42 protein-coding genes (1 of these 42 running past the window's edge) are annotated in these 57,671 nt (G+C 58.7%); 34 read left to right on the top strand and 8 right to left on the bottom strand.

The window, feature by feature from the left end; all coding sequences use genetic code 11:
• Window positions 1-308, bottom strand: the beginning of a protein-coding gene (locus IE111_RS18415) for an AGE family epimerase/isomerase (RefSeq protein WP_189611523.1). It extends 1,597 nt beyond the left edge of the window; the window shows 308 of its 1,905 coding nt (coding positions 1-308); its start codon is at window positions 306-308; the stop codon falls past the left edge of the window.
• Between the two features lie 211 nt (window positions 309-519).
• Between IE111_RS18415 and nrdG the strand changes: the two genes are divergently transcribed.
• The 3 genes from nrdG to ipdC all read left to right on the top strand — a co-directional run bounded on the left by nrdG (window position 520) and on the right by ipdC (window position 4,576).
• The gene (nrdG, locus tag IE111_RS18410; protein ID WP_189611521.1) at window positions 520-1,005 is read left to right on the top strand and encodes an anaerobic ribonucleoside-triphosphate reductase activating protein; all 486 of its coding nucleotides are present in this window, start codon (window positions 520-522) and stop codon (window positions 1,003-1,005) included.
• The gene (gene nrdD, locus IE111_RS18405) at window positions 971-2,761 is read left to right on the top strand and encodes an anaerobic ribonucleoside-triphosphate reductase (RefSeq protein ID WP_189611519.1); all 1,791 of its coding nucleotides are present in this window, start codon (window positions 971-973) and stop codon (window positions 2,759-2,761) included. Before nrdG ends, nrdD begins: the two co-directional genes overlap by 35 nt.
• A 90-nt stretch (window positions 2,762-2,851) precedes the next feature.
• Window positions 2,852-4,576, top strand: a complete 1,725-nt coding sequence (gene ipdC, locus IE111_RS18400) for an indolepyruvate/phenylpyruvate decarboxylase (protein ID WP_229805434.1) — start codon at window positions 2,852-2,854, stop codon at window positions 4,574-4,576.
• Between the two features lie 333 nt (window positions 4,577-4,909).
• On the opposite strand, the gene IE111_RS18395 is transcribed toward ipdC, so the two are convergent.
• Window positions 4,910-5,401: a GNAT family N-acetyltransferase gene (locus tag IE111_RS18395; RefSeq protein WP_189611517.1), complete on the bottom strand. Its 492-nt coding sequence runs from the start codon at window positions 5,399-5,401 to the stop codon at window positions 4,910-4,912.
• Window positions 5,398-6,294 (bottom strand): LysR substrate-binding domain-containing protein, encoded by an 897-nt coding sequence (locus IE111_RS18390; RefSeq protein WP_229805433.1) that lies wholly within the window; start codon window positions 6,292-6,294, stop codon window positions 5,398-5,400. The genes IE111_RS18395 and IE111_RS18390 overlap by 4 nt, the downstream gene beginning before the upstream one ends.
• A gap of 129 nt (window positions 6,295-6,423) precedes the next feature.
• Between IE111_RS18390 and IE111_RS18385 the strand changes: the two genes are divergently transcribed.
• The 6 genes from IE111_RS18385 (at window position 6,424) to IE111_RS18360 (ending at window position 11,607) form a co-directional block, all read left to right on the top strand.
• On the top strand, window positions 6,424-7,026 hold the full coding sequence (locus IE111_RS18385) for a glutathione S-transferase family protein (RefSeq protein ID WP_189611516.1): 603 nt from the start codon (window positions 6,424-6,426) through the stop codon (window positions 7,024-7,026).
• Window positions 7,027-7,254: 228 nt separating this feature from the next.
• Window positions 7,255-7,920 carry an iron-sulfur cluster repair protein YtfE gene (gene ytfE, locus IE111_RS18380; RefSeq protein ID WP_229805432.1) on the top strand — a complete coding sequence of 222 codons (666 nt, stop codon included), beginning with the start codon at window positions 7,255-7,257 and terminating at the stop codon, window positions 7,918-7,920.
• Window positions 7,921-8,010: 90 nt separating this feature from the next.
• Window positions 8,011-8,172: a hypothetical protein gene (locus IE111_RS18375; protein ID WP_189611494.1), complete on the top strand. Its 162-nt coding sequence runs from the start codon at window positions 8,011-8,013 to the stop codon at window positions 8,170-8,172.
• A 153-nt stretch (window positions 8,173-8,325) separates the two neighbouring features.
• Window positions 8,326-9,981 carry a cell envelope integrity protein TolA gene (tolA, locus tag IE111_RS18370; protein WP_189611492.1) on the top strand — a complete coding sequence of 552 codons (1,656 nt, stop codon included), beginning with the start codon at window positions 8,326-8,328 and terminating at the stop codon, window positions 9,979-9,981.
• A 56-nt stretch (window positions 9,982-10,037) separates the two neighbouring features.
• Complete coding sequence (locus tag IE111_RS18365; RefSeq protein WP_189611491.1) at window positions 10,038-11,156, top strand: hypothetical protein; 1,119 nt, start codon at window positions 10,038-10,040, stop codon at window positions 11,154-11,156.
• A gap of 16 nt (window positions 11,157-11,172) precedes the next feature.
• Complete coding sequence (locus IE111_RS18360) at window positions 11,173-11,607, top strand: type 2 periplasmic-binding domain-containing protein (protein WP_189611489.1); 435 nt, start codon at window positions 11,173-11,175, stop codon at window positions 11,605-11,607.
• Between the two features lie 68 nt (window positions 11,608-11,675).
• Here the strand turns inward: IE111_RS18360 and IE111_RS18355 are convergent, their stop codons facing one another.
• Entirely contained in the window at window positions 11,676-13,034 is a 1,359-nt protein-coding gene (locus IE111_RS18355) for a pyridoxal phosphate-dependent decarboxylase family protein (RefSeq protein ID WP_189611487.1), read from the bottom strand.
• Between the two features lie 103 nt (window positions 13,035-13,137).
• Between IE111_RS18355 and IE111_RS18350 the strand changes: the two genes are divergently transcribed.
• The 7 genes from IE111_RS18350 to IE111_RS18320 all read left to right on the top strand — a co-directional run bounded on the left by IE111_RS18350 (window position 13,138) and on the right by IE111_RS18320 (window position 23,608).
• Window positions 13,138-14,013, top strand: coding sequence for a LysR substrate-binding domain-containing protein (locus IE111_RS18350; protein ID WP_189611485.1), 876 nt, complete (start codon window positions 13,138-13,140; stop codon window positions 14,011-14,013).
• Between the two features lie 42 nt (window positions 14,014-14,055).
• On the top strand, window positions 14,056-14,916 hold the full coding sequence (locus tag IE111_RS18345) for an urea carboxylase-associated family protein (RefSeq protein WP_189611483.1): 861 nt from the start codon (window positions 14,056-14,058) through the stop codon (window positions 14,914-14,916).
• An 81-nt stretch (window positions 14,917-14,997) separates the two neighbouring features.
• On the top strand, window positions 14,998-15,855 hold the full coding sequence (locus tag IE111_RS18340; protein WP_229805431.1) for a substrate-binding periplasmic protein: 858 nt from the start codon (window positions 14,998-15,000) through the stop codon (window positions 15,853-15,855).
• Between the two features lie 186 nt (window positions 15,856-16,041).
• Window positions 16,042-16,761 carry a substrate-binding periplasmic protein gene (locus IE111_RS18335; RefSeq protein WP_189611481.1) on the top strand — a complete coding sequence of 240 codons (720 nt, stop codon included), beginning with the start codon at window positions 16,042-16,044 and terminating at the stop codon, window positions 16,759-16,761.
• A 214-nt stretch (window positions 16,762-16,975) separates the two neighbouring features.
• Entirely contained in the window at window positions 16,976-18,403 is a 1,428-nt protein-coding gene (locus tag IE111_RS18330) for an MATE family efflux transporter (protein ID WP_189611479.1), read from the top strand.
• On the top strand, window positions 18,400-18,831 hold the full coding sequence (locus tag IE111_RS18325) for a glyoxalase superfamily protein (RefSeq protein WP_189611477.1): 432 nt from the start codon (window positions 18,400-18,402) through the stop codon (window positions 18,829-18,831). The genes IE111_RS18330 and IE111_RS18325 overlap by 4 nt, the downstream gene beginning before the upstream one ends.
• Window positions 18,832-19,039: 208 nt before the next feature.
• Window positions 19,040-23,608, top strand: a complete 4,569-nt coding sequence (locus IE111_RS18320) for an ATP-binding protein (RefSeq protein ID WP_189611475.1) — start codon at window positions 19,040-19,042, stop codon at window positions 23,606-23,608.
• A gap of 21 nt (window positions 23,609-23,629) precedes the next feature.
• Here IE111_RS18320 and IE111_RS18315 read toward each other — a convergent pair whose 3' ends face one another.
• Window positions 23,630-24,517 (bottom strand): LysR substrate-binding domain-containing protein, encoded by an 888-nt coding sequence (locus tag IE111_RS18315; protein WP_189611473.1) that lies wholly within the window; start codon window positions 24,515-24,517, stop codon window positions 23,630-23,632.
• A 100-nt stretch (window positions 24,518-24,617) separates the two neighbouring features.
• On the opposite strand from IE111_RS18315, the gene IE111_RS18310 reads away from it, so the two are divergent.
• Window positions 24,618-25,640: a glutathione S-transferase C-terminal domain-containing protein gene (locus IE111_RS18310; RefSeq protein ID WP_308427557.1), complete on the top strand. Its 1,023-nt coding sequence runs from the start codon at window positions 24,618-24,620 to the stop codon at window positions 25,638-25,640.
• Window positions 25,637-26,272: a LysE family translocator gene (locus IE111_RS18305; protein WP_189611469.1), complete on the top strand. Its 636-nt coding sequence runs from the start codon at window positions 25,637-25,639 to the stop codon at window positions 26,270-26,272. The genes IE111_RS18310 and IE111_RS18305 overlap by 4 nt, the downstream gene beginning before the upstream one ends.
• 89 nt (window positions 26,273-26,361) lie before the next feature.
• Here the strand turns inward: IE111_RS18305 and IE111_RS18300 are convergent, their stop codons facing one another.
• On the bottom strand, window positions 26,362-30,231 hold the full coding sequence (locus IE111_RS18300; RefSeq protein WP_189611467.1) for a glycosyl hydrolase: 3,870 nt from the start codon (window positions 30,229-30,231) through the stop codon (window positions 26,362-26,364).
• Between the two features lie 530 nt (window positions 30,232-30,761).
• Between IE111_RS18300 and IE111_RS18295 the strand changes: the two genes are divergently transcribed.
• The 14 genes from IE111_RS18295 (at window position 30,762) to IE111_RS18230 (ending at window position 50,830) form a co-directional block, all read left to right on the top strand.
• Complete coding sequence (locus IE111_RS18295; RefSeq protein WP_189611465.1) at window positions 30,762-31,751, top strand: chromate resistance protein ChrB domain-containing protein; 990 nt, start codon at window positions 30,762-30,764, stop codon at window positions 31,749-31,751.
• Complete coding sequence (locus IE111_RS18290; protein WP_189611463.1) at window positions 31,736-32,428, top strand: ferric reductase-like transmembrane domain-containing protein; 693 nt, start codon at window positions 31,736-31,738, stop codon at window positions 32,426-32,428. The genes IE111_RS18295 and IE111_RS18290 overlap by 16 nt, the downstream gene beginning before the upstream one ends.
• On the top strand, window positions 32,425-33,324 hold the full coding sequence (locus IE111_RS18285; protein ID WP_189611461.1) for a TolB family protein: 900 nt from the start codon (window positions 32,425-32,427) through the stop codon (window positions 33,322-33,324). The genes IE111_RS18290 and IE111_RS18285 overlap by 4 nt, the downstream gene beginning before the upstream one ends.
• Window positions 33,321-34,412 (top strand): flagellar hook assembly protein FlgD, encoded by a 1,092-nt coding sequence (locus tag IE111_RS18280; protein WP_189611459.1) that lies wholly within the window; start codon window positions 33,321-33,323, stop codon window positions 34,410-34,412. Before IE111_RS18285 ends, IE111_RS18280 begins: the two co-directional genes overlap by 4 nt.
• Window positions 34,413-34,540: 128 nt before the next feature.
• Complete coding sequence (locus IE111_RS18275) at window positions 34,541-37,075, top strand: FlgD immunoglobulin-like domain containing protein (RefSeq protein WP_189611457.1); 2,535 nt, start codon at window positions 34,541-34,543, stop codon at window positions 37,073-37,075.
• 9 nt (window positions 37,076-37,084) lie between these two features.
• Window positions 37,085-37,507 (top strand): hypothetical protein, encoded by a 423-nt coding sequence (locus IE111_RS18270; protein ID WP_189611455.1) that lies wholly within the window; start codon window positions 37,085-37,087, stop codon window positions 37,505-37,507.
• Between the two features lie 17 nt (window positions 37,508-37,524).
• The gene (locus tag IE111_RS18265; protein ID WP_189611453.1) at window positions 37,525-41,028 is read left to right on the top strand and encodes an RHS repeat-associated core domain-containing protein; all 3,504 of its coding nucleotides are present in this window, start codon (window positions 37,525-37,527) and stop codon (window positions 41,026-41,028) included.
• The gene (locus tag IE111_RS18260) at window positions 41,019-41,555 is read left to right on the top strand and encodes a hypothetical protein (RefSeq protein ID WP_189611451.1); all 537 of its coding nucleotides are present in this window, start codon (window positions 41,019-41,021) and stop codon (window positions 41,553-41,555) included. Before IE111_RS18265 ends, IE111_RS18260 begins: the two co-directional genes overlap by 10 nt.
• Before the next feature lie 152 nt (window positions 41,556-41,707).
• Entirely contained in the window at window positions 41,708-42,082 is a 375-nt protein-coding gene (locus tag IE111_RS18255) for a hypothetical protein (protein ID WP_189611449.1), read from the top strand.
• Between the two features lie 621 nt (window positions 42,083-42,703).
• A complete protein-coding gene (locus IE111_RS18250) occupies window positions 42,704-44,158 on the top strand; it encodes an ATPase domain-containing protein (RefSeq protein ID WP_189611447.1) in 1,455 nt (484 codons plus the stop codon).
• Window positions 44,155-46,464, top strand: a complete 2,310-nt coding sequence (locus tag IE111_RS18245; RefSeq protein ID WP_189611446.1) for a putative bifunctional diguanylate cyclase/phosphodiesterase — start codon at window positions 44,155-44,157, stop codon at window positions 46,462-46,464. The genes IE111_RS18250 and IE111_RS18245 overlap by 4 nt, the downstream gene beginning before the upstream one ends.
• Window positions 46,465-46,877: 413 nt before the next feature.
• Entirely contained in the window at window positions 46,878-47,285 is a 408-nt protein-coding gene (locus IE111_RS18240) for a helix-turn-helix domain-containing protein (protein ID WP_189611444.1), read from the top strand.
• Between the two features lie 111 nt (window positions 47,286-47,396).
• Window positions 47,397-49,067, top strand: coding sequence for an ABC transporter ATP-binding protein (locus IE111_RS18235; RefSeq protein ID WP_189611442.1), 1,671 nt, complete (start codon window positions 47,397-47,399; stop codon window positions 49,065-49,067).
• Window positions 49,064-50,830 carry an ABC transporter ATP-binding protein gene (locus tag IE111_RS18230; RefSeq protein ID WP_189611439.1) on the top strand — a complete coding sequence of 589 codons (1,767 nt, stop codon included), beginning with the start codon at window positions 49,064-49,066 and terminating at the stop codon, window positions 50,828-50,830. The genes IE111_RS18235 and IE111_RS18230 overlap by 4 nt, the downstream gene beginning before the upstream one ends.
• On the opposite strand, the gene ftsH is transcribed toward IE111_RS18230, so the two are convergent.
• Both ftsH and IE111_RS18220 read right to left on the bottom strand, forming a co-directional pair.
• A complete protein-coding gene (ftsH, locus tag IE111_RS18225; RefSeq protein WP_189611437.1) occupies window positions 50,827-52,749 on the bottom strand; it encodes an ATP-dependent zinc metalloprotease FtsH in 1,923 nt (640 codons plus the stop codon). The genes IE111_RS18230 and ftsH overlap by 4 nt on opposite strands.
• 159 nt (window positions 52,750-52,908) lie before the next feature.
• On the bottom strand, window positions 52,909-54,837 hold the full coding sequence (locus tag IE111_RS18220; RefSeq protein WP_189611434.1) for a glycerophosphodiester phosphodiesterase family protein: 1,929 nt from the start codon (window positions 54,835-54,837) through the stop codon (window positions 52,909-52,911).
• 241 nt (window positions 54,838-55,078) lie between these two features.
• Between IE111_RS18220 and IE111_RS18215 the strand changes: the two genes are divergently transcribed.
• Both IE111_RS18215 and IE111_RS18210 read left to right on the top strand, forming a co-directional pair.
• Window positions 55,079-56,209 carry a DUF8173 domain-containing protein gene (locus IE111_RS18215; protein WP_189611432.1) on the top strand — a complete coding sequence of 377 codons (1,131 nt, stop codon included), beginning with the start codon at window positions 55,079-55,081 and terminating at the stop codon, window positions 56,207-56,209.
• A gap of 126 nt (window positions 56,210-56,335) precedes the next feature.
• Window positions 56,336-57,553: a phosphoribosyltransferase family protein gene (locus IE111_RS18210; protein ID WP_189611429.1), complete on the top strand. Its 1,218-nt coding sequence runs from the start codon at window positions 56,336-56,338 to the stop codon at window positions 57,551-57,553.
• Window positions 57,554-57,671: the final 118 nt, after the last annotated feature.

Below are 57,671 nucleotides of genomic sequence, written 5' to 3'. Positions count from 1 at the left end.
TGCGGGCCCATGCCGGACTGGTAGTCGAGGGCATACATGGCTTCCTCGGAGTATTCATAACTTTCAATGCCGGTGATGTAGTCGAAGCGCGTGGGTTGGTCTACGGCATCAGGGTCGAGAACATCGAGATCGAGACCCAGCGCTTCCGCCAAAGGCTCTCCCGAGAGTTCGAATTCGGTATAGGCCAGAAAGGATCCGGCCGGATCGTGGCGGTGATCGATTACTTCAACCAGTGTTTGCGCGCCCGTGGCTGATGCCGAGATGATCAATGTGCCCGTCACGAGCGTCCGTTTTAGGTTGCGTGTCATTTATTTGTCCTTCGACAATGCAAGAAGTTGCGAATAATAACTATAATCAAATGCGATGAACTTTGATCTGAGTCAAGATTTATTCGCTTGGTTGCGATATGGGCGGTTCTTTTGATCTGGATCAATTGTGGGTTGTTAGGTGGTTTTATGCCGCTTGAAGACTATATATAGTGTTTTGTGTGTCTTGGGTATACAAAATATGGTGTTTTAGATGAGAGTAGTTCGAGAGGATGTGGTCTTCCGTGAGGTGCCCGGTGAAGTAGCCCTGGCTTTCACTGTCGCAGGCTGCCCACTGCGTTGCCCCGGATGCCACAGCAGTGACACCTGGTCGCCGGATCAGGGACGTATTCTGTCACCGGACCTGTTGACCGGCCGGGTACGGCGGTATGGGGGGTTAGTGACGGCCGTGCTGTTTCTGGGAGGCGAGTGGCAACCGGCGGTTTTGTCGGACTGTTTGCGGCGTGCCCGAACTCTGGGCCTTGTGACTTGCCTGTACACCGGGCTGGACGATGTCGATCCGGAGTTGAAGCAACTTCTGGACTATCTCAAAACCGGACCCTGGCGACGTGAGCTGGGCGGTCTGGATTCCCCCTCGACCAACCAACGATTCATCGACCTGCGTTCGGGTCGGATTCTCAATCAACTGTTTCAAGGAGAACATTATGCTAAGGCTGACACCGGAACAACTGGCATATAAACAACAATTCATCGAGGATTATCTGGTCGCGGATAATGCCGCCGACGGGTCCCGTCTCGATGCGAACGCCAATGTGACCCAGAAAAACATCGCCACCCTCGAGTCGGAGCTGATGAAGGATTTGCTGGTGCAGATCAACCGTACCCGGGTCGCCGACAAAGTACGGGAGCTGTTCGGTGAGGATTGGGCTCGGGAGTACCATCGCCAGATTGAATCCCACGAAATCTATGTCCACGACGAGACCAGTCTCAAGCCCTATTGCGTGTCGCTGACACTGTACCCGTTCTTGCGTGACGGCCTGACGGGACTGGGGGGCGAATCCCGCGCGCCGCAACATCTGGCCTCCTTTTGCGGGTCGTTCGTCAATCTGGTGTTCGCGGTCAGCGCTCAGTTCGCCGGTGCCGTGGCCACGGTGGAATTTTTAACCTATTTTGATTATTTCGCCCGGCGGGATTATGGCGACGACTATCTCGACACCCATGCGGACGTGATTGAAAACCACTTTCAGCATGTGGTGTACGCATTGAACCAACCGGCCGCCGCGCGGGGGTACCAGAGCGCGTTCTGGAACATCTCGATATACGACCGCTACTATTTCGAGGCGTTGTTCGAAGGTTTTGTCTTTCCCGACTTCACCTGTCCCGAGTGGGTCAGCGTCAGTCGGCTTCAGGATCATTTTCTGACGTGGTTCAACCGCGAACGAACCCGGGCGATCCTCACCTTTCCTGTGGTGACCGTGGCCGCCCTGACCCATGAACAGGGATGCCGGGACAGCGAATTCGCCGACAAAATGGCCGGTCAACTGGCCGCCGGCAATTCTTTTTTCATGTATTTATCCGACAATCCGGATTCATTGGCATCGTGTTGCCGGTTACGCAATGAAATCACCGATCGGACGTTTTCCTACTCATTGGGCGCCGGCGGTGTCGCGACCGGTTCGATCAATGTTATTACCCTGAACATGAATCGATTGATCCAGGACGGTCGGGATCTGAACGCGGAGGTCGAAAAAATCCATCGCTATCAGGTGGCGTACCGTGCCTTGATGGAAGATTATCAGGCGGCGGGCATGCTCACCGTCTATGATGCCGGGCTGATCAGCCTGGATAAACAATTCTTGACCATCGGCATTAATGGTATGGTGGAGGCGGCGGAGTACCTCGGTATCCGGCCGGGCTACCACCCGCGATATGTGGAATTTGTCCAGCGACAACTAAAGGTAATCTACGACGCCAATCGGAACGCGACCCGAGAATATGGCTACCGTTTCAATACCGAATTTGTGCCCGCCGAGAATCTGGGCGTGAAGAACGCCCAATGGGACCGCAAGGATGGCTATTGGGTGCCCCGCGATTGTTACAACTCCTACTTTTATGTCGTCGAGGACGAGGATACGCATGTACTGGACAAAATTCTCCTGCATGGCAAGGAGTTGGTCGATTGGCTCGATGGCGGGTCGGCGCTTCATCTGAATCTGGATGAGGCTCTACCCACTCAGGGATACCGTCAGGTCATCGATACGGCGGCCAAAGCCGGATGCAACTACTTTTGCGTCAATGTTCGCATTACCATTTGTAACGAATGCGACCACATCGACAAACGAACGCTCTATCATTGCGATCGATGTCATTCCAAGAATGTCGACCACGCGACGCGCGTCATCGGTTATCTGAAACGGGTATCGGCCTTCAGTGCCGGTCGGCGTACCGAGCATCGGTTGCGACACTATCACAGGACCGACGCTCAATCGGCCTGAGTCCGTCGAATCGTGAAAAATCAACCCGATTGTCGATCGCGGACGGCCGGGTTGGTAACTCCAAAGAGGTGACTGGGCTGTCTTGAATCAATGTATCGGCACGTCGATAGTCGCTACCTTGACTTATATCAATTCGCATCGGGAGATACCTTCGACACTGAAAGGATCGATTATCAGGAGGGTAACTCGATGCAATTGGGTGAAGTTTTGTTAACCGCCTTGAAACAAGCCGGTGCCCGGCACCTGTACGGTATTCCGGGAGATTTCATTTTACCGTTCTTCGAGCAAGCGGAACAGTCGTCGATATTGCCGTTGGTGACCCTGAGTCATGAACCGGGGATCGGTTTCGCCGCGGATGGCGCGGCTCGAATGTCTTGCCGACCCGCCGCGGTGGCCGTCACCTATGGCGCCGGCGCTTTGAATCTGGTGAATGCCATCGCGGGAGCGTTCGCGGAGCGCTCCCCGCTATTCGTCATAGCCGGGTGTCCGTCCGAGGCTGAGCGCGGCAGCGGGTTTTTATTGCACCATCAGGCCAAGACACTTGATTCCCAGTATCGGATATACTCCGAAATCACATGTGATCAGGCCCGAATCACCGATGCCGACACCGCACCGGATATAATTGCGCGCTTGTTGCGTTCCTGCATTACCTATTCACAGCCGGTTTTGTTGGAATTGCCCCGCGATCTCGCCACAGTTCCCTGTCTCCCAGTAGTCCCTCTTTCGCCATTGCCTTTCGAGCCACAGGCGATCAGTGCCTGTGCCGAGGAAATTCTAGACGTACTGAGTGGAGCCAATTCACCGGTATTGATGGTGGATGTGGAGATACGCCGGTATGATCTGGAAGACGAGGTGGCGGCATTGGCCAGGCGTCTCAATGTACCGGTGGTCACGACTCTGATGGGGCGGGGGTTACTTGCCGATACCGACGTGCGTGTCCTGGGTACCTATTTGGGGGAGGCTGGAGACCCTGAGCTCACGGAACTGGTTGAATCGTCCGATGCACTATTGTTGCTTGGCGTCATCCTGTCCGATAGCAACTTCGGCCCGAGCGGTAAACGCCTGGATATTCGCAAAGCCATGCTTGTATCCAATCGGGAAGTGCAGCTGGGCTATCATAACTATCACGAAATCCCCATGGGTGAATTGATCCAGGCCCTGCTCGAACGTCTGCCGGAACCCGGTCGGATCGAACCCGAACAACCCGCGGCGTCGCCGATGTGGGAAGTGGATGATCAACCGTTGACTCCGGCCGATATCGCTGCCGGTATCAATCTGTTTATTGCGGATCAGCCGGATCCGGTCCCGATCGCATCCGATATCGGGGATTGCCTGTTCACAAGCCTCGATATTCATCACACCCCCGTGGTGGCGCCCGGGTACTATGCTTCGATGGGATTCGGTGTGCCGGCCGGTATCGGAATTCAACTCACCACTGGTCACCGCCCGATCATCCTGGTCGGCGATGGCGCGTTTCAGATGACCGGATGGGAGCTGGGTAATTGTCAGCGATTGGAGGTGGACCCGATAGTCGTGCTCTTGAACAACAGAAGCTGGGAAATGATTCGTGTGTTTCAGCCCAACAGTCAATGCAGTGACCTGGGTGACTGGCATTATGCCGGACTGGCCGATGCGTTGGGCGGGCTGGGATTGAGAGTCTCCACCCGACGTGATTTCAGAGCCGCATTGGCGGAGGCCGATCAGGCGCGTGGCAGTTTCGTTTTAATCGAGGTAATGCTGGAATCGGGTGCCGTATCGCCGACGCTGAAACAATTCGCCAAGCGGCTGCAGGCGAAACGGTCACTGAGCCCATAAGAGGCTTCGGTATTCCCGGCTTGGCAACTTTGGCCTACGGTATGCGTCAAATGATCATTACGTAGCATTCTGACTAACGCTTTAACCTTATAAAGATTCATATAAAAATAAATGTTTTTTAGGGTGTGTGACCAATGAGCATCCTGAACTGTATGCGGATAACCGTCTTGAACGCTGGTTTAAGACTCATAGTGCGAGGTGTATCGTGGACTGGAGCCTGGACATGACGGCGGGGACGGAGCTGTTGACGGAAACGTTGTACGACATCCACGAACCCGATTGTTGCGAGTTGTATGAGTCGCTGGTGACGGGTGATCAAAAGCACGCATATACTCATTCCAGTAAACCCCTTTCAACTGTAGAAGGATCTAGGATCTTGACGAAATAGGAATCGTCGCCATCAATATGGGTGAAGCGATAACCCTGGTTGGTGTAGAAGCGAACGACATCCTGCCATTGTGTGGTGGTTTCCAGAACGACCCGTGATATCCCCTCGCTCACAATCCGGTTTTCCAGCGCGCTCAATATTTGAGTGGTATAGCCCTGTTTTCTATACGGTTTAGCGACCGACATCCGTACGATGGATGCCACGCCAGTTTCCAAGTTTATCCAGGCTCCCGTAGCCACAACCCGACCGTTCTTTAGGCCGATCACCATGTTGGAACCATAGGTTTGGCTGAGGTGCTGGACGTCGGGATTCATCGCCGGGTCGTACAAAGACCAATGTTCCCGAAGCCCTGCTTCTATGACCTCCCGAGCCTGTTGTTCGTAGCGCTTGGTTAGCGGTTCTACGCTGTCGAGGCTGGATTCATTGAAAACACTCATGCTGATTGCGCGGACTCAAACGGGTCAGTGGATGTAAACCGTCTGGCCAGTTCCCCGGCCCAATTGGCGGTCACCAATGGATGCCCCTGGGCGGAGCTAACGAGGGCTATGTCGATACCGGGCAGTGGGGGGAGCTCGTGAATAGGGGCAACCTCAACCAAGTCGGGCGAAAGCGATGCCCTTGCCGCAGCTGTAATGGCCATTCCGCGACGGACCAGAGCGATTAAAGCGCCCGCATTAGCGCTCAAGGCCTTGAGGCGATACGGGCGATGGGTCTTATTGAGTCCGTCCAGGGCTGCACTGTGAAATTTGCAGTCCGCTTCGTAAAGGGCCAGAGGAATCGATGCATGCTGCTGCCAATCGAATTGGGGGTGTTGAATCCAGATGCCGCGATCGTGCATCAACACATGCCCTTCGTCGCTGTCGACAGCGCGTGTCAAAATCGTCAGATCCAGTTCACCCTCATCGACCAGGGTCCTTAGCTTGACGGTGGGAGCGCAGACCAGTTGCAGCTGTAATTCCGGGTATTGATCCTGAATGATCTCGACCAGTTGCGGTAACAGGCTCTGGGCATAATCGTCCGGGCTGCCGATGCGCAACGGGGGCAGGGCGCTGTCGGTTCGCAGCTGACTCAGCGCTTCGTCGTGCAACGCCAGCAGTCGCCGTGCGTAGCTGACCAACTGCTTGCCGTCCGGCGTCAGTTCCAGGTTGCGGCCTTCCTTGAAGAACAGGCTGCAGCCGGCCTGTTCCTCCAGTCGTTTCATTTGCATGCTGAGCGCGGCCTGGGTGCGATGCACCTGGCGGGCGGCTCGGGTCAGGCTGCCGGTGTCGACGACGGCGATGTAGGCGCGAAGCAGGTCGATGTCCATTGGGGTTCCGGTGAGTCGATCCATCAGCCTTGCTTATGGCTGACGTCAGTTTAATTCGATTGTTGTTTCCAGTGATCGGGGAGACACTGCCGCCCGGTGTTCAGGGAGAGCGCCGGGCCGGCCACCCCAACGATTGACGCATTGGAGACGACCATGATCTTGCACGACTATCTGCCTTCCGGCAACGGCTACAAAGTACGCCTGTTGTTGAACCGACTGGAGCAACCTTACGACTACCGTCACTACGACATAGTTCAGGGGGCCACCCGTACGCCCGAATTCCGCCGCATGAATCCAGCGGGAAAAATCCCCGTTCTGGAGCTGGATGACGGCCGCTTCCTGAGTGAATCCAATGCCATTCTGTTTTACCTGTCACAGGGCACCGACTACTGGCCGCAAAGCCGGTGGGAACAGGCCCAGGTCCTGAAGTGGATGAATTTCGAACAGTACAGCCACGAACCAAACATCGCGGCCCCCAGGTTCTGGCTTACGCATCTGGGCCTGAATGAAGAACGTCGCACCCAGCTGGCCGGCAAGCAGGCACAGGGGCGAGCGGCACTGGCTGTGATGGAGGATCGCCTGGCCGAGCACGACTGGTTCGTGGCGGACCGTTGTACCATCGCCGACATCGCGTTGTATGCCTACACCCATGTGGCGGATGAGGGCGGATTCGAAATGAACGACTATCCGAACATCGGGCGCTGGATGCACCGGTTTGCCACTCAGCCGAACCACAGTGTGATCACCGACGAATAGCCTTCCTCCTAAGTCCGGTACCCGTTCAACTCATGAAAGGTGGCGGGTATCGAATCGGGCCATTTCATTCCGATTTTCAGGGCATTCGTACCTTGACTTCCATGGGAATAAAGCAATAATACCTTTAAAGAATCATATTAAATGAATGTTTAAAAGAATCCTCCTTCAATCCGGTCATGCCGTGCCCGGAGCGGGCGATTCAACAGCTAACCCAAGCGAGGTATGACAATGACCGTGACCGACACTCCGTTACTGAATAAGAGCCTGGCCGATATCGCCACGCAAGTGGCCGGTTCCACCCGGGTATTTCGCCACTACAAACTCGACTTCTGCTGTGGCGGACACCTCAGCCTCCAGGATGCGCTGAATGCCAAAGGGCTCGATGCCGAACCGGTGCTGGCCGAGTTGGAGTCGCTCGCGGATGTCGAACCCGAAACGGACTGGGCCGGCTCATCACGCAGTGAACTGATCGACCACATTTACAACCGGTATCACCTCACGCATCGACAGCAATTGCCGGAACTTCTGAAAATGGCCAGGCGTGTCGAGGCCGTACACGGAAACAAACCGGATTGCCCGGTCGGCTTGGCCGAACACCTGGGCCATATGTCGCATGAACTGGAAGGGCACATGCAGAAGGAGGAGCAGATTCTGTTTCCCATGTTGCGCAATGGGCTCGTGCAACAGGCCGCAGGCCCCATTCATGTCATGCAAAACGAGCACGATGACCATGGCGAGGCGTTGCAACGCCTGATGGATCTGACCAACGATATGACCCCACCAACCGGCGCCTGCAATACCTGGCGGGCACTGTACGCCGGTCTGGAAGCCTTGCGACATGACTTGATGGAGCACATCCACCTTGAGAACAACGTCCTGTTCAAGGTGGCCTGATAAGCGGTTCAAAGCGTCTTGCGAAAGTGGAGCAGGGCGCTTTCCGGCTGCATCAATCACTGTTTTATTACTCCTCAAGCGAGGTGCATCATGGATTGGAACCTGGACATGACGGCGGGGTCGGAGTTGTTGGCGGAAACGCTGTACGACATCCGCGAACGCGATTGTTGCGAGTTGTATGAGACACTGGTGGCGGGTTGTTGCCGGGATTTGGACGGGGCCGAGAAAGATCCGGAACCCGATCATTATTAACACCAGGGAAACTACACGCCGCGTTTTCAGCCCCACTCATTCCAAAAATTAAACGGTCGTTTGAAAGTTAGCCAAAAGCGTCGCCTTTCCATTCGACTTCTATACACTCCGGACCCCGTTAATAACAAGAAGACTGCATCCGGGTAGTTGCACATGCGCTTTTGGCTGACTGTATTGATAGTAATGAGTCCGTTGTGGCTCTCTCCCACCTGGGCCGCTCCGTTATTGTTGAACGGTCTGGCGCCCTACAAGCATCTCAATAAAGAATATTATTTGGCGGCGTTGTATACCGAACGCCCGCACGAGTCTCTGTCGTCCTACCGTTCCGATGAAGGTGCCCGACGACTGGTGGTGAAAGTAACCACCGACCGATGGTCACCCCGGCGTTTCAACATGATGTGGAAGCAAGACATCGCCATCAATAACGACCTGCAGTCCAACCCGGCGGTGACCGAATTGGTGAAAACGTTCACCGAAGGCCCCGCATCCGATCTGACTGTCGGCGACACCATTGTGATCAGTTTTGAACCGGGGCAGGGGTCGAAAGTCGTTGTGAACGACAGTCTGTGGCTCCACTCCGAGTCGCCGGATCTTTTCGGTTTTCTGGCCAATGCCTGGCTGGGGGATATTCCATCCTCGCAGCGGTTTCAATCCCAGCTGCTGGTTGGCGGTGAACTGAATTCGGTCAGCGAGCGCGAACGTTTGGCCCGCTTCAATGCGTTGAGCATCTCGGGCAATCGCCTGGCGTTGCTCGACGAATGGCAGGGCCAGGGCCAGTCGAAAGCCGAGGAAGAAGCACGGCGTCAGGCCGAAGCCGAACGGGCCGCTCGCGAAGCCGAAGAACGACGTCGGGCCGAGCGTGAAGCCGAACGCCGTCGTGAAGCCGAGGCGTTGGCCAAGGCCAAGCGCGAAGCCGAGGAACTGGCCCGCGCCAAAGCCCGGGCGGAAGCCGAAGCGGCCGCGCTGGCCGAAGCCCGTGCCAAGGCGCGCGAGGAAGCCGAAGAACTGGCGAAAGCCAAAGCCGAAGCGGAAGCCCTGGCGGAAGCCAAGGCGGCCGCCGAAGCCGCCGCCAATGCGCAGGCCGAGGCGCAAGCCGTGGAAGCCGCGCAACAAACGGCGCGCCAGCAAGCGGAACGCAAGGCGTACCAATGGTCGTTGTACCAGTGGAACGTTCAGCGTCAGGTCTATCCCAAGGTGGCCTATCCCGATTGGGCTCGGCAATTGAAGCAGGAAGGGGAAGTGCAACTGGACCTGGTGTTGAGCCGGACCGGCAGTTTGCGCGCCGTCACCGGTGTCCGCCCCGCGAATGCCGGACTGTTGGGGCAATCGCTCCGCTCGGCCGTCGAAGCGGCGGCGCCGTTCGGCCCAATGCCGGACAACTTCACCGAAGACCAGTACCGGGTCACGTTGCGCTACACCTTCAAGCTCGACCAGCCTCAGGCCATTTTGCCGCCGAAGCCCGTACCGCCCGCTTTTATGGCCAATGAAAACCGGCAACTGAGCGATGAGCAAAAAGCCGAAGTGCTGGCCAGTTATCAGCTTCGAGTTCGCGAACAAATCCTCAATGCCGTCGAATATCCCTACTGGGCCGAGAGTCTGGGGAATGAAGGCACCGTCGGTGTGCGGGTTCGGGTCAACGCCGATGGAACCCTGGCCGAGGTTCAGTTGGACGAGGCGTCCCGCCATGCCGTGCTGAACAAGGAATTGCAGGATGCCGTCACCCGTGCCGCGCCGTTCGAGGCCATCCCGGAAGAACTGGGTCTGGCGCTGGCGGACGTCGGTGTCACCCATGAATTCAAACTGAAGTAATTCGCTGTGTGCCGGTGGGTCCTCCACCGGCGACTTTCCGAGTGCAGGAGATGCCTATGAAACTCACCCCCTGGGCCCTGATGGGCTCGCTGATGTTGCCCGTGGGCGCCTCGGCCTTCGACATGCGCCTGAACGGCTTTATGTCGGTGGCCGGTGGCATGACGCTGGGCGAGGACCAGCATATCAATATCGATCCGTTGAATGTGGACGAGTCCGATATCAACACCACCGGCGAAGGCAATTATTGGGTCGGCTACAACAACGAGCTGGATTTCACCGCCGACAGCATGGTCGCCATTCAGGCCATGGCCGACATCAACGAGAAAATGTCCGCAACCGCTCAATTGGTCGGTCGTGGCGGCGACGGCTTCAACACCACCTTCGAGTGGGCGTATCTGAGCTATGAAGCGACCGAGAACCTCGAATTGAGGGCCGGGCGCGTGCGGATGCCGATTTTCTACTATTCCGATTTCCTGGAACTGGGATACGGCTATCAATGGGTCCGTCCGCCGGTGGACACCTACAATGTGTTCGTCACCTCGGTCGAAGGCGTAAGCGGCACCTACGAGTTCTATTTCGGCGACCTGGGGATGGAATTGGCGGGCTATCTCGGCTCCACCCAGGGGACGGACCCGGAGACCGGATCCTTTGTCGACTTCAAAACCATGCGGGGCGTGTCACTGGAAGTCGCCGCCGGCGACGTCAGCCTGCGCGGCTCCTACAACACCGCGCCGGATGCCACGCTGACCCGAATCGGCGTTCCCATGGCGCTCGACTTTCCGGCCGAATTTGTCTCCGGTGCGGCGGTATACGACAACGGTACCCTGTTCTCGATCGCCGAATACACGAAGACGATCAACGATTCGAACCTGATCAATAACCGCATCGGCTGGTACGCCTCCGCCGGTTACCGAATCGGAACCGTTACGCCACATTTGACCTATTCGGTGCAGCAAACCGAAAGCAACATGATCAACCCGTTGACCGGTGACCCGGCTCCGAATGCCGAGAATCCGACCGACATCCGCTCCATCACCGGCGGCGTCCGCTGGGACTTCAACATCGCGGCGGCATTAAAGCTGGAATACACCCACCGTGAAGACAACACCGATGATCCCTACCGTGGCTACGGCGATGCCGATCTGATCACGGTAGCCGTAGACGTCGTATTTTGAGGGTGAGAACTGACTGATGATGAATGTGATAAACAAGACGATACAGGGGCTGGTGCTGGCCTCGCTGATGTTGATGACGCCCGTGTTCGCCGACATGGTGGTCATCGTGCATCCGAGCAACGACAACCCCATTACCCAGGATTTCCTGAAAAACCTGTACCTGGGCAAAACGCAGACGTTCGAGGACGGCTCCCGGGCGAAACCCTTGGACCTGTCCCCCGGCGATGACTTGCGACAGACGTTTCTGCGCATTGCCGTCGAGCAGAAGCCGGTGCAGTACCGCCGTCACTGGTCCAAGGCCTTGTTCACCGGCGGCGGTGAACCCCCGGAAGAAGTTACATCGCAACGACAGGTGATCGAAATGATTGCCGAAAACCCGGACATGATCGGCTATGTCGACGCCGAACTGCTGGACGACCGGGTGAAATCCGTTTTGCGGGTGAGAATGTAAAACCCGATCGAGTGGTTTCGAATTCACGACGAATTCGAAACCCAATCTTTTTATTCAACAATTCTGTATTAACTTGGCATCTCGTGCTTGAGTCGAGCCAATAGTCCGATTAAAGCCTCGATATGCCGCTCTTCGGTGCGCCAGGACGATACCGATATCCGAAACGCGGGTCGATTCTGCCAGACCGATGGACCGAACCAGACCTGTCCGGATTGTTGGGCGGCCTGCACGATGGCTCGGGTTTGTTCATCGGTATCCGCCCGGACCAACACCTGATTCAGCACCACCTCGTTCAGCACCCTGTACCCCGCAGCGGATAATCCTTCTGCAACTCGTCCGGCCAACGCGCAATGCCGCTCGACCATCCCGGCGACGCCCTGTCGACCCAATCCTTTCAATGCGGCCCAGATCGGAATGCCTCGTGCGCGCCGGGAAAATTCCAGTCCGAGATTTTTTTGCGCCGTCGGGTCGGCCTGTGCGTAGTCGGCGTCGCTGTTCATGGCCTGCGCCAGGGCGTCGGCATGGCGGCAAATCACCATGGCGCCGTCATAGGGGGTGTTCAGCCATTTGTGTGCATCGACGGTCCAGCTGTCGGCCAGGTCGATGCCTTCGGTCAGGTAAGCGTGGGTGTTGCTGGCCCGTGCCCATAATCCGAAAGCGCCGTCGATGTGCACCCAGGCGCCGGCCTTGCGGGCCCGGGGCAACAGTTCCGCGAAGGGATCGAAGCCGCCGGTATTCACTTCACCGGCCTGTAGGCAGAGCAGGGTGCGGTCATTCAGCGCCGGAACGGCATCCAGGCACAGGCGACCCCGGTCGTCGCAGGGCACATTCACAATGTTGTCTTCGCCGAATCCCAGTAGCCTCAGGACTTTGCGCACCGTGATGTGGATATTCTCCGGACACACCACCCGAATGGCCGGAGCGCCCGCCAGGCCCTGTCGATCCATATCCCAGCCCGCCCGGGCCAGCAGGACCCGACGCGCCGTGGTCAGCGCCGACAGTGCGCCAGCGGTGGCGCTGGTGCCGAACCCGACGGCGCTGTTGCGCGGCAGATCCAGAATGTCCAGCAACCAGCGGGCAGCGGTGCGTTCGATGGCGTCCGCCGCCGGGGAGTTGACCGCGCTGGAGGCGCACTGGTCCCAGGCCAGGGCGATGCGCTCGGCGGCCGACGCCACCGGCAGGCTGGAGCCGATGACAAAGCCGTAATAGTTCGGGCCGGCCGAGGCGACCGTCGCCGGTCCGCCCAGTCGGGAAAGCTGCTCCAGAATTGTCGCCGCATCCTGAGGCTGTTCCGGCAAGGGTTCGTCGAAGCCCGACAACGCCCGGCGTGCCGGTTCATCCGGAAAAACAGGCCGGTGTTCCAGCGATTGCACATAGTCGACCGCTTGCCGCTCGGCGTAGGCCAACAGGTCGAATTCGGTTGTCATATCCAGTGTCCTCGGTCACTCGTGTAGGGAGTACTCATGCTAGGATGACTGGAAGTCACGTAAAAACGATTTATTGTCGGTCTTAGAGTGAGTAGATATCACAATGAAGCGACTTCCTTCCCTGCAAACCATTCAGGCCTTCGAGGCGTCCATCCGGCATGGCAGTTTCACTCGCGCCGCCGAGGAGCTGCATCTCACTCACGGCGCGATCAGCCGTCATGTCCAAAAACTCGAAGACTGGTATGGCAAAGCCCTGTTCGAGCGTCAGGGCCCCCGGGTGCGGCCCACGGTGGCCGGGGAAGGGCTGCGACAACGGCTGCTGGACCCGTTACATGGTTTGTACCAGGCGCTGGAAACTCCGGTCCGGCCACGGCGGGACGCCCTGTACCTGTCGACTCTGGTGTCCATCGCCCAGACCTGGATTCTGCCGAACCTGGACGACTTCAAGCAACAATGCCCCAACATCGACCTGACCGTCGCGACGGACTACCAGGTGTTGAGTATTCCTCCCGCCAGCAAGGTGGTGGCGTTGCGTTTCGGTCAATTCGACCATCGCGGACTCTTTGCCGAAAAACTGCTGGACGAGTCGATGGTGGCGGTGGCTTCGCCCGCCTGGCTGGCCCGTCACGGAGCCGATCCGGCTCACTGGCCGACCGAGGATATGGTCGTGCATACCGCGACTCCCTGGCCTGCGACCCTCAAGACCGAAACCGGCGTGACCCGGCTGCCTCTGGCGCAGGGGGCGCGATTCAATGACGCCCAGCTGTGCCTGCAGGCGGCTGCTCACGGAATGGGGGTCGCCTGGACCCGGAGTCAGATGGCCCGGACGGCTCTGGAACGTGGCGATCTGGTGGCGATCGAACCCCTGCGCCAACAGAGCGATCGCTCGTACTGGTTGGTCTGCCGCGAGGAACTGATCCAGGATCCGACCCTGGTCTTGTTTCGGCGGTGGATTCACGATGTGATAGGGGGCGTTTAACGCTTTGGAACGATTGACTGCGATCACAATAAGGGCACCCGAATGAAGTACACCCCGACCCATCCAGCACCGGCGGATGCCGCCGATCGCCGCCGCGCGGCCCCTGTCGTCGCTTACCCCACGGACAGCCTGCCCGGGTTCGATGCGGCGCTGTACGCTTCGGCGCGAACCGACATGACCCTGGTGGACCGTTGGGAGATCCCGCCCCGGGACGCGAAGTGTTTCACCGTGCCGGCCGGTCATCTGTGCCGCATCGTCAGTGTCGAGGGCCCTCAGGTGGGCGACCTGAACCTGTGGAACCTCCACGATCCGAGCGAGCATTTCTACAGCGGCAAGACCCGGGCCCTGCACGGGACCCATCTGAGCACCGGGGATCGGTTGTGGAGCACCTTCCCGACTCTGCGGCCCCTGGCCACCCTGACCGACGACACTCTGGACTGGTACGGCTGGGATGACGACGGCGCCAGTTTGCACGATGTGATCGGCACGCGGTGCGACCCCTACACGCAACGGTTGTTGAACGGCAGCGACTACCACTATTGCTGCCATTCGAACCTGACCCGGGCCGTGTCGCGGTACACGGGGCTGCCTCTGGAGCAGGCCGAGGCCCGGGTGCACGATGTGTTCAATGTCTTTATGTGCACCGGGTTCACCCGCGATACCCATCAGTATTTCATGAAGGCGAGTCCGGTCCGGCCGGGCGACTATCTGGAATTCGTGGCGGAAGTCGATTTGCTGGGCGCCTTGTCGGCCTGTCCCGGTGGTGATTGCGGGCACAGCCATTCAAGCGATGACAACCCCTGTTATCCATTGGCGGTGGAAGTTTACCGGCCATCGGCGCAATTCCTGTCGGCCTGGCGGTCACCGGCTGCCAACCCTTATGCCAGGCAGCATGGGACATAACACTGGATTCGGTGAATGGACAACTCCCCGAGTGCCGTCTACTGTAAACAGACGCTTGTTTGTCACTGGACCCGGGTTGCCATGTCACGCTGGTGGATGTTGTTGGTCTTCCTGTGGTGTTCGGATGTCTTTCCCGCCGAATGGGATGTCGTCTATCCGGCGGACGAGTCGCCCCTCGACACGCGATTCGAAGACTTGAAGGAAATACTCCGCACGGCACTGGAAATAACCGAGGAAGACTTCGGACCGTTCGACATGCGTTCGGTCGAGATTCCGATGACGTCCCTGCGTTACTCCCAGGAGCTGCAGTCAGGGCGCTTCCCCAATGTGATCTGGACCTCCACATCCCGCGCCAGGGAGCGGAATTTAAGACCCATTCGCATCCCGCTCCGCAAGGGCTTGCTGTCCTACCGCGTATCCATTATCCGCTCGGATACTCAAGCCAGGTTGCGACAGGTGACGACGCTGGAAGATCTGAAATCCCTTTCGCTGGTGCAGGGCACGGGATGGGGCGATGTCCGGGTCTATGAAAGCAACGGCCTGACCGTGCTCACCAGTGGGTACGAGAGCCTGTTCCGAATGATTCAAGCCGGACGTGCCGACCTGTTTCCCCGCGGAATCGGGGAGGTGTTTCCGGAATGGGAGGCACGCCGGGAGGCTATGCCGAGCCTCGCGATCGATGAACACCTGCTGCTGTATTATCCCTGGCCTTATTATTTTTTCGTCAACAAGGAAAACGACGCCCTCGCCGAGCGCCTTGAGACCGGTCTGATGCGGATGATCGAGGACGGCAGTTTCGACGAAATTTTCTGGCGCTACAACGGCGAGTCCATTCGTCGGGCCAATCTCGATGATCGCCAGGTCATTCAATTGGACAACCCGTTGTTACCGGCCGAGACGCCGCTTGACGACGAAAAGCTGTGGTTCCGGCCACAATAACGCGAGTCAACAATCCCTCTCTTTAGAGTATCGTTTATTCCTTACCCGACTGTTCCCGGTCACGGACGGTGCTTTTCGCGCTTTGCAGAGCTTCGTATCCAGTTGAACGTTGCGAATCCGCGAGCGTTGGCTATTTTTATAGTGTGATGCAGTTCACATAAATCCTAGCCGTACGGGACGAATGAAATGAAGACATACCGCATTTTGCTACCCCTTCTCGCGCTCAGCCTGACTCTGTCGGCCAAGGCCGACACCATTACACTGGCCAATGGCGATTGGGCGCCTTATCTCGGTGAAAGCCTGCCGAATGGCGGTCCGGTGGCTCACCTGGTGTCCGAGGCGTTTGCCACTCAGGGCTGGACGGTCCGCTATGAGTACCTGCCCTGGAAGCGGGGTTACAACATGGCGGAAGCCGGAGAGCTGGACGGTTCCATCGTCTGGAGCCGCAACGCGGAGCGCGAAGCCGTCATGAACTACAGCGATCCGGTGGTGCAACTGGACACGGTCGTGTTTTACGCCGATGACCGCCCGGTCGACTGGAGCGAGCCCGATGATCTCAAAGGGTTAAGACTCGGTGGCGTAATCGGTTACGACTATGGTTTTGTCAAACCGGATGACGGTTACAACGTCTCCTACATCGGTGAGCCGGTCAATAACTACCGTAAGTTGATGGCGGATCGTCTCGACGCCGTGATGGAGGAGCGTTTGGTTGGTTTGAACCTCGCCAAAGAATCCGGTGTAGCCGATCAGGTCAGCTATCACCCCAAGACCATCAAATCCAAGCCTTACTTCCTGATCGTCGGCAAGGCCAACCCCAAGTCGGAGGAGATCCTCCGGGTCTTCAACCTTGGCCTGCAGGAGCTGAAGGACAACGGAAGCTACGACAGCATCCTGGGCGTGAATTGATCGCTGATCTATAAAACCTGGGTAAAAATAATTGACCCTGTCCAGACGATCCATTACCGTAGTGGCCGGTTCCAGACACCGGCCGCTCGCGGACCCAGGTCCATGGTGAAGTTCTGGTCTGATTAATCGGTCACTCTTGTGCATTTCGCCGGGGAGACAATGCGAGCCCTTCCACATCTGATGTAACGCGGAATGCCCACAAGTGGAGACTGACATGTCATCCTTGTCGGAGTCGCCGGAAGACCGGTCCTCTCATTTCACTCACCTTCCGCTACCGAAGCTCTACCTCCAGACGGCCCTGCCGATCATATTCGTCATGGGCATGAACGGCCTGCTGACGGTTGTCGATGCCCTGTTTTTGGGGATCTTCGTCGGTCCTGAGGCGTTGGGCGCGGTCACTTTGATGTTTCCGGCCTACATGCTGATTGTGGCGTTGTCGACCCTGGTCGCCAGTGGTATGTCGAGCATTCTCGCCCGTTGCCTGGGAGGACGTGAATTCGACCAGGCGCGCATCGTATTCGCCGCCGCCCATGGCCTGGCCATCGTGATTGGCACTGTGCTGATCGCCGGGTTCTTGTTGGCCGGCGATGCACTGACGCTGCGAGCCGCCAACGGCAACGCCACACTGGCCGCCATGGGGTCGGTGTATTTGCGTCTCACCGTCTTTTTCTCGCCCGTACTCTTCGTGCTGGCACTGCAATCGGATGCCTTACGTAACGAGGGCCGGGCGGGATTGATGGCCGCCATGAGTCTGTTGGTGTCGATCGCCAACATGGGCTTCAACTACCTGTTGATCGGTGTCCTGGAGTTGGGCGTGGCCGGTTCGGCATACGGCACACTGCTGGCTCAATGCTTGGCTCTGGCGTGCATCGCGACCTTCCGGGTTCGCGGCCGGACCCCGCTCAGGCTCAATGGTCCAAGCTGGCACCCCGCGAACTGGGGCGGCATCGGGTCGTTGTGGTCGGACATTCTTCGATTGGGCGCGCCGCAAAGCCTGACGTTCCTGGGGCTGGCGCTGGGATCGGGCTCCATTATCCTGGCACTGCAATGGGTTGGAGCGGCCGGTTATGCCGATACCGTTTCCGCCTACGGCATCGTCACCCGCATCATGACCTTTGTCTTTTTACCGTTGTTGGGATTAAGCCATGCGATGCAATCGATCACCGGCAACAACTATGGTGCGCGGCTCTGGTTTCGATCGGATGACAGTCTGCGCCTGGCCCTGGCGATCGCCCTGGTGTATTGCGTGGTCTCGGAACTGGTGCTGGTGAGCCTGGCGGCGCCGTTGGGCGGTTTGTTCGTCGACGATCCGGCCGTCGTCTCCGAGGTGGGTCGTATCCTGCCGATCATGGTCTCACTGTATGTCGTGGCCGGACCGGTCATGATGCTGGCCACCTATTTCCAGGCCATCGGCGATGCGGGACGGGCGGCTTTGCTCAGCCTGACCAAACCGTATCTGTTTGCCATTCCCCTGACCTTCCTGCTGCCCGGAATCGTCGGTGAAACCGGGATCTGGCTGGCTGTACCGGTCGCCGAAGGACTGCTTCTGGTCGTCGCCGTGGTGGTATTGACGCGGACGGCCCGCCAGCACGGCTGGGTGTGGGGCCTGTTTCGCAGCCAAGTCAGCGAGGTGACCTCATGAGCGGCCCCATACCCGACATTGCCGGCCTCAAGGCACAGGCGCGGCGGCTGCGCGAGCGACTGGCCCGGTCCGGCTCCGATCCGGGCCATGCGGCGGTACTGGAACTGATCGCCCGGCACCATGGCTATCGTGACTGGAACACACTGAGGGCCGTGGTCGGGAAACGGACCGATGCACCGGTCGCGACCGGCGAACGGGTACGCGGGACCTATCTCTCCCATCCCTTCGAAGGCGTGGTTGTCACGGTGCAGGCCGTGAGCCTGGGCTGGTTCCGCATTCGGCTGAAGCTGGACCAGGCCGTGGATGTGGTGGCGTCCGAGCATTTTTCCGGGTGGCGGAAGCAGGTCACGGCTGTCGTCGACTCAAACGGGGTGACGGCCGAGGCGACGTCCGACGGCGAGCCGCATCTGCGGCTGGAGTCTGGATAGGGCCGCGTTTTGGCTGAGTGGCCGTGATTGTGTGATCCAGTTCAAATAATGACCTTGGATTCGGGTCACACACCGCCTGGCTTTTTCCTTTAGATTAATAATGTCTTCTAACCTCCCCGTAGAATAATGCCTAATTGTCTCCTAAGCTCCACGGTTACCATTTTGTTACTGTCCAGTAGACAGCCGTCGGACATCCAAGGAGACACCATTGAACGACCGTCAGTCTGAATCCACACACGCTTCCAAGCCGTCGTCCACGGTGGACCCGCTGTTTATCGAAGCCGAGCAATTGGCGAAGGACTTCTCGCTCTTCCCCGAGCGGCACAACACCGATCTGCCGACGCCGGCCGATCATATGGAAGGCCTGATCAGCGACGACCAGATCAAGGCCAAGCTCAAGCAGATCGCGGCCATGGACGTCGACACCTACATCGAGCGGACTGTCCTGCCCAGCCAGGACAACCGCCGTCCGGGCGTTCGCGACGTGGTGGCCGGGCTGAATGCCCGGGTGCTGAACGAAGTGAGCCGGGGCGCCCTGTACAGCGCCGAGCTGGAAATGAACTTCGGTGGCCAGAAGCGCCGCATCGGCCTGGTGGCCCAGGATCGCGAGAGCTCGAACGGCGCCTGGATGCCGGAACACCACCGGCTGGCGGCCGAGCGCGTGCGCACCTTCGCCGAACTGAGCATGCCCATTGTCTATTTGATCGACACACCCGGGGCCGATGCTGGCGAAGCCGCCAACCGCGATAACCAGTCCCACTCGATTTCCCGCCTGATCGCCGAAACCACAAACCTGGACGTGCCGACGCTCGGCATCGTCATCGGTGTGGGTTACTCGGGCGGTGCCATTCCGCTGGCCGCGGCCAACCTGTTGCTCTCGGCGCGCGACGGCATTTTCAACACCATCCAGCCGCAGGGCCTGCAGAGCATCGCGCGCAAATACAATCTGTCCTGGCAGGAATGCGCCAAGTACGTCGGCGTCTCCCCGGAAGAGCTCTACACCCAGGGCTGCATCGACGGCGTCATCGATTATTCGCCGCTCGACACCGACGCCCGCCAGCGCAACCTGGAACAGGCGATCGTCACCGGCATTCAGTCGATCGAGCGCGCCGCCGTCGACTTCGTGCGCCGCACGCCGGACATGATGACCCACTATCAGCGCAGCCTGGAGCGCTATCTGCACCCGTCCGAGCGACTGCAAAACGTCGAGGGCGCCTCCAGCCTGATGCTGGCCAGCAACCCGACCAGTCAGGTCAACGTCTTCGGCGTGTGTTATCGCTATTTGCGGTATCTCGCCCTGCGCGGACGCATTCATTCCATCTCCCAGCGCCAATACGGCCGACTGTCGAACCTGAGCGTCCCCGAGGGCGATCTGGACGAGCGCATCAAGGCGCTGCATGCCCAGGCGTTTCAAAGCTGGCTGGCCAGCCCGGACAAGGTGATTTACGACGACGAACTCGCCAAAGCCTGGAAAACCTTCGCCAGCAAGCGCGACGAAGTCGGCGAAGACCGGAACGCCTTCACCCGTCTGATTCTGGGTGAGCCCAAGGACAACTACGAAAAAGCCAAGAAGGCGTTGCTGTTCACCCTGGCGATTTCGCTGTACAACCGCTGGAAATCCGGTGCAGCCAACAATTTCCGCGCGTTGATTCAGACTCTGGAAAGCGACGAACTGCCCCAGACCGAAACCTGGCCCAAGCTGGCCGATCTCAGCGTGGTCGATGTCGTCGCCCACAAGGATCTGCGGGCGGACTTTATCGACCAGTGCCGCAACATCCTGATGTTCGACGCGGTATACGACAGCGCCGTCGCCAACCTGGCCAGCATTGCCCGCGAAGCGATGGAAGACCGGGCGCTGAGCCGCGAGTCGGTCGGCAAGTTGCTCGACAAAGCGATGGACTCGGCGGTCAGCCGGCACGACAACGCCGAACAGGCGCGCAAAACGTTCAGTCGTTGGTTGCGGTATTTCCTCAGTCAGTCGCACCGGGGTGATCTGCTGACCCGGGTCGAAGCCTGGAAAAGCATCGGCTTCCCGCAGATGAACGACAGCCTGTTCGTGATTCTGACGCACTATTTCGAAAAACTGTTGCCGTCCTATTTCGAGAGCGAGAAGAAACCGAGCGACTTCAAGGGCGCCATCAACCCGTTGCGCATCGGTCGTCGCAAGGACTTCTGGAACCGTCTGATGATGGGCTACCGGGACCTGCTGATCCAGCGCATCCAGCGCGAGGAAAAGCGCAACAACCCGATCGCTTACCAGCGCATCGTCGACCAGTTCCTGGACAACTTCGTCGAACTGGACGAAGACCTGATGACCGCCAACAGCCTGAATTTCCCGGGCTTCCGTCTGTCCATCGAAGACGCGCTCGACAAAAACATCAAGCCGTGCGGCCTGATCACCGGCCTTGCCGACTTCAAACGGCCGGACGGCAGCCACCAGCGCGTCGGTGTGGCCTTATCCAACACCGCTTTCCAGGCGGGCGCTTTCGATATGGCCAGTGCCGAGAAGTTCTGTTCCCTGCTGGTCGAGTGCGCCCAGCGCGGCATTCCGGTGGTCGGCTTTATCAGCTCCGGTGGCATGCAGACGAAAGAAGGCGCGGGCGCGCTGTTCTCCATGGCCGTGGTCAACGACCGCATCACCCGCTTCGTGCGCGACACCGAACTGCCGCTGGTCATCTTCGGCTACGGCGACTGCACCGGTGGCGCCCAGGCCAGCTTCGTGACCCATCCGCTGGCACAGACCTATTATTTCTCCGGTACCAACATGCCGTTCGCCGGCCAGATGGTCGTCCCGGCTTACCTGCCGTCCACCAGCACACTGGCCAACTACCTGAGCGACGTGCCCGGCTCCATGGCGGCTCTGGTCGATAACCCCTTCGCGCCGGATCTGAACCAGCGCCTGGCGGACATCGACGGGGAAATGCCGATGCCGACCGACACGGTCGAAGCCGTTGTCGAACGTGCGTTCGCCGGTTATGTGCCCAAGCCCGAGGAGGACATCAAGCCCCTGGTTCAGGTCGATCCCAAGGCGTTGATGGAGCCGATCGAGAAGGTGCTGATCCACGCGCGCGGCTGTACCGCCGTCAAGCTGATCCGCATCGCCCAGGCCAACGACCTGAAAGTCGTGCTGGTGGCGTCTGACCCGGATATGGCCGCCGTGCCGGCCGACATGCTACGCGCCCAGGACACCCTGGTCTGCCTCGGCGGCAATACGTCCGACGAGAGTTACCTGAACGCCCACTCGGTGTTGCAGGTGGCCGAGCACGAAGATGTGGACGCTCTGCACCCGGGCATCGGTTTTCTGTCCGAGAGCCCGCAATTCGCGTCCCTGTGCGTGAACCGGGGCATCAACTTCATCGGCCCGAGCGTCGACAGCATGTCGACCATGGGTAACAAGTCCAACGCCATCAAGACCGCCATGGGCGTTGGGGTACCGGTGGTGCCGGGCAGTCACGGCATCCTGTCGGACGTTGAACAGGCCGAAGCCATCGCCGCCGAGATCGGCTATCCGGTGTTGTTGAAAGCCGTACAAGGCGGGGGCGGCAAGGGCATCCAGGTGGTCGAGCGGCCGGACCGGATGCGCCATTACTTCCAGCAGATCAGCACCGAGGCGCGGGCCGCCTTCGGCAACGGCGACCTCTACCTGGAAAAATACGTCACCTCACTGCGCCACATCGAGGTGCAGGTGCTGCGCGACCAGTTCGGCAACACCAAGGTGTTGGGGTTGCGCGATTGCTCCGTGCAGCGCAACAACCAGAAAGTGTTCGAGGAATCCGCCTCGACCATGTTGCCGGACGATCTCAAGGCGAAAGCGCTGGATTACACTCACTCACTCGCCAACGCTGTGGATTACACCGGCGCCGGCACCGTCGAGTTCATTTTCGATCTGGACGCGAACGCCGTCTACTTCATGGAAATGAACACCCGCCTGCAGGTGGAGCACCCGGTCACCGAAGCGACGTCGGGCATCGACATCGTCAAGGCGCAGTACGACATCGCCTCCGGTTATTCCATCGCCGAGATGGAACCCCAGGCCATCGGCTATGCCATGGAAGTGCGCGTCACCGCCGAGAAAGCCAAGCAGGGTTCCGACGACGTCATCACCCTGGTGCCGAGCCCCGGTACCGTGACCGAATGGCAGTTGCCGGAACGCGACGACGTGGAACTGATCGCCATGGTCGACAAGGGCAAGGAAGTCTCGCCTTACTACGACAGCCTGATCGCCCAGGTCATCATGCGCGGCGAATCCCGCGAGGATGTGATCGAGAAACTGTACGACTACCTCGACCAGTGCGTGATCAAGGGCATTTCCACAAACATCCCGCTGCTGAAACGCATCTTGAAAGACGACACCTTCCGCAACGGTGAGTACGACACCACCTACCTGCCGAAGTTCATGGCCAAGCAGGACGCCGAGGCTCTGATCGCCGAGATGGAAGCGGAAGCCGGTGGCAACAAGATCGACGCCGACGCCCTGAAAGTGGAAGCGACCGACGAGCTCAAGGTCATCGCCCAGAGCGCGGGCATCTTCTACACCAAACCGTCGCCGAACGATCCGGACTTTGTCCGCGAAGGCGACGAGGTGTCGGTCACCGATACGCTCTGTCTGATGGAAGCGATGAAAATGTTCAGCCAGCTCTCGCTGGATACCTTCAACCGTCGCGACAACGTGCTCTACGATCCGAACCGCCGCTATGTCATCAAGCGGATCATGAACTCCAACGGCTCCCAGGTGTCGAGCGGGGATCTGTTGTTCGTGGTGTCGCCGACCTCTTAAACAATCCCTCCGCGGCGGAGCTCAGCGTAGCTCCGCCGTTTGCTTCCGCAGCCAGTGAGTGAAGTCACTGATGATTGGTTGATCGATCTGGCCCAGAGGCGCCACCAGCCAATGATACTGGCCCAATTCAATAGATTCCGAAACCGGTTGTATCAATTGACCTGTGGCTAATTCGGTCTCGGCCATTCTTTCGCTGACCAACGCCATTCCCTGTCCCTGGACTGCATGGGTTAACACCAAGTCGGTACTGGCCAGCCTGGTGCCCGATCCGTTCTTGGCATTCGCTCGCAAAGCCGGAATCATTCTTGACCATTGGGCATCAGGATCCTGATCGTGAAGTAATGGGAAATCCTGGATTGCATCAAGCGTCATTCCGGATGAATGCGGCTCGATCAGTGCAGGACTGCATACGACGATAAGCCGATCATTCATCAGTGGCAGGCAATCGCATTCCGGCCAGGGGCCCCGTCCCATTCGGATGCCGACATCGATACCGTCATGGCCCAATCGTGTTCGGGACTGGTCAAGCGTGATCCGGATGTCGACATCGGGGTGTCGCTGTTGAAAGTCCGGCAACCGTTTCATCAGCCAGCGATTGGCAAAGGTATGGGTGGTGACGATCCCCAGTGCGGGAGCTCGATACGCATTCAGCACACGTTCCGTTTCCCGTTCTATCCAATCCAGTGAGGAAGTCAGTGCCTGTTGATAGGTTTTTCCGACAGGCGTCAATCGCACCTGTCGTCCTGCCCGTTCAAATAGTCGAACGTCCAGCCAAGATTCCAGCTGACTGACCTGTCGACTGATTGCGCCATGTGTCACGCACAGTTCGTCGGCTGCTTTGTTCATACTTTCTAATCGAGCTGCCGCCTCGAACGCTTTCAGGCTGTTTAGTGGAGGGAGGTTTCTCATAGGTGAGAATTCCTGACATAAATGTTGGATAAAATCGATTTTATATCGCTATTTGCTCGCTTATTGTGTGATTAAATCTCACGAAATAGAAGGGCTTTTTATGGGAATGGTGCGATGCGGTCAGTGGGTAGACGACAACGAACTCTGGCAACAAGGGGCTTACATTCGGCCCGCCAGTCGCTATCAATCTCGGATCGACCCCCAATGGAGGCACCGGGCATTAGCCACCCCAGGTCGGTATTGGCTACTGGGCTCCTGGAGCTGCCCGTGGTCACATCGGGTCATGTTAGTGCGTGCACTGAGAGGCCTGGAATCCATTGTGCCGGTGCACATTACCGGAGGGCCAAAAAAAGAGGGGTACCCGGCCAACTGGGGGGAGCAATGGGTGGTACCGGGGACGGAACATGCAATTCACCATCTGCATGAGTTGTATGTCCTGAACGAGCCGAACTACACCGGCCGGGTGACCATCCCGGTACTGTGGGACCAGCGCGACCAAACCATAGTCAGCAACGAATCGTCGGAAATCATGACCGCTCTGGAATCTATGCCATCCCTGGGGCGTTCTCCGGACATGGACTTTCAACCCGCTTCTATGCGCACGGACCTGAGCGCTTTGAATGAAAAACTCTACCATCACTTATCGAACGGCGTTTACCGAAGTGGCTTTGCCGCCAATCAAACCGCCTACGAAGAGGCGGTCGAATCCGTCTTTCGAACACTAGCCTGGTTGGACATGCGATTGAGTAAACGCCGGTTTTTAATGGGGGACTGGTTGACCGAGGCCGACTGGCGATTGCTTCCCACCCTGGTCCGATTTGACATCGATTATGTTCAACACAGCCGTTGCGGCTATCGACGATTGGTGGACTACCCCAACCTGTGGGCCTATGCCCGGGAACTCTATCAGTGGCCCGGAGTGTCTGAAACGGTCCGCTTTGATCAGATACACGCGAGCAATTATTACGGAGAGCCTGTCATCCCCCGCGCCCCGTCACTGGACTGGGAGGCCGACCCCAACCGCCAGCATTTAGGGCCCATACGACTCGCCATCCGGCGTGGTGGATCCGTGGCGTTCGACCGTGTGAACGAGGTATCAGGCCAACCTGTGGTGGCGTCATGACGGCCTTGTGGAGTTTGGCATTGCTGATGGGGGCTACGTTGTTGGCACCTGGACCGAACAATCTGATCGTTTTTCATCGATCCAGTCAGGACAGCCTACGCAATGTTGTGATGCTAGTGGCCGGAGTACAAACGGGCGGTGTGATTCTGATCGGGTTCTGTTGGGTTGGCTTGTCGACTTTTCTGCTGAGCTATCCTGCCGCCATGTCCGTCCTGAAAGTTCTGGGATTGAGTTATCTGGTGTGGGTGGGGATGACGCTCTTGCGCTCGTCAGGCCAGGACGCTGAATCGACAGCGGCGCCCGTCAGGTACCTGGGGCGCTTCCGTTTTGTAGAGATTACGGTATTTCAGCTGCTCAATCCCAAGGCGTGGCTGATTATGACCTCGTTTATGGCCGGATTTGCTGATGTATCGTCATCCGTCAGTGCTGCTGTGTTGCATGCGGTCGTATTCTGGTTCGTATCCGGCGTAACGTTAATGATTTGGGTTGGCATGGGCGTGTCGGTTCGACGCTTTAACCGGCATCCGGGTGTTGGACGCCGGATTCAGCGAGTGACCGGTGGCCTGCTATTGGTACCCGCAAGCCTTGGTTTGTTATTCGTTGCATATGAGGCGGTGGCGTCGTGGCCATAAAGCCTTCTGCATCCGGCTGAGTGGAGAGGCTCCAAAAAAACGGGGCCTACAAGGCCCCAAAATATCCGAAGTCACAGGAGAGTAGACCTTCACGGATTGAAGACGTGTTCCTGCCAGGGCGTGTCATACGCTGTCCCGTCGATGACGGTAACGAAGAAATCCACACGGTCACCGGCATTCAAACCGGTGATGTCGTATTGGTGCCCACCTTCGACCGTTGCCATGCGCACATTCAACTGCCCGCCGTCGTTCACGGTGTAATGCAAATCCGCGATGCCGCCGGCCTGAACGCTGATGCGCAGTGTGGAGCCGTCGATCTCGGTCGCGCAGACATCGTCGCAGGGCGGTTGCTCGGGTTCACTGGGTGTCGCAAAGCTCGTGGTTCCAGACGAGGAGACATTGCCGGCGGCGTCGACCGCGACGACGGAGGCGTCGTAGGTCGTTTCCGGCGTCAGGGCATCGACCGTGAGGCTGTTGCTGGTCGCCAGGAAATTACCCCGACCCGGGATCGTTACTTCGTAGTGATCCACACCGACATTGTCCGTCGAGGCCGCCCAGTCCAGTCTGGCGCTGTCGTGTGTCAGGTCGCTCACCTTGATCGCACCGGGCCGGGTCGGAGCCTCGTTGTCCGGTTCGTCGATCGCCCCGCCACCGAAGACATGCTGGTCCCAGGCTGTGTCGTAGGCGGTGCCGTCGATCACGGTGAAGAAGTAGTCGATGACGTCCCCTTCAGCCAGGTTGCTGATGGTGTATTGATGGTCGTCGCCCACCGGTGTCATGCGCACGTTCTGTTGCGCACCCTGATTGACCGTGAAGTGCAGGTCGACGATATCGCCGGTCTTCGCGGTGACAATCAGGGCATCACCGTCCTCTTCCAGACAGAACTCGGTGCAACTGACGACCGGTGAGTCGGTGGTAAAGCTCAGGTTGGCGGCCGTTGAAGTCTGGCCCAGGGTATCCACGGCGACAACCGAGACAGTGTAGCTTGTATCGGCGGACAGGCCGGACAGCACTTGCTGGGTGCCTTCCGGATTGAATACCGAGACGATCGACCCCGATTCGGACAGAACCACTTCGTAGTGGGACACTCCGACATCGTCGCTGGCGGCGGACCAGGTCAGTGTGGCGCCAGTGTCGGTGATGTTGGTGCTGTCCAGTCCGGTCGGTTCGCTGGGCGGCTGGTCGGCGTCGGCGGGCCGGGTGGTGAAGTCGGTCGCGATCACGGCGGATTCGTTGCCGGCCGCGTCGCGGGCCAGAACCGTTACGCTGTAGGCGGTGTCCGGGTCCAGACCGGTCAGGTTCACGGCGGGGGCATCGGTGACGATTGTCGGTTCGGGGCCGAACGACACGGTGACTTCGTAATCGCTGACGCCCTGGTTATCGCTCGCCGCCGGCCAACTCAGCGAGGCGCTGGTCGAGCCGAGGGCGTCGTGAGAGATCGAACCTTCGAGCACCGGTGCTTCGGTGTCGGGTTCCAGATCGTCCGGCTGGTCGCCGGTGTGTTTGATGCCGAAGCTGTTCGGTTGCACGGCGATGGCCATGCCGTCCGAGAAGCTCACCAGAATGGGGGTGTTCGAATAGTTATAGGCCAGGTAGGTCAGTTGGCCGTTTTTCTCGAACACCAGCGCCGCCGGGTGGTCGGCGGTAACTTCACCCTTGCCGGAAACCAGATGTCCCAGTTCGTTGAAACTGTGGATCCAGTGGTAAGTGTGGGCCACGGTCTCGCCGGCTTCGACGTCGTAGTCGAAGTTCATGGTGTTGAAGTCGGCGATCGCCGCTTCCGGGTTGGTCATAGCCCAGATGTTCCACCAGACATCGCGCCACTGATCGTTCGGCAATCCGGACGGTTTGCCGTTGCCGGATTCACTGAGTCCCAGGTCGACATAGTCTTCCAGATAGTCCGGGTACTGGCCGATGTGCATCACCAGCGGATTCAGCGGCAGCCCCTGAATGCCGAGAATGTGGGCGTAGGCACCGCTGAACCAGGTGGAGAACACCATGCCGTTGCCCCAGATGATGGAGGTGGTCATCTTGTCGTACTCGGCCGGAAAGTTATCGCGCATACCGGTGTAACCGCGATAACGATCGAGATTGTTCCAGTATTCCCAGTAGGCCGCCGTCGATGAGGCATGCAGATAAATGCCGTGGTCGACCAGGTCTTCGTCGCCGGTGATCAGGCCATACAGAATGATGGCGCCGTAGGCGTTGGCCGCTTCGGAGGTGGACTCGTTGTTGTTGCCGAGCGCGAAGTTGGCGTGGCCGGACGCCCAGGAGAAGCCATTGGCCGGATCGAAATTGCGGGTGTAGGGGAAGAGGGGGTCGTCGCGGTCGGCGGCGTAATCCCGAATCAGCATGTCCACCATCGGACCCCAGGCATCGTCCGCGCACCAGCTTTTGTCGACGCGACAGATTTCGGCGGCGGCGCGCACGAAGTAGCCGTAATGAAAGTGGTGGTCGTTCAGTTGTTGCTGGGCGCCGAAGCTCTCGTCGTAGCCGAGCAGGGTGTTCCAGGTGTCGTCGTAGGAGAAGTATTTCGTGGTGTCCGCTTCGCCGTTGGTCTCGGCGGTGAACCAATTCTCCAGTTCGGCCTTGAGCCAGTTGATCAGTGCCTGGTGTTCGGCGGTCAAGCCGTGCGAATGTGCCAGCGCCGCCAGTTCCGCGACCTTGCCGTAGTTCTTGCCGGACCAGTAGGTGTCCGTTTTTGTGTTCCAGTTGGCTTCCCCCTGGTCGATGAATTCGCGGATCAATTGAGCGAGGGTATCCGGGTCGTAGCTACCACTGTCGCTGGCGGGCAGGGTGGGCAAAACACCGACGAAGGGCAGTTGGTATTGGAAGTCGCTGAGTTCGGCGAATCGGATGACACCTCGGGCGCTGCGGACGTGATAGTCCGAATTCAGCGGTGTGACCGCATTTTTCCAGTGCATCGGCATCAAGCCGGCCAGGGTATCGACCGGCGCGCCCTGGTTGAGATAACGGTGCTGCACGGTGACGTCCTGGGTGGTGTCGTCGACGGTGTAGTCGATGCGGACTTCGTCGATCCGGTTCAGGGCATAGGCCGAGAATTGATCGATCATCGCGGTGTCGGGCAGCGCCTCATCGACGGGCAACAGGGCGATGGTGAATCGGCCGCTGGCGTTATCAACCCGGGTCTGTTGCGCATCGGTATTGTCGAACTGGGTCGGACCGTCTCCGACAATCAGATAGGTGTTGCGGTTGCCCGCCACATCGGTCCAGACCCCGAGCGCGTTGTCGCTTTGGTGATAGATCCCTTTTTCGGGGCCTTCGATGGCTTTGGATTTCAACAGCAGGTCACCACTGAGGACATCGACGAACGCATAGGGAGAACCATGCACAAAGGTCGCGCGCATCACGGCCGTGCCGGCGTCCTGCCATTCCACGGTGACGCTGCCGTCGCTGTAATCGTAGAGCGAGGCCTCCAGTTGAGAGTGCTGGCTGTTGGCGATAGCCAAGCCGTCGAAGACTTCGCTGAACGGGTCCGGCACCGCGTAGATGTAGCTGTTGCCGTTCTGGTATTCGATGCCGCCGGGAATGCCGAGCATGCGAAAGCCCCGGTCGGAGATCCGGGCGGTGATCGGGTCTGGCGTGATGTAGCCGGCTTTGGAGACATCGTCGATCGGCATGTCGCCGTAGAAAGCGACCGAGCCCCACCAGCGGTGTGTGCCTGTCGGTTGGTCGGCGGCCGGGCCGGTCAGGTGCGGGTAGAGCCGGGTCGGGGTGCCGATCGGTCCGTTCTGTTCATCGCAGCCGTCGATGGCGGGTTCGACCACGCCGGCGTTGTGGATCCAGGTGCCGTGATCGATACTGCAGGTGTACCCCTCGGGATTGGGCTGATCGGCGATACTGCCCTGGCCGACCGGGACGGTGGCGGCCGAGGCCAGGGTTGTGGTCAGGCCGGCGATCAAGCAGATCACGCCGGCGCGTCTGGCGTGTGTTGGCATAATGCTTTCCTTCTTGTTTTTGTTGGGTTGGCTTCTTCTTATGCATAATGAAAGCGCTTACATACCTTAAAGAAAGCTGTTTAAAAAACAAGCATTGGACATCGGAAATGTGACATACCGCCGTGTTTGGGGATTGAGGATTGTCTTGAGATGGCTATTAAAATTGGGGCGAGAACTATCTTCTTGCCTACGTATCGGGCTGAATCCGGCGATCTTGACTGGCCGCCAACAGAAAATGGCACCTGATCGAGGTGGAGTGTTTCCGTTTTTTAGGGGTATCCCATTGCGGTCACTTTGCCTGTACCACCATAGTTATAGTACAGCGAATATCACCGATGGTTTTTGTAGAACACATCACATTTACCCGATTGGCCTCTTTATATAAGAAGGACAATCGATACGGTAAACCACCGCAGGCTTCCTGTCTTGCAGTCTGGATGCCAGTTCGGCCTTGATCTCCGTTAATACCAATCAGGCCCAATCTGAGCTGTAACCAATACTCATGACTGAAGCATGGATGATTTCCAAGGATGCGTTATTTTGTAATCGCGCTTGTTACTCTAGCGACACTGTCCGGCATTGCCTTCGGTGTCGTCGATTCGGTTCAACAATCCCGGACCAAAACCTATGTGACCTGGGAAAGTCTGGAACCGGATAGCTGGGCCTCCGCCTGGCTGATCAATCGCCACATTGATCCCGAAGCTCACATTGAAATTCGCCCGTCTGGTGACGCATTGGTCGACGGCATCGCATTCGGTGTCCCCAAGGCTCAGTACAAACGAACCGCCGATCAATCCACCTTTCAAAGCCTGCTCACCCTGGTTGAGGATTCCGATCCAACCCTTCACCGCATGGGCGAACTACTTGCCACCATCGAAACGACAGCCTGGTATGCTGGAAGTGATCCGCTTGTGAACAGTGTGGAGCGGCACTTTCGAAGTATGCAGGACCGGCACGGTCGAGCCTATGTGCCCGTTGGCTGTTACGGTGAATTCTTCGACACCCTCTATACGGAACTGGCCAACGACACCGAGCCGAATTCACTCGATCAATCGCTCAGTCAGGCAATTCAAAAGCAGGGCTGTAAAACCGCTCCGGCGTTGGTTCAGCGTGTGGGGGCTCGCCGTGTGGCTGAATTGCCCATCGATCAGGTGTTGTCGGAAATAGCGACGGAAAAAGACGTGGTGTTCGTGGACACCCGTGAACCGGCCGAATACGCAAAATCCCACATTCCCGGTGCGATCAACATCCCCATGCGGGACTTGACGCCCAATGTCTATGATCGCTTGAAACAGGCGGATCGTGTGATCAGTTATTGCGTGAAGGACTTTAGAGGGTACGAGGTCGCCCGCTTGATGCTGGAAAACGGCGTAACCGGGGCTGCCGTCATGAAACCTCACGGTTTGTCCGGCTGGAAGGCATCGGGCCTGCCCATCAACGAAGCAGGCATGTCTGAGCAGCTTGCTAGCCAACAGTTGTCATTGTGCGCCAAGGATCGAAACGTATGCGGACTCAACTGATCAACTCGCCTTTTGGGAGGCTACCCAATGGGCTTAACCTCCTCGGCCGGATGATCTGGATCGCCATTCTGATCTTGCCCTGGGCCTGGTGGTACAGTACGACGGATGTGACTACCTACTGGCAATACGGCGCACCCCCGGGGCAGGTCTGGTATGTCTTATCCAAGCTGTTCGGTCTTTATGCGGCTGTTTTGTTATGGCTGCAAGCACTATGCGGACTATTGAAACCCACGCCCTATGCTGCCTGGCTGCCATCTTGGGCTCGAGCACGGCATGGCATTCTGGGGGCAATATCCGTCCTGGTGGTCACCGCCCACATTGGCAGCTTCGTCATGGCTGTGTCGTTGCGCAAGAACAGCATCGAATGGCCATTGCTTTTACCCAATGTAAAAGACTTTTATCACGCATCGATCACGGTGGGACTGACCGCTTTTTTTCTCCTATTGCTGGCCGCCACAGCCGCTGGTCTGCGAAATAGGATCGGCCCGATTTGGCGCCGGGTGCACCGGCTGATGCCGGGGGTTATCGCACTGGGTCTGTTACACGGCTTCCTGATTGGCACGGAAACCCGTTATGGTTTTTATACCGTGTTTTACAGCGCCCTGGCTCTGACATTCATATTGGCGTTGGTGGCCAGATGGCGTACAGCCAGAGTTATTAAAAGGGCTCTGTCATGATTCCTTTCAGCGTTCGCACGTTATCCGTCGGTTTACTGCTCTGGGCCGCCTCGAATCAGGTGTACGCCAACTGTTCGCAATGGCCGGCAGGCATGACATTTGTCGGACTGACCGAACATGGCTGGCAAACCTATGGCGTTCTGGACCCTGCGAAAGGGCCGCAAGTCTTCGATCTGAACGCCGAAGCCAGAACACCGGTGATGGCATCACAACACGCCAAACTCGCCTATCTGGACGAAGCGGGCAATGTTCTCGTCGCGTCGCCGCTCGGTAATCAGAGCGAAACATGGCTTGAGCCCTCCACCGAATTCGCCTACGCCCAGCCTGAATGGAACCGGGCCAACAACCGGTTGTACCTGGTGCAGCTCAAGGAAGGACAAAGCGTCGATACGGACATTGTCGAGTTCGATCCAGTCCACCGATCACTGACCCCCGTTATTACGCAGCGGTCGGCGCAATTCGAGCCTTATTTGGCCGATCCGTGGCTTTACTACAGCAATGTCCATTGCGTACTGGGGTGCGGAAAAATCATCCAGGAAGTCTGGCGCTACCACGTCCAGAGCGGAACGGCGGAACAAATCACCTTACAGAATTCAATCAGCCGGGAACCCGCGGTGGACGACTCGGAATCTTGGTTGTATTTCAGCGGCAACGCGGCCGGGCATTTCCATATCTACCGACAATCGTTGCAGGAAGGCGATGCCGCCAGGGCCGAAAAGATTACACACGGCGCGGTTACCGACCTTTCTCCGGCACCGGTCGACAATCGCCTTTATTTCGTTCGCCGTGATGCGAGGGGCTCTGCGCTTATGTGTCGAAACGAGAGCGGTCAACTACACACCATGGACACGCCCGCCGGCGTTAAGGACATTCGGGATTTGGAGATTCGAAAATGATCCATCGGGTAATCGTGGCCGTGATCGGTCTGGGTATGTCACTGAATGGTTTGGCCTCGGTCGGCCTGCAGGATTATGAGCGACATGAGTTCAATCCGTCCCGCGGCCAGACGTTCGAAATCCCGGTCGAGATCGAGCAAACCGGACGAGTGGAGGTCCGGATATTCTCGGCGGATGGCGATCGGGTGAGGACTCTATCGTCTGACCAGCCCCTCGACGCCGGGATTCATCGATTGACCTGGGATGGTAAGGACAGCGAGGGCAGCGTAGTGCCCAATGAAGCCTTTGTTCCTGTGCTGAGTTTCAAACCAACCGATAGCGAAGCCGAAAGCCAGACGTACGATCCTCGTACCTTCAGTGGCGGCGAGGAAATCCGAGTGAACCCTCGGGTCGAGTCGTCCGGCCGCATTGTCTTTGAGTTGGAGCAACCTGCGCGCATTTTGGCCCGAGCCGGTGTCCGCTCCGGTCCGATGATGGCCCCCATCCTGAATTGGGGTGTGCGCGGCCCCGGTCGCAATGTGATCAACTGGAACGGGCAGGACCGGGACAACCTGGTGGATCTGATCGACCATGAACAATTGGCCTTGCTGGTCACTGGCTTTGAACTGCCAAGACACAGCATCCTGACCACGGGTAATCGGAATCTGGATTACACCACCTGGCGCCAGAACCATGGTTGGACGTCACAGATGCCGGATTTCAGCCAGGTTCCGCTGGAACGCGATGGCCGGCGGATCTCCCGTCATTACTACCTGCCGCGTTCCGTCGACATCGACCCGAGAGTGACGCTCGACATCCGCGACGACCTGCCCGTCAACGAGGCGGGCATCCCCGTAGTGACCGGTCCGGTGTCGTTGCGGGTCGGCATGCACGAAGACGATCGCTGGGCCATGCAGCAGAGCCTGTACGAGGTCGCGTTTTTCGTCGATCAGACTTTCGTCTCCGAAGAAGAACAAGGGTATGTACCGCTGACTTGGCGTTGGAACCCGGCGGGGCTGTCACCGGGCATGCACCTGGTCACAGTCAACATCTCGGGATTCAACGGCCAGGTCGGGGTTAGGAGTCTGCGTATTTTCATTCCGGAATAAACGCGGTATCCGGCGAAACAAACTTATACCACCGCCCGCTTCAAGGAGGGCTGACAGGATAATCAGGGGTGAACATGATAAATGGATACCGCGACCGCGCTCGATGGACCGGCTGTTCGAGCCATGTGTTGAAAAGACTGTTGGCGACTCCGGTCGTCCTATTGTTATTGTGGCAAGCGCCCTCGGCGCACGCTTTCTGGTGGTGGCACCCCGCGTTCGACGTGACCATCGAAACCACCACCAACGGCCAGGACGCCGACCAGCCTCCCGGCCCGGAAGTGCTGTTGGGCAGCCCCGTCACCTGGACCTACACCGTCACGAACACGGGCAAGGCCACCTTGCAGCAGGTGGATGTCTTCGACCGGACTCCCGATCCGGACCACTGGTTCGGTCGGGTGGAGCATATATGCCGCATCGACAAGCTCAAGCAGGGTGATACGCAATCCTGTACCCGCACGGGGGTCGCCCAAGTAGGCCAGTACGAAAATACCGGGATCGCCCTGGCGCGAGGCAACCGCTGGTGGCACCGCGCACGAGACGCCGACCCCAGTCATTACCTCGGGACTTTGGGTAATCCATCCATCGAACTGGAAAAAAGCACCGAAGGCCAGGATGCCGACGCAGCCCCCGGCCCGGAACTGACCGTCGGTGAGCCCGTCGAATGGACCTTCACGGTGCACATTACCGGCGATGTGGACCTGACCGAACTGGTCATTACAGACGAGCGAGTGCTGCCGTCCCAAGGGGATCCGATCGACGTGTGTGAGATCGACACACTGACGGTCGGTGAAAGCCGGAGCTGCCGGATCACCGATGAAGTGAGCGAAGGTCAGTACAAGAACCTCGGCCGGGTATCGGCACATGGCCTGGGCGACAGCACGGTCGAGGATGATGACCCCAGTCATTATCTGGGTGTAGCCGATGCGCTGGCGGCCTTGCCCTCGGCCCAGCCCACCGAAGGCAACGCCCCCTTGGTTGTCACATTCACGCCCGATGCCAATACCCAGACAGCCATCGTTCGTTACGAATGGGATTTTGAGGGTGACGGTACCTATGACCGAAGCGAAACCGTGGGACGCGACCAGACATTCACCTATCAGACTCCCGGCGAATACGACGCCACGCTCCGGGTAACCGACAGCGAGGGCGAACAAGCCACCGGCCAGGTGCGCATCTCCGTTGGTAATGAACCGCCGGATGTATCCGTTGACCTGAACCCGTCCAACGGTCAGATCCCGCTGACGGTCACCTTCAATGCCACAGCTACGGACGAGGACGGCATCGATCGCTTCGAGTGGGACTACGACGGCGATGGCACTTACGACGACACCACGACCTCGGGCACCACAACTCACACTTACGAAACGGAAGGCACCTTCCAAGCTCGGCTGCGCGTGACCGACACCCTCGGCGCGGCGACCGAGATCACCGTGCCGACGCTTAATGTCAGTGCCCTGCCGGCTGGCAGCCCGAGCGTCACCGTATCGGCCTCGCCCGATACAGGCAATCCACCGCTTAACGTCAGCCTGACGGCCACAGCCGAGGACCCGAACGGCGAACCAATCGATCAATACGAGTGGGATCTGGACGGCGACGGCGTCTACGACCAGACCACCGCCGACGCCTCGCTCACGACGACCTACGCACAAATCGGCACTCTGTACCCACGAGTACGGGTAACCGACGCCGAAGGGTTGCAGGCCAGCGATACAGTGCGCGTGTTTGTCGAACCGGGTGTGGATCTGAGCGTCGGTACCGACACGTTGGACCCCTTGAACGGCGAAACGGTCGGCGTCGAGACCACCCTGGGCGGAGAAACCGACGTCAGCCTGGTCATAGAAGACGGAAACGGCCAGATCGTACGGACCCTGGTGCCCTTCACCACCCGTGCGGCCGGGAACTACGAGGACGCCTGGGATGGCCGGAACGATGCCGGAGAGGTGGTATCCGAAGGAGAATATCGGGCGATCCTCCTGTATAGGCTCGACGGTCGGACGGAGCGTCTCGACCTGGCCCTGGCATCCGGCGGCGTGCAGAGCAACCCGCCACGCAGCTCGATTCCGTCGAGCTTCTCACCGCTGGCTGGCGACCCGCTCGATATCACCTTCACACTCGACCGCGCCTCAGAGGTCACTGCCTTCATGGGCTTGTTCAACGTCAATACCCGGTTGGTGACCTTCCTGCAGCGTCGGCCGCTGGGTCGCGGTTCCCACACCATCACTTGGAACGGCGAGAACGCCGACGGTCAATTGATCGAAGCACCGCCAGGCGACCGCTTCCTGTTCGGCATTTTCGCCTACACCCTGCCGGATAACGCCATCTACGTGCGCAGTGGCGTGCATGTGGCCTCCGTTACCGCCGAGCCATCCATTCTGCAGCCAACCCAGAACACGCCCGAAGGGCCGGCTGTCAGCCGGATAACGGTTAATCTGAACCGGGCCGGCCGGGTGCGACTGGTCATCAACGATGCCGAGAGCGGCCAGGATGTCGCCGAGTTCGAGTACGTCGACCTCTCCGCCGGCGACAACACCCTGACCTGGGATGGCCGCGACAACGACGGGCACTTCGTCGCGCCGGGCACCTATCGACTGGGTGTGACCGGTCTGGACGACAACGGCTACGAATCCATCACCGTGTATGCTCTGCAACGCGTTTACTACTAAGGGGGAGCGATGATGTTGGTCACAAGCTTTTACCGATTCAGATCCATTCTCGCTGGCCTTTTGCTTGCAGGGCTCTCGCTGTCCGTATTCGCCCAGGAACTGACACCGGCGCACTACGTCAAGATGGATATCGCTGTCCGTCAGGCCACGCTCGAGGGTGTCGAAGAAAGACTGGCTTTGCTGGGAGCCGGTGTTGAGCAGGATGTCATCCAACAACGCGACGAAGATACCCGGCAGACCATAACGGCCCTCTATAGGCAATACGGCACGACAGCCTCGCAAGCCGTCGCCTGGGCGACCCGGCACCGCGAGGCAATCGAAGACTGGTTGGCTGAACACCCGGGCTACCAATCGGAATACCATCGCCTGGCGCGATCGCTCGATGCCGCCTCGAATAAACTGCAAGCGTTCGCTTCATCCACGGACCGGTAACTCAGGGAGAATCGACCATGAACAGCGTTTTATCCGCAACACCCTATCGCCTTGACCGATTCGCCAATGGCCTGCTGGCGTGTCTGTTTCTATTGATCGGCCTGACCGTCTTCATGCCAGCACAGGCCTATCATTTTCCCTGGGACCAGGGGCACGACACCACCGAACCCAACCAACCGGACGATCCGGGACCGTGTGAAGGCGGGGAGTGCGAAAACGATCCGGACAATTGCGACAGCCAGGGGTCGCCTGTCTATTTGTCAACCGGCCACTTCATCTGGCAGGAGACCGACGTCCAGCTCAAGGGGCGCCCGACTCTGGCGGTGACCCGGACGTTCAACTCGCACGACCCAAGGGTTGGTCCTCTGGGCGCCGGCTGGAGCATGAGTTGCGACCAGGGCCTGGTCTTCAATTACAAGTACACCGGCGGCAATACCAGCGACTCCTTTATCCCGCAATACGTTCGCCGCCTACCCAATGGCAAACGTTACGTCTACACCGAACAGGACGACGGCACATTCAAGGCTCCGGGCCTGTTCGACGTGGTGACCCGGCTGAGCAACGGGAAAGCGAGATTGGAAGAACGCGACGGCCGCTATAAGATTTATAACAAGGACGGTAACCTGCAAACGGAAGTGGACCGCAATGGCAATGCCATTCACTACAGCTATGACGACCAGGGCCGGTTGGTCCAGAAAGCCGATGACCATGGCCGTTCGCTCAACTACGACTACAACACCAACGGACTGATCACCGCCATACGCGATCATACCGGCCGCGAATGGCAATACGACTACGACCAGGATGGCGAGCTGGTGGCCGTAACGGATCCCACTGGTGGCGTACGCCGATACGACTATACTGACTATAGTCCGGTCGGCGACGGCCACACCTATGCCCACCTGACCCGGATCACGGACGCCAGCGGTGTGGTCGAAACCTCCGTCACTTATGACGGTACAAAAGTCGCCACCTATACCGAATACGAAAACACCTTCACCTATCAATACGACCCGGCCAACAACCGTACCACCAAGACCGACAGCCAGGGCAGTCAGTGGGTGTTCACCTACAACGAAACCGGCCAGTACACACGCATCGACGCGCCACTGGGTCGCACCGTTCAATACGACCGCGACGATGACAGCCTGGTCACCCGTTATGTCGGCCCCATGGGAACGGAATATCACTTCACCTACGACGAGTACGGCAACCAGCTGACCCGCACCGACGAGCGCGGCACGGTAACGACCCAATACGATGACGAGGGCCATCCCTGGCCCTTGAGCGTTCAGACCCGCAGCGGCCGCACCACGACCCTGGCCTATGACGATCAAGGCAACCCGCTGACCGTTACCGATCCAGCCGGCGAGGTAACAACACTAAGCTGGACCGAGAATGGCGACCTGGCGCAAACCACCAACGCACTGGGCCACCAGACCCAATTCACCTACAACGACCACGGGTTACCGCTGACCGCCACCGACGCTCTGGGACGGACCACCCAGTACCAGTACGATGCCCGAAACAACCTGATCCAGATCGTCAACCCGGCCGGAGAAACCCAGAGCTTCCAATACGACGAACGGGACCGGCTGATCAGCGCGACCGACGGCAACGGTGACACCACCACCTACGCCTACGACGCCGCCGGCCGGCGGACCCAAGTCACCGCGCCCAATGGGGAGAGCGTCCAGTACGATTACGACACCTTCGGTCGATTGAACCGAAGAACCTTCTACGACGGTACCGTGACCGAATACACTTATCGCAGCGACAACCTGTTGGCGAGCATCACCCGCCCGGGTGGTGTGGTGATTACCCACGATTACGACGATGCCAAACGCCTGGTGCAAAAATCCATCGGCAACGAAGATACCTACTCCTACGCCTACAATGATCGGGACCAACAGGTCCGCGCTGAAAACAATACCGGCGTCGTCACCTTGGAATACGACGCCTTTGGTCGCAAAGTCAGCGAGACCGTCAATGGAGAAACCACGACTTACCAATACAACGCCGAGGACGAGACCACCCAATTGGCTGGACTGGGCATCACTCAAAGCCAAACGTACAACGTGAAAGGTCTGCTCAGCCAACTGGACGTCGACGGCACCCTGTACCAATACACCTACGACGCTCTGAACCGGCTGACTGCATTGGACCGTAACGCCGCTAACAGTAGCCTGTCCTACGATGCCGCCAACCAACTAAGCCAGATCGATCATGGCAATGGCCTGCGTAGCCACGACTATCAATACGACCCGGCCAGCCGTGTCAGCCAATGGCAAGGCGTCGCCGATGAAACAAGAGCCTTCGACTACGACGATACCGGCCGCCTGACCGACGTTCAGTCTCCCAGCCATCCCGAATCCTTCAGCTACGACGCCTTGGGCAATCGACTGAACAACAACGCCCAATATGACGCCGCCAATCGGCTGCTCGAAGACGATACGCACAGCTACACCTACGACATCAACGGCAATCGAATCGAGAAGATTGATAAAACCACCGGCGAGGTGGAGCGATATACCTACAACAACCTCGATCAATTGGTAAGCTACCAGGCTTATCCAAACGACGATGCGGATACCCAGCCTACGGTCGATTACAGCTATGCCTATGGTCCGATGGGACGCCGTTGGTCCAAGCAGAACAATCTGGGGACCGAAGCCACGGAATTTTATTGGTCGGGCACGCATCTGGTCGGCGAAACCCGAAACGGGACTGAGCGGCGTTACATACTGGAAGGCCTAACACCGGTCGGGTTTGTGGAGAACGGTGAGGCCTATCATTACCTTCGGGATCACTTGGGCACGGCACATGAAGTCGTGGGCAGCAGTGGAACAATGGTTTGGCAAGCTGACTATCGAGCATTCGGAAAAATGTCAAATAGCGTGAACACAGTTGAAAACAGACTGCGCTTCCCGGGGCAGTACTTCGACAGTGAAACGGGGCTACACTATAATCTTAATCGCTACTTTGATCCTGGTAGTGGCCGCTATACAACTGACGACCCTATTGGTGTAAAAGGTGGGGTAAACGTTTATCAATACGCTGCAAACAATCCAATAAACATAATTGATCCCTTTGGTTTATATACTGTCGCAGGTGGTGCTAATTTTTCATTTGGATGGGGGGCTGGAGCGACCTTCGGATTAAATCTAGTTTCAGATGGGAATCAAAATATAGGTATACAATTTGTCTCAGGTGGAGGTGGAGATACTCCAGGTGCTTCGGCTACGGGAAGTATAGAGTATACTACAGCAGAAACTATTTATGATTTAGAAGGATTTGGCAGTCAAACTGCAGTAGATGGCGGAGAAGTCATAGTTGGTGAAGCAGGAGCGATGTTTGGCAACGGCTTTAGTGGCGGCTATGCAGCGCTTGGACTTGGAGTTGGAACCCCAGTTGGAGCTTCAGGCTATGTAACTGATACGACAACGCTCATTTCATTTAACTATGGAGGTATTGTTGATTTCTTTTCCTCCTTATTTGGAAAGGATTCTAAATGTCAATGAATTACTTGCAAGCAACCTGGATCCTGACAATAGTGTTTATTGCGGGATCCTTTCTGTCGCTATTGATATATATTATTTTAAAGACTTCAAAAGTTATTTCTCATGATAGCCCAAAAGGATCCGATGTAAAGAAAGCAGGAATAACAATAATCTTGCTTATTGCAGCACCCATTATTTCATTCCACACGGTAAATTATATATACAAAGGAAAAATACAATTCATATCTGATTGCAAAGATGTTAATGTCCTGTTGAACGGAACCCAAGTAAAAGATAGTTCTGTATTAACAGAATCATTAAACAATTTATCCCAAACAAAAAGAAGTGGTTCCAGACCGACTAAGACATATAGGTTAGAGCTATATTGCCAAGGTAAGAGCATTGCACTAGTTCTAAAGCAAGACTCGAGAGACCCAGAGCTTTACTGGGTTTATCCCAATCTACTATTTCATGGTGGTTTAGGGTATGCCCATATTAAGGAGTTCAATAACTATCTTGATCTAAATCATAGAAGTCAGAGTGATTGATTTTGCAGGGTAATAGGCTTTTCACCAAGATCTACAGCAAGCGGAACCGGATCAATTATGGCAACAACGTGCGCAACTACAGATATAAATACCGCGAAGGTGGAGTTAACGGTTGTGGTTGTGACTAATAACCAATTCGGGAAGGGTTGGAAATGAAAACTTATCCAGATAAAAACACGGAGCCTAATTCTTCCGTTGGGTTTGAGATTGACAATGCCTATGTAACCTTAAAATCAATAACTCGTATCCTTAGTAGTATTGATGAGGTCACCGAAGTTGATAGACGGAAATTGTTCAGCAAGTGGGATGATATCCATATTTGGTTTAAATACCTAAACCACCAATGTGTTGTAATGGAACCATTTGGAGACAATAGTCGGTATTGGATTGGCCCCAACAACCCTAAAGAAGGTCTTGATTTTAGTAATATTGAAGCTGCTTTCAAACAATACAAACCGCCGCTTTCGGCAAAATTATTTGGCGACTTAATAACGCTCAACTTCAATTCGTTATTCAAAGGCTATTAGGCCCTTGACTTTGAGATTGTGGACTGCAGTCAAGCCACTTGAGGTCTTATTGGAACAGATTGTTGGACAGAGATTTAGTAGTCCGTTATCCATTAATTGGCAGACCCGTGGCCGACAGGGTTGAAAATTACTGGTAGCAGCCGAAGCCAGGGTTGTGGTCAGGCCGGCGATCAAGCTGATCACGCCGGCGCGTCTGGCGTGTGTTGGCATAATGCTTTCCTTCTTGTTTTTGTAGGGTTGGCTTCTTCTTATACATAATGAAAGCGCTTACATACCTTAAAGAAAGCTGTTTAAAAAACAAGCATTGGACATCGGAAATGTGACATACCGCCGTGTTTCGGGTCGACCCGGTCGATGCCGGTGGACGCTCCGTTCCTGGAGCTGGCCGAATTTAAAGGGCGTGTTGAATCAGGAGAAAAAGGCGAGTCTTGCCGACATTCACCGACATTGAATGACGTTGGGCGAAACCTTGGTCTGGTGCTTCGGCGATGGGTTGCAGGTTTTCCATAATTTGTCTTATATGGAAAAACAAATTGATATATTTTCCTTACATGAAAGCTATTGAAGTTAATGGCTTGCGATTTCACATGGATGTTCACCTTTCCTGCACGAGGTCACGTTATGACACCTACCCGAGATAATCGATTATCCACCGGGGTAAAAGGACTCGACAAAATCCTGAATGGGGGCCTGTTGCCACATCGATCCTATTTGATGCGTGGCGGACCCGGCTCCGGCAAGACGACTTTGGGGCTGCATTTTCTGATCGAAGGCGACGCGGGTAGCAGTCTGTTTGTGACTCTGGGCGAATCCGAAGCGCAATTGCGTGACGATGCCGAGCGCGCCGGACTGCCTATGGATAGCGTCGAAGTACTGGAATTGACGCCCGGCCAGGACGAGGACGAAGGCTCGACCAGCCTGCTGGAGAGTTGGGACATAGCGGGGAACTCCATTCACGAGACGATTCTGAATCATGTGCGTGAGCACAAGCCGGAACGTGTCCTGATCGATTCGCTCAGTCAGCTGCGCTACGTGACGATGGACGCCTATCAGTTTCGCAAACAGGTGTTGTCCCTGCTGCGTGGTCTGACCGCCGAGAAGGCCACGGTGATGTTCACCTCGGAAACCGTGCCGGGTGAGGACGATGAAGCTCTGGCGTTTCTCAGCGATGGCGTTATTAGCCTGGAACACACGGAAAACGGACGCTTGTGCCGAATCAACAAGCTGCGAGGGTCCGGCTTCGCCGACGGCATGCACTACTATCAATTGGGGCACGGTGGCATGACCCTGTATCCGCGCCTGGTGCCGGATGACCACGGTCGCATGGCCGAGCTGCGACAGCTGAGTACGGGCATTCGTGAGCTGGATGAACTGACGCACGGCGGGCTCGAAAGCGGCACCGTGACGTTGTTCTCCGGTCCGAGCGGTGTCGGTAAAACCACACTGGGTGCCCAACTGATGACGGAAGCCGCCCGACGCGGTGAACGGTCCGTGATCTACAGTTTCGACGAAGGTGCCTCCACTTTTTACACGCGTTGCAAGGCCATCAACCTGCCTGTTAAACAGATGGTGGATGACGGATATTTGCATTTCGAAGCCGTTGAACCGCTGCACTACAACCCCGATCAGTTCGCCGCCGTCGTCAGAGCGGAAGTCGAGGAGCGCGGAACCAGTCTGGTGATGATCGACAGCCTGTCCGGTTATCACCAGTCGGTGCGAGGCCAGGATCTGGCGGAACGGGTACACGCCCTGTGTCGCTATCTGGTCAATATGGGCGCCACGGTATTGCTGGTCAACGAGGTGTATGCGATCACCGGCAACCAGACCCGCGTCACCGAGCATGGGCTCAGTTATCTGGCCGACAACATTCTCCTGTTGCGCTACATGGAGATGGACGGTGAATTGCGCAAGACAATCGGCATTCTGAAGAAACGTGCCGGCAACTTCGAAAAGTCGATTCGGGAATTCGAAATCGCCGGGTCCGGCATCATGGTGGGACCCCCGTTACGTGGCATGAGAGGCATCCTCAGCGGCGTGCCGGAGACGGTGAAAGATGGGGGCGGAGAGTCACTATGACGGTCAACCGGTTACCGACGCGCGGTCCGCCCGGCATCACGGTGATGCTGGAAAACGAGGCCAACGCGAAACTGTTGTCCAGAATGATGGAGGGCTCGTTCGAGTTGAGTCCCTCGCTTCCGGACCCGGACGACGATGTCTACCCGGCGAGACTGCCGGAACTCATTTTGATCGATGTCGCCTCATTGAGACGCGAGAAAGAACGCATACTTCGGCTGCGTCAACTGGCCGGTGTCATGGCTCTGCCGGTCCTGTTGGTGACGGACCGTCGCAGCACGCCACGAACCGAGGCCACCCGGGAACTGGGAGAGAGCGTCGACGATATCCTGAATGTCCCGACCACACGACTGGAACTGAAAACCCGTATCGATAACCTGCGTCGATTGCGCGAACTCTCACTCGAGCAGATCGAAAACCAGCGTCAGTTGAAAGGCGTCGTCAGTTCATTGCGGACCCTCAACGCCTGTGACCGGGTCATCGTCCGATCGACCAGCGAACAGGAATTGTTGCGTTCCCTGTGTCGAACCATCGTCGAAGAGGACGGTTTCAGTCTCGCCTGGATCGGCTTTGCCACTCATGCGGAGCACAAATCGGTGGCGATCCACGCCTGCGCCGGACCCGCGGCGGCGTTCGTGCCGGAAATGACATTGGGGCTGGGGAACGATCCGAATTACGAAAGCCTTGCCCTCAAGGCGATCATGACCGGCCGGCCGCACAGCCTGCGCGACATCGCCCGCGATCTGGGGCCGTCCTACATTCGCGATCGGGCCTTGTTCCATCGCCTGGCGTCGGTCATCGCCCTGCCGCTGATCACCGAAACGGAACCGCACGGCTGCCTGACCATCTACTCGGACAAGCCCAACCGGTTCGGCTACGAGGAACGCCAGTTATTCGAGCGTCTGGCCGACAACCTGACCTATGGTGTGAATAACCTCAGGGTGAAACGCGAACGGGAAGCCCAGGCCTCGGAAATTCACTACCTGGCCTACACCGATGCCTTGACCGGGCTGCCCAATCGACGTCATCTGATCCATTATCTGAACAACCTGCTGGCCCGAAACGACACACAGGCGACCGAGTGCGCTGTTTTGTTCATCGACCTGGACGGCTTCAAGCTGATCAACGATGCCCTAGGACATGACGTCGGCGACCGGGTGTTGCGGCAGATTGGTCGGCGCCTGCAAAACGCCGTGCGTGATCAGGATCTGGTGGTCCGCCAGGGCGGTGACGAATTCCTGGTGGTCATGAACGACGACCCGCGCTCCGGCGAATCAAACAGCACCGAGCAAATCGCCGCCAATGCCCGGGATCTGGCGAAACGTATCATCGACCATTTGAGCGAGCCGCTGGTGGCCGGCAACTACCCCTATCGGTTGAAGGCGAGTGTGGGGATCAGCCTGTGCCCCGATCATGGCAAAACCGGTCTGGCGCTGATTGAAAACGCCGATAAGGCCATGTACGAGGCCAAGCGCCGGGGCGGCGGACAAGGTTGTCTGTTCACGCCGGACCTGGCGACCAGTCGTCACCGGCGTCTGTCGCTGGAGAGCCAGCTTCGCCAGGCCCTGGCGGACGATGAATTCGAACTGCATTACCAACCGATTTTCGAGCTGAGCACCTGCCGCATTGTGGCCGCCGAGGCTTTGATTCGGTGGCGTCAACCCGATGGGGATCTGGTCATGCCCGGCTCCTTCATGCCCCTGGCGGAGGAGATCGGTCTGATCAAACCGATAGGCGATTGGGTGCTGGATACCGCCGCACGCCAGTTACGAACCTGGCACGACGCGGGATATTCCCTCGCCATGGCGGTGAACGTCAGCGTCAATCAACTCTATCCCGATGCGGACGCAGAACATTTCGCCGCCCTGGTTCGACCGCACGTCGACCCCTTGTGGGTTCATCTCGAAGTGACCGAAAACGCTCTGATGCACGACCCGATAGCGATCGAGGCGCTGCTCACCGACCTGAACGCCAAGGGATTCCAACTCGCCATCGACGACTTCGGTACCGGCTACTCGTCATTGAACCGTCTGCAGCATCTGTCGATCCAGTCGCTGAAGATCGATCGCAGCTTCATCAGCGAGTTGGGTACCGACAACCACAAGGGCGCTTCCCTGGTGCCGATCATCCAGCAGATGGCCAGTCAACTGAATTTGCTGACGATCGCCGAGGGTATCGAGACCGACGAGCAACGCCGTCTGCTGTTGAAAACCGCGACGCCGGCCGCCTGGGGGCAGGGTTTCTGGTTCAGCAAAGGGGTGCCACCGGCCGAGATGGAGGAGCTGTTGCGGAAAGAGCCCGTTGAATGAGGGTAATTGCTCGAATCCTCGGTGAGGCCGCCTGTACCTCAACGGTTTATTTGTGAAATTTATTTGAAAGCCAATGGCTCTTCGGCTTCGGAGAGCCTACTTTTTTGCCCTCCTTTGTCACTTCGACAGCCTTCCGAGTCTTGATGATTTCCCCTTGAATAGGGTTCAATTAATCCATACCGAACGTTTCGTCGTATATTGTCCTGTGTGGATAATTAATTCTCAATATAGGATAAATAGAGACTTTTCTGGTTTTTAGCCACATGATGACGCTCAATTCATCCAGTCTTGCAAAGAAATGTAATCTGAAACAGTGGTACATAATCGGGTTGGTGTACTTTTCTATAGGGAAGGCATCACCATTCCAGTTTGATGAGTTTTATTCATAGATTAGGAATATCTGGTATAGTCTGATGAGTGAGCCGGTAAACGGATCGATAGACATCGGCGCCCGATTGCGGTCGTTGCGGAAAAGTCGGGCGGTGACGCTATCCGAGGTCGCTCAACAGTCCGGATTGTCAATCAGTTACATCTCCAAGATCGAGCGGGACCAGGTGAAGCCGAGCTTCGATGTCCTGCATCGCATCGTTGAAGTCCTGGGGCTCACCCTGGGCGATGTGGTCAACCATTCCCTGCCGTCACCCGACGACCCGTCCGCCTCCGAGTTCGACCGGCAGGCGGCGGCGTTGCAACATGCGTTCTCCTCGTTGTTGGAATCGGACCGGGAGCTTCTGCTGGATTTCGTGGACTTTCTGAAAGACCGCGCTCAGAAAAGACGGCTTGAGGAGGTGAACGGATCCGAACGTCTTCAGGACGATTGAGCCGGCGTCGAATACATTGTCGGCGGGCTCCGGTAAACTCAGTGGTTCCCGATAAAGTGTAACCCTATGGATCGGGTCTTATAGATTACCAAGGAGCCATTCGACCGGATCATGTCCCACGGCATCATTCCCACCCCGCACCGCATTCAACGTTATCCGACCCGCTTTCCCGACCCCGTCACCGGCTGGCGCCTGCTGCGCTGGTTGCTCTCCACCCATCGTCGCATCATCCCCCTCGGCATGCTGGCCGGTATCGGCTGGATGCTGTCCCAGGCCCTTATCCCGCTGGTGTTGGGTCGGGCGGTCGATGAGGGCATCGCGCCGGGGGATCTGGCGCGGCTGTCGTTCTGGCTGGTGGCCGTGCTGGTGCTGGCGGTGTCCGAATCCGTATTCGGAATCGTGCGGCACTGGATGGCGGTGCGGCTCTTTTCCGATTCTACACGCATCGTGACCGAAACCTTCAGTGGTCGCCTGTTTCGAGAAGACAGCGCTCTGGCCGAGGTTCGCACGCCCGGTCAGATCCTGAACCATCTGGATTTCGACGCCAAAAGCATGGGCATCGCCATGGATGTGACCCTGCGCGGTACGGCCTCGGTGGTCACCTTTGTGACGGTGGCCGTGCTGTTGTTTGCCATGTCCGTCCCGCTGGGGTTGATCGTGATACTGGGGTTGCCGCCGATCGTGCTCATGATGGTGCCGCTGTGGCGTCCGCTGGAACAGCGCGCGACGCGTGAACAATGGCGCATGGCCTCGATGACCAGTCTGGCTACGGATTTGTTGGGCGGCTTGCGTATTCTCAAAGGCTTCGGTGGCGAGCGAACCGCACTGGCGCGCTATCGGGAGCGTGCCGGAGCGGTGCGTTCCGCCGCGGTCGAAGTCGCCCGACTCGACGCCGGCTGGGACGTATTCCGGGTCGTGGTTCCCGGGCTGTTGCTGTTCGCCGTGGTCTGGACCGGCGGCTATCTGGTGTTGGCGGGGCAACTCAGTCCCGGTGAACTGGTGACGGCGTTCGGCTTTGCCGGTTATCTGGTGGTGCCGGTCGCGACCTTCGGTGAAGTCGGCAACAAATGGGCCCGCGCCCTGGCGGCCGCGAATCGTGTCGCGCAGACGTTGTCGACCGACTGTGCCGTGAAACCGGCGGATCCGGTCGATGTCGGCTTCGATGTCGACGACTTGAAAGACCGTCAGGTAGGCGTTGTCCTGGCGGACGGCGAACGAAAAGCCAATTACCTCGACGGCCTGGTACACGCCTTCACTGAATGCTTATCCGCCAATGGCCGAGTATTGGTCGAGCGGGATGCCTTTCTGTTCAGCGGCACTGTGCACAGCAACCTGACGGAGGCCCGGCCGTCCGCGAGTCGGGATGATTGCCTTCGCGCGTTGACCAGCGTCGCCGCCGATGATCTGGTCGATCGTCCCGGGCTCGATGAAGCGGTGACCGGCCAGGGGCGCTCTCTGTCCGGCGGTCAGCGGCAACGGCTGGCTCTGGCCCGTAGCCTGGTGGCCGACCCGGAGGTATTGATTCTGGATGAACCGACCAGCGCGCTCGACCCCTATACCGAAGCCCTGTTCGCCGAGCGTTTCCCCGCGGCGCGAAGCGGACGAACCACCGTGATCTTCACCCACAGCGTGCAATTGCTGGGTATTCTGGATTGTGTGGTGTTTGTGTCCGACGACGGTGAGGTGCATCGGGGCTCGCACCGGGAACTGGCCGGGCGGTTGCCCGGTTACCGGGCCGCGCTGTCGATCGATGCCCCGGTCGACGCCGGAGGTGTCTCATGACGGTCGCCCGGGAATCCACACAGGAGGCACGTATCCCGATCGCGGATGGCCGGGAGGTTCGTCGATCCATCCGCCCGATGATCGGGGCCGATCTTCCGGCCCTGGTCCGGGCCTCGCTGATCCTGGTCGTGGCCACGGGCATCGGCCTGCTGGGCCCGATCGTGCTCGGACGCATCATCGACCTGACCACGAGCGGGCGCGCCGACTTGTTGCTGCCGCACGCCGTGGCGTTCTTTGCTGTGGTTCTGGTCGGCGCCGGGCTGACCGGGGTCGGGCAGGTGAAACTGTCACAGGTGGGGGAGGTTATCCTGGAGCGCCTGCGCAACGGCCTGCTTGGCCAGGCCCTGTCGGTACCGCTGACCCGATTGGAACGCGCCGGGGTGGGCGATCTGGTCAGTCGCATGACATCGGACATCAACTCGCTGACCCGTGTGATCCGCAACGCCTTGCCCGAATGCGCCCTGGCGGCGCTGGAGATCGGCCTTCTGTTCATCGGCCTGTTGTTGATCTCGCCCTGGTTCGCCCTGGCCCTGTTGGTCGGCATGGTGCCGGTCGTGCTCGGGGGCCGCTGGTATTTGCGTCACGCACCGCCGCGCTATGACGAGGAGCGACGACGCGTCGGTACCCTGATGGGTCGCGTCCAGGAATTCGCCACCGGCTGGCGAACGGTGCGGGCCTATGGGTTCCGGGAGGAGGCCAACGCATCGGTCCAGGCTGGGGCCGACGGCATTTATGACGCCGTTATGGCGGCTACCCGGGCGCGCAATGCGTTGCGACCGGCCGTGATCGCCGGGCAGACCCTGGCGCTGATCGGTACCCTGATGATCGGAACCGTTCTGGTCGAGGATGGGTCGCTCACACTCGGTCTGGTGACGGCGGCCGCGCTCTATCAACTGCGGTTGATCAAGCCCGTCAGCGTCTTGCTCGAGTTGATGGACGATCTGCAATCGGCGTCGGCTTCCTATCGTCGGGTGCTGGGCGTGCGTTCCGTCGCCCGTGCACCGCGACCCGCCGAGGCATGCCCGAAGGACGCCAGCCTCGACATCCGATCGCTGAACTTTCGCTTCCACGAGCAGGATCCCAGAGTTCTGTCCGATATCGATCTGTCCGTCGCGCCTGGCGAACACCTGGCCGTCGTCGGCCCCAGCGGTGCCGGTAAAACCACGCTGGGCAAGCTGATTGCCGGTATGGAAGTACCGACCTCGGGCAGCCTTCTTCTCGGCGGGACAGCGCTCGATGCGCTGGGAGACAGCCTGCCGCAGCAGGTGGTGATGTTGACGCAGGAAGCCCATGTCTTTTCCGGCACCCTGGCCGAGGATTTACGCCTGGCCCGGCCCGATGCCGACGACCCGGCGTTGTGGCGGGTGCTCGAACAGGTCGGAGCGGCCGCCTGGGTGCGGGCGTTGCCGGCGGAACTGGATGAACCCGTCGGTTCCGGCCATCGCCGGCTGACGCCGGTGCAGGAGCAACAGATCGCGCTCGCGCGGCTGTTGTTGCTGGACCCGAAGGTGGTCGTGCTGGACGAAGCCATAGCGGCGATGGGCCCGTCGGTGGCCAGCCGTATGGAGTCACGGCTGGATGCCGCACTGCGTGGCCGCACCGTCATCGCCATCACGCACCGCTTGGACGCCGCCGCCCGAGCCGACCGGATCGCGGTCATCGTCGACGGCCGGCTGAGGGAGCTGGGTCGGCACGACGAACTGATCGGTTCAGACGGGCTTTATGCCCGGCTTTGGGCGCGCCATGAGAGTGTATCTGGCTAGGCGGCCTGCTCAAGGATCCGTTCCACGTCCGAGGCTTCCAGTGTTTCCTGCTTTTCCAGGGCTTCGGCCAACGCTTTCAGTTTATGCTCGTTGCGTTTCAGCAAGTCTCGGGCTTCGGCTTCGATGTCCTTGAGCAGCGTCTCGATCTCCTGGTCGATCAGCGTGGCCGTGGCTTCGCTGTGTTCCCGGCCTTTGGCCATTTCCTTGCCCAGGAAGACGTGGTCTTCGCTCTCGGCGAAGGCCGCCGGGCCGATGCGTTCGCTCATGCCCCAGCGCGCCACCATGCGCCGGGCCAGATCCGTGGCCTGTTTCAGGTCGTTCTCGGCGCCGGTGCTGACTTCCCCGAATTCGATCGATTCCGCCAGACGGCCGCCGAACATGACGGCGATGCGATCGCGCAGATAGGCCTCGCCGAAGTTGTAGCGGTCTTCCCGGGGCACCTGGGCGGTGACACCCAGGGTGTGGGTGCGCGGTATCACGGTGACCTTCTCGACCGGGTCCGCGTTCGGCAGCAGATAGGCCAGCAAGGCATGGCCGCTTTCGTGGTAGGACACAATGTGACGTTCCCGATCGCTGAGTACGGTATCGCGGGCCTGACCCAGCATCAGCCGGTCGCGCGCCTGAGTGAAGCAGGACCAGTCGACCCTGTCCTGGTTGTTGCGACCGGCCATCAGTGCCGCCTCGTTGACCAGATTGGCCAGGTCGGCGCCGGAAAAACCGGTGGTGATCTCCGCCAGGTGGTGCAGTTCGACGTCGTCCGCCAGCGGGATCTTTTTCGTGTGGACGCCCAGGATCGCCTCGCGCGCCTTGCGGTCCGGCCGGTCCATGGTGATCTTGCGGTCGAAGCGGCCGGGGCGCAGCAGTGCCGGGTCCAGCACGTCCGGCCGGTTGGTCGCGGCGAGGACCACCACCGGTTCCTGGGAGTCGAAGCCGTCCATCTGTGACAGGATCTGGTTCAGTGTCTGTTCGCGTTCGTCGTGGCCGCCGCCCATGCCGGCACCACGGGTCCGGCCGATGGCGTCCAGTTCGTCGATGAAGATGACCGCGGGCGCGTTTTCCCGCGCTTCCTTGAACATGTCGCGCACACGCGAGGCCCCCACGCCGACGAACATCTCGATGAACTCCGAACCGCTGATGCTGTAGAACGGCACGTTGGCTTCACCGGCGACGGCACGTGCCATCAGGGTTTTACCGGTGCCCGGCGGCCCCATGAGCAGCATGCCGCGCGGAATATCGGCACCGAGGCGCTGGAAATGCTCCGGATCTTTCAGGAATTCGATCACTTCGGTGATTTCCTGTTTGGCGCTGTCGGCGCCGGCCACCTGATCGAGGCGAACATCGCTGTCCTCCTTGCGGACCTTCCTGGCCTTGTATCGCCCGAAGTTGAACAGGCCGCCCTGACCGGACATGGCGCGTTGCGCCATCCGGTTCCAGAGCCAGAACAACAGGCCCAGAATCAGGATCCAGGGCAGAGCCCGAACCAGAATCTGCAGCCACCAGGCTGGCTCGGTCGGTTGGGCGACGATGGTGACGTCTTGCTGTTCCAGACGTTCCAACAGGCGGGCGTCTTCGACATCCGGCCGCAGCGTCGTGAAGGACGGGGTAACGTTGTCGCCGCGCGCCTGGACGCCGGCCTCGGTGAACCGGCCCTCGATGTCCTGACCACGCAGCGTGACTTCGGCGACCTGGCCACTGTCGACGGCCTGAAGAAATTCGGAGTATTGAAGTTGAGTGGTGTTTTGCTGATCGTCCGCGCCGAGGTAGTAGAACACCAGTAACAGCCCCAGGGCGAGCCAGACAAACAGGGCCCCTTGCTGAATGCTCTTCTGGTAGGAACGGTCGGGATCGCGCTTGCGTTCCTGGAATGGGTCCTGGCCTTCCCGGCCATGCGGCTCGGGGTGTTCATCGCGCCGTTTCATAGACTCTCCAACAGCTTGGGCCACCTCTGGGGGGTGGCTCGGGGCAGTGTGTCGTCCAGAACAGTGCAGGGTGGGCCCCGGGAAAACCCGGAGCCTGGCCTGTGACGGGGGCTATTCGACGCCCCTGATTCAATTACCTAGGGGCGCGGGCCGGAACATTCAACCCAAAGCCGCGGTGGTGCGGGGGTTATCAGGTTGGGACAGGCCGAGACGGACGAACAGGATGGGCGCGATGCCAACGACCCAGGCACCGACCAGGGCATAGCGCAGATAGCGCAGGGTCAGGTCGAGTGGCGCTTCACCTCCGGGAAACACGGCACCCAGCCCGAGCCAGAACGCCAGAACTCCGGCAAAACCGATGCCCAGGCGGGCCAGTCGGTGTGTCCATGAACCGGCCGTAGTAAAGCCGCCGACCGACTGCAGCAGCACCAGTCCCACGCCGAGACCGGCCAGGGTGCCGGCCGGTGACACGGTGTGGCTGAGCGCGACAACGATCTCAGGGTCGGGTAAACCCGGCCAGAGTGGCGACCAACCCTGGAGTCGACCGACAAGCAGGGCCGCGGCCGCGATCAGCGCCCAGGAGACCGTCACCGTGGTCAGGATGCGCTGCGCGGGAGACTGGCGCGACCACCAGGCTTCGATCCGGGGCGAGAGCAGCACGAAGCCCAGCACCAGCAAGGCGCCGATCGCCCAGCCGGACAGGATGTCCTCGAGAAAATGGGCTCCCAGGTGGATGCGGGACCAGCCGATGAGGCCGATCAAACCGACCAGCGGTAAGGCCAGCCACCAGCGCCGCAAAAGCACGGCCGTGGTGCCCCAGATGGCCGCCGCGTTCTGGGAATGACCGGACGGGACGCCGAAGCTGGATTCGTGCACCAGGCCCAGTTCCGGCTTCAGGAACAGGGGCCTCGGTGTGGCCAAAACCAGTTTCAGAACGCTGTTGAGACCGGCGGTCAACAGCAGCATGAGGCCGATGCGAATGCCCAGGTGCCGGCTGAAGGTCCAGTACAGGATCGGGAAGGCGATCAGATAAAACTCCTCGTCGCCGAGGAAGGTAACCGCCTGCATCAGCGGGGTCAGCCAGCCCTGGTCCTCTTGCAGGTGCTCGGCACGCGCCAGTTGATCGTCGTAGTGCGCCAGCACATCGGGTCCGCGTACGGCCAGCCGGGAGGCTTCGCGTTCGGCGATGACCGCCCGGGCCCGGTCGGGGTAGTCGGTGATCAGGCCGTCCACACCGGCATCCAGCAAGGCGTGCATGAGGTCCGGATCGTTGATGGTCCAGACCTGGACATCCAGCCCGAGACGATGCGCGGCGCGAACAAACCCCGGTGTCGGTACGGTCATGTCTTCCAGGGTGATCGGACCCAGCTTAAGCGTGTGGGTGGCCGGAACCTGCAGCAGGTCCCCCGGCGGTTGCCACCAGGGGTGAATACCGAGTAACTGGCGGATGAAGAAATCGGTGCTTTCGGACTCCGGCATATTGGTGCGCACGGTCGGCAGCTGTTCCCGAACCGGCTGCAGGAAGGCCTCGCTGAACGAGGCCAGTACGACATCGTCTTCGCGCTCGAAAGCCTTCACCAGATCGATCACCGGCTGGATGATGTCCGTCCCGCCCTCGGTCTTAAGCTCGATGATCATCGGGGTATCCGGATACCGTTCGAAGACTTCGGCCAGGGTCGGAATCGCCACGCCCCGTCCGCGATAGGGGAAGCCACCGCTGTCGTCTTCGAAGGCCCAGCCGGCATCCAGGGCTTTCAATTCGGCCAGCGTGGTCTCCGCGATCGCGCCGGTGCCGTCGGTGGTTCTGTCCAGGGTGTCGTCGTGAATCACTACAAGGTGGTCGTCGGCCGTTTGTTGTACGTCCATTTCGAGCACGGTCGCGCCTTGGTTCAACGCCAGGTCGAACGCGGCCAGTGTGTTGGCCGGGGCGTGTCCCTGGGCTCCGCCGTGGGCAATGATATCGACGGTGTCGTCGGGCGACTCCGGCGCCGGTGCCTGTCGGAAGCACGCGACGATGATGGCGAGGAACAGGGTGGCCAGGATGAGCCAGCGCGCGCTGACGCCGCCGGGCAGGGAAGGGTGCTTCATGCGGATGAGTCCTTGGTTTTTTCGGCCATCAGAGCAAAGCCCCGGCATCGGGTCAACGGCGACCGGGCGAGTTGAGAATTCGGCTCACAAATCCGCTGTTCGCGTCCATCGGTCACGGCTTAGACCTTCACCGTTGTCGGCCATCGTTTCAACGGCTACTGTTGAGCAAGGTCAAAACCCGGTCATGCAGCCGGTATAGAGTAGGCTGCAAACCGATTCGCAGAAGAACAAGGAGAGCCGAATGAAACCATCATTGATGCCTGTCTGGGTGGCGTTGTTGGGGATGCTGGCCCTGGGCACGGGGTACGCGGCCTACAACGTGGGTGAAACCGTCACCATCGATACGCCACAGTCGGAAGATCTGTACCTCACGGGGGAAACCATCAGCGTACAAGCGCCGGTCGATGCGGACCTGGTCGCCGCCGGCCGCGACATCGCCATCCTGGCCCCGGTCGGCGAGGACCTGATGGCCGCCGGCGAGACGATCCGGCTCGAAGCACCGGTGGGCGACGATGTGCGCATGGCCGGACGCAGGCTCGCGGTGAACGAAACCATCGGTGGCCACTGGATCGGCGCGGGTGAATCGGTGCGTCTCGGTGCCAACGGTCGAATCACCGACTGGGCCTGGCTCGCCGGGCGCGACATCAACATTCAGGGGCGCATCGGCCCCGACTCCCGTCTGGCGGGCCAGACCATCACCATCTCGGGGCAGGTCGACGGCGACCTGACGCTCTATGCGAGCCGGGTGGTGCTGACATCCACAGCCACCATCGATGGCAATGTGGAGCTGCACATCGCCGATCCCGAGCGTTTCGACAACCGGGCCAACGTCTCCGGAGACATCTCGCTGCTTCCGGTCGAGGAAACCGAACGGGAAGGCCCGGGACCCGACTGGGGTGTGGGCGGCGGTGTTTTCGGAATACTGCTGACGATCGTCACCTCCATCGTCCTCTACCTGATGTTCCCGGGTTATCTCGTCGGCGCGGCCGAACAGTTGCGCGCATCGCCGTTCAAGAGCCTGGGCCTGGCGATTGTGATCCTGATCGGGATTCCGATCCTGATCGTGGCGCTGTTTTTCACCGGACTGGGCGCCGTTCTCGCACTGACGCTGTTGGCCGGTTATCTGATCCTGTTGCTGATCGGCGGCATCACCGGCCAGGTCTTTCTCGCCGCCCAGGGGTTGAAAGCCTCGGGACGGGGGGAGACCGCCGGACGCTGGTTGTCGGTGCTGGCCATCGTGTTGGCGATCGCGTTGATCAACATCGTGCAGCTGATTCCGTTCGTCGGCGCCCTGTTGACCTTCCTGTTGTTCCTGCTGGGACTTGGCGCGGCCATGATGCATCTGTGGCAGCGGTATCGGGGCGTTTACTGAGGTTCTTCCGGCGTTTGATTCCGGACGCCCGATACCGTCATTGCGACCCGACCCTATCGAAAGGTGCCGGCTCCGTTTACACTGTCGCCAAAAAACGGCCCGCACCTTCACGAGATAGGAATTGACATGACTTTCCCGACCGATCAGTCAAAGAATGTCGTTGTGGTCAGCAACGTCGCCGATAACCCCTTCGCCATTGACATCGCCTACGCCATGGGGCAACTCGAAGACATTGCCGACCTGATCAGCATGAAGCAATTCATGAACTCCGAGTTTTGCCCGCGCTTCATCTCCGACGAACACGACATGGACAACATCGGTCATACTCTGGAAGGCAAGTCCGTTGTCATTGTCAGTACCAGCAGCCATCTGAAGAGCCGTCAGGAATTGGCGATGGCGAATCTGATCATTGCCCGCGCAGCCAAGGAAAACGGCGCCGTGAAAGTGGTGCTGGTCGAACCCGATCTGTTTTACAGTGCTCAGGACCGGGGCCCGCGACGCGACCTGGGCGAAACCACCTTCGAGCGCGACATCAAGGACATCAAGAAGTTCGATGGGCAGCCGTTCACCGCCAAGCTTTATGCGCAGATGTTGAAGCTGTCGGGCGTGGATTCGGTGGTCACCGTTCACAATCACTCCTATTCGGTGCAGAAAATATTCTCCGATGTCTTCGATGGCAATTTCCATAACCTTATTCCTTTCGAGATTTACGCCCACTACATTCTGAATTCCGACATCCTGGAATACGGAGACCAGGGCGAAGGACTGGTGTTGTGCGCGCCGGACAAAGGCGCCCGTGAATTCGTCAAAGCCATGTACGATGAACTCGGCCTGACCAAAGCCAAGATCATCATGCTTGATAAAGAACGTACCGATGAACGCAAGGTGGAAATCACCCTGCATAAGGAAAGCGAACACACCTTCGACGGACTGGACGGCGCCAGTGTGATTCTGTTCGACGACATGGTACGCACCGGTGGAACTGTGGTGAAATCCTGTCAGTTCCTGCGACAGATCAATCCAAAACGACTGGTCTTCGGCGTCTCCCATTTTTACGCCAGCGATGAAGGCCGCGAACGCATGGCCCACCCCGCCATCGATGAAATTCTCACCCTCAATACCCTGCCCACCATCTTGAACCGTGACGAACAAGGCCGACTGCGCAAAAAGCTGGTTGTGTTGAAAATCGAGAAATGGCTGGCGCAGGAATTGTGCAACATCCTCGATCTGCCACACGGTCAGGAACGTCATGCGTACAAGATCGATATGTCGTCCAAAAACCCCCGGTTCAAGCGCAAGATCTGGACGAGTGAAGAGCTGAAGGAACTGAACGGTAAGGTGTAATTTTTTTCCTGTAGGGTGGGCAGTGAGGCTGTGAGAGTATTTTTTTGCCGGCATCACATTGGTTTTAGGCTCGTTCATGCTGGTTAGAATGCCCTCCGGCACCCGCAATTGGTATTTC

The sequence above is a fragment of the Saccharospirillum salsuginis genome (assembly GCF_014651855.1).
GTDB lineage: Bacteria > Pseudomonadota > Gammaproteobacteria > Pseudomonadales > Natronospirillaceae > Saccharospirillum > Saccharospirillum salsuginis.
The sequence above is the reverse complement of the archived record's forward strand: the minus strand, read 5'-3'. Positions and strand labels throughout refer to the sequence as shown.

What these genes read in the sequence shown, in the direction of transcription:
- ipdC (WP_229805434.1), top strand. Translation starts at nt 2,852, where the DNA reads ATGTATCGGCACGTCGATAGTCGCTACCTTGACTTATATCAATTCGCA.
- IE111_RS18335 (WP_189611481.1), top strand. Translation starts at nt 16,042, where the DNA reads ATGAAGACATACCGCATTTTGCTACCCCTTCTCGCGCTCAGCCTGACT.
- IE111_RS18325 (WP_189611477.1), top strand. Translation starts at nt 18,400, where the DNA reads ATGAGCGGCCCCATACCCGACATTGCCGGCCTCAAGGCACAGGCGCGG.
- IE111_RS18310 (WP_308427557.1), top strand. Translation starts at nt 24,618, where the DNA reads ATGGGAATGGTGCGATGCGGTCAGTGGGTAGACGACAACGAACTCTGG.
- IE111_RS18230 (WP_189611439.1), top strand. Translation starts at nt 49,064, where the DNA reads ATGACGGTCGCCCGGGAATCCACACAGGAGGCACGTATCCCGATCGCG.
- IE111_RS18280 (WP_189611459.1), top strand. Translation starts at nt 33,321, where the DNA reads ATGATCCATCGGGTAATCGTGGCCGTGATCGGTCTGGGTATGTCACTG.
- IE111_RS18300 (WP_189611467.1), bottom strand. Translation starts at nt 30,231, where the DNA reads ATGCCAACACACGCCAGACGCGCCGGCGTGATCTGCTTGATCGCCGGC.
- IE111_RS18345 (WP_189611483.1), top strand. Translation starts at nt 14,056, where the DNA reads ATGAAGTACACCCCGACCCATCCAGCACCGGCGGATGCCGCCGATCGC.
- IE111_RS18270 (WP_189611455.1), top strand. Translation starts at nt 37,085, where the DNA reads ATGATGTTGGTCACAAGCTTTTACCGATTCAGATCCATTCTCGCTGGC.
- IE111_RS18295 (WP_189611465.1), top strand. Translation starts at nt 30,762, where the DNA reads ATGCGTTATTTTGTAATCGCGCTTGTTACTCTAGCGACACTGTCCGGC.
- IE111_RS18250 (WP_189611447.1), top strand. Translation starts at nt 42,704, where the DNA reads ATGACACCTACCCGAGATAATCGATTATCCACCGGGGTAAAAGGACTC.
- IE111_RS18390 (WP_229805433.1), bottom strand. Translation starts at nt 6,294, where the DNA reads ATGGATCGACTCACCGGAACCCCAATGGACATCGACCTGCTTCGCGCC.
- IE111_RS18315 (WP_189611473.1), bottom strand. Translation starts at nt 24,517, where the DNA reads ATGAGAAACCTCCCTCCACTAAACAGCCTGAAAGCGTTCGAGGCGGCA.
- IE111_RS18330 (WP_189611479.1), top strand. Translation starts at nt 16,976, where the DNA reads ATGTCATCCTTGTCGGAGTCGCCGGAAGACCGGTCCTCTCATTTCACT.
- IE111_RS18385 (WP_189611516.1), top strand. Translation starts at nt 6,424, where the DNA reads ATGATCTTGCACGACTATCTGCCTTCCGGCAACGGCTACAAAGTACGC.
- IE111_RS18305 (WP_189611469.1), top strand. Translation starts at nt 25,637, where the DNA reads ATGACGGCCTTGTGGAGTTTGGCATTGCTGATGGGGGCTACGTTGTTG.
- IE111_RS18240 (WP_189611444.1), top strand. Translation starts at nt 46,878, where the DNA reads ATGAGTGAGCCGGTAAACGGATCGATAGACATCGGCGCCCGATTGCGG.
- IE111_RS18340 (WP_229805431.1), top strand. Translation starts at nt 14,998, where the DNA reads ATGTCACGCTGGTGGATGTTGTTGGTCTTCCTGTGGTGTTCGGATGTC.
- ftsH (WP_189611437.1), bottom strand. Translation starts at nt 52,749, where the DNA reads ATGAAACGGCGCGATGAACACCCCGAGCCGCATGGCCGGGAAGGCCAG.
- IE111_RS18375 (WP_189611494.1), top strand. Translation starts at nt 8,011, where the DNA reads ATGGATTGGAACCTGGACATGACGGCGGGGTCGGAGTTGTTGGCGGAA.
- IE111_RS18285 (WP_189611461.1), top strand. Translation starts at nt 32,425, where the DNA reads ATGATTCCTTTCAGCGTTCGCACGTTATCCGTCGGTTTACTGCTCTGG.
- nrdG (WP_189611521.1), top strand. Translation starts at nt 520, where the DNA reads ATGAGAGTAGTTCGAGAGGATGTGGTCTTCCGTGAGGTGCCCGGTGAA.
- IE111_RS18355 (WP_189611487.1), bottom strand. Translation starts at nt 13,034, where the DNA reads ATGACAACCGAATTCGACCTGTTGGCCTACGCCGAGCGGCAAGCGGTC.
- IE111_RS18235 (WP_189611442.1), top strand. Translation starts at nt 47,397, where the DNA reads ATGTCCCACGGCATCATTCCCACCCCGCACCGCATTCAACGTTATCCG.
- IE111_RS18220 (WP_189611434.1), bottom strand. Translation starts at nt 54,837, where the DNA reads ATGAAGCACCCTTCCCTGCCCGGCGGCGTCAGCGCGCGCTGGCTCATC.
- IE111_RS18265 (WP_189611453.1), top strand. Translation starts at nt 37,525, where the DNA reads ATGAACAGCGTTTTATCCGCAACACCCTATCGCCTTGACCGATTCGCC.
- IE111_RS18290 (WP_189611463.1), top strand. Translation starts at nt 31,736, where the DNA reads ATGCGGACTCAACTGATCAACTCGCCTTTTGGGAGGCTACCCAATGGG.
- IE111_RS18260 (WP_189611451.1), top strand. Translation starts at nt 41,019, where the DNA reads ATGTCAATGAATTACTTGCAAGCAACCTGGATCCTGACAATAGTGTTT.
- IE111_RS18215 (WP_189611432.1), top strand. Translation starts at nt 55,079, where the DNA reads ATGAAACCATCATTGATGCCTGTCTGGGTGGCGTTGTTGGGGATGCTG.
- IE111_RS18255 (WP_189611449.1), top strand. Translation starts at nt 41,708, where the DNA reads ATGAAAACTTATCCAGATAAAAACACGGAGCCTAATTCTTCCGTTGGG.
- nrdD (WP_189611519.1), top strand. Translation starts at nt 971, where the DNA reads ATGCTAAGGCTGACACCGGAACAACTGGCATATAAACAACAATTCATC.
- IE111_RS18245 (WP_189611446.1), top strand. Translation starts at nt 44,155, where the DNA reads ATGACGGTCAACCGGTTACCGACGCGCGGTCCGCCCGGCATCACGGTG.
- tolA (WP_189611492.1), top strand. Translation starts at nt 8,326, where the DNA reads ATGCGCTTTTGGCTGACTGTATTGATAGTAATGAGTCCGTTGTGGCTC.
- IE111_RS18395 (WP_189611517.1), bottom strand. Translation starts at nt 5,401, where the DNA reads ATGAGTGTTTTCAATGAATCCAGCCTCGACAGCGTAGAACCGCTAACC.
- IE111_RS18365 (WP_189611491.1), top strand. Translation starts at nt 10,038, where the DNA reads ATGAAACTCACCCCCTGGGCCCTGATGGGCTCGCTGATGTTGCCCGTG.
- IE111_RS18350 (WP_189611485.1), top strand. Translation starts at nt 13,138, where the DNA reads ATGAAGCGACTTCCTTCCCTGCAAACCATTCAGGCCTTCGAGGCGTCC.
- ytfE (WP_229805432.1), top strand. Translation starts at nt 7,255, where the DNA reads ATGACCGTGACCGACACTCCGTTACTGAATAAGAGCCTGGCCGATATC.
- IE111_RS18360 (WP_189611489.1), top strand. Translation starts at nt 11,173, where the DNA reads ATGATGAATGTGATAAACAAGACGATACAGGGGCTGGTGCTGGCCTCG.
- IE111_RS18210 (WP_189611429.1), top strand. Translation starts at nt 56,336, where the DNA reads ATGACTTTCCCGACCGATCAGTCAAAGAATGTCGTTGTGGTCAGCAAC.